Source organism: Pseudomonas frederiksbergensis (genome assembly GCF_017114915.1).
GTDB lineage: Bacteria > Pseudomonadota > Gammaproteobacteria > Pseudomonadales > Pseudomonadaceae > Aquipseudomonas > Aquipseudomonas frederiksbergensis_I.
In genome coordinates this window covers 1-57,671 of the sequence record NZ_JAAUOE010000012.1, presented here as the reverse complement: position 1 = coordinate 57,671, position 57,671 = coordinate 1, and the positions used below count along the sequence as shown (strand labels likewise).

The window sequence follows — 57,671 nt, the reverse complement described above, 5'->3', positions numbered from 1 at the left end:
TTTTGCAGATGCCGTCCGGCTCTCATCCCATGGAAGTGCCTGACCGCTACCCAAGTAGCATTCGTCGCCACCCGCAGGCTTCGTACACTCGAACCTCATACAGGCGGGGGGCGATGATGCAGCAGGTTCAGAGCGACGGTGTGGTCAGTGCCATGTCCCAGGCCACCGATGCCCAGCAAGCGGCCCAGGATCTGGCGCGACAACTCTTGCACCCCCATTTGGGCTTCGTGCTGTTCTTCTGTTCTGCCGAATACGACTTGCAGGCGCTGGGGCAGGCGTTGCAGCAGAGTTTCGGTGGCATTCGCCTGGTGGGCTGCACCAGCGCCGGGGAAATCACCCCCCAAGGCTATGGCCGTAGCTGCGTGACGGCGGTGGGCTTCGACCACCGGCACTTTTCCATCTCCACCGAATTGATCGATGAGATGGAGCATTTCAGCCTGATCGATGCCCAGCAGATGGTCGAGCGCCTGGTCAGCGGTTGTCGCAGCAACACCCTGGCGCCGATCAAAGGCAACAGCTTTGCCCTGACCCTGCTCGATGGCTTATCCAGCCGTGAAGAAATGGTGCTTGCTGCCTTGAGCGCGGCGTTGGGCGACATTCCGCATTTCGGCGGTTCGGCCGGCGACGACAATTACCTGACCCACACCCACGTGTATTTCGGCGGCGAGTTCCACAGTGGCGCGGCGGTGGTGGTGCTGGTCAACACCTGGCTGGATTTCGAAGTCTTCACCACCCACCACATACTGCCCCGAGCCGAAAAACTGGTGGTCACCGCTGCCGATAGCGCCTCGCGGCGGGTGTTCGAACTCAACGCCGAACCGGCCGCCGAAGAGTACGCCCGGCATATCGGCGTGGCGGTGGCGGACCTTGATTACCGAGTCTTTGCCGCGCACCCGTTGGCAGTGCGGATCAACGATCAGTATTACGTGCGGGCGATCCAGCAGGTGCATCCGGACCTGAGCCTGAGTTTCTACTGTGCGGTGGAGAACGGCATCGTCCTCACCGTCATGCAGCCCGGCCCCATGCTGCCGAATCTGCAAGACCTGTTCGACGGTTTGCGCGAGCGTCTCGGCGACCTGTTGCTGACCATCGGCTGCGACTGCTTTCTCAGGCGCCTGGAACTGGAAGACGCCGGCCGTCTCGAGCAGGTCGGCGCGTTTTTGCAAGACCAGCGGGTGATGGGTTTCAACACCTACGGAGAACAGTTCAATGGCATGCACATCAACCAGACCTTCACCGGGGTCGCCATTGCCCGAGGCCGTGCCCCTGGACAGCGCTGACCTTCAGGCGCAGATCGCCAGCCTGCAGCACGAAAACCAAAAATTGCAGCGCATCAATGGCGCGCTGATCGAGCGCATCGAGTCCGGCATCACCCGGGGCAACGACCCGTATGCGGCGTTCCAGCATTCGGTGGTGCTGGCCGAACAGGTGCGCGAGCGCACCGATGCCCTGAACCAGGCCATGGCCGAACTCAAGGCTGGCAACCATTTGCTCAGCGAAGCGCGGCTACGGGCCGAAACCGCCCATCAACACTTGATCGACGCCATCGAAAGCATCTCCGACGCCTTTGTGCTGTTCGACGCCGAGCAGCGGATCGTGCTGTTCAACAGCCGCTTCAAGGCGTTTTGGGGCAACAGCCGGGTGCGGATCAACGCCGGCATGCGCCTGAGTGAGGTCAAACGGTTGATGACTTCGACCGGGCTGTTCAGTGAAGAACCTCGGTCGCATGTCGACGAAAGCCTGCTCTATCGCCTGCACAATGGCCGCTGGCTGCAAGTCAGTGAACGGCCGACCCAGGAAGGCGGGCGGGTGATCCTGTTCACCGACATCACCGACGTCAAACTCAGCGAAACCCTGCGCCGCGAGCAGGCCGTGGCGCAAAAGTCGCACCTGTTGCAACGGGCAGTCGACAACCTGTCCCAAGGGGTGGCGATGGTCAATGCCGAGGGCATTCTGGAACTGTGGAACCGGCGCTTCCTGGAACTCAGCGGCTTGGCCCCGGTGGCGGCCCATCGACCGTTCGCCGAAGTGATCGCCGACAGCGAACTGAACCTGCTGACCCCGGCCAGTCGCGATGCCAACGGGCGGCAAGTGCAGGAATGCGAGCAGCGCCTCTGCGATGGCCGGGTGCTGGAAATCCGCACCCATCCGTTGCCCACCGGCGGCTTCGTCAACACCTTCACCGACATCACCGAACGCTACCGGCACGCCGAAGCCCTCAGCGAAAGCGAACGCTGGATTCGCTTGATCACTGACCATGTGCCGGCGCTGATCGCCTACCTCAATGCCGATCTGGTGTATGAGTTCACCAACAAAGTCTATGAAGAATGGTACTGCTGGCCCCGGGGCGTGATGCTCGGGCAGAGCCTGCGCGAAGTGCACAGCGAGCAGCATTATCAGCGCCTGGAAGCCTACGTGGCGCGGGCCCTGGCCGGTGAGAGCGTGACGTTCGAGTTTGCCGAAACCAACATCAACAATCAGGAGCGCTACATGCTGCGTTCCTACGTGCCCAATCGCCTGGCCAGCGGGGAAGTGGTGGGGATTTTCGTACTGATCCGCGACATCACCGAGCGCCGTCGCACCGCCGAGGCGCTGCATCAGGCCTATCAGAACCTGGAGTTGCGGGTGCGCGAACGCACCACCGAACTGACCACCCTCAATGACCAGCTATTGCGCGAAATCGACGAGCGTCGCCGAGTGGAGTCACGCTTGCGCGAAGCCAAGCTCGAGGCCGAGCAGGCCAACCTGTCGAAGACCAAATTTCTCGCCGCCGTCAGCCACGACCTGCTGCAACCGCTCAACGCCGCGCGGCTGTTTACCAGCGCGTTGCTGGAGCGCCGGGAACCGGTGGCCAACGAAAATCTGGTGCGCAACGTCAGCAATTCCCTGGAAGACGTGGAAAATCTGTTGGGCACATTGGTGGATATTTCCAAACTCGATGCCGGGGTGATCAAGGCCGACATCGCGCCGTTCGCCCTCAGCGAATTGCTGGAAAACCTCGCCGCCGAGTACACCCAGGTGGCCCGCAGTGAAGGCCTTGAGCTGCATTTCATTCCGTGTTCGGCGCTGGTGCGCAGCGACATTCAGTTGCTCGCGCGGATCTTGCGCAACCTGCTGAGCAACGCCATTCGCTATACCTACAGCGGGCGGGTGGTGCTCGGTTGTCGGCGTCATCACCAGCGGTTGACGATTGAAGTCTGGGACAGCGGCATGGGCATTGCCGAAAACCGTCTGGAGGAGATTTTTCAGGAGTTCAAGCGCGGTGACGTGCAGCGCCCGGATCAGGACCGCGGCTTGGGGCTGGGCCTGGCGATTGTCGAGAAAATCGCCCGTATTCTCGGCCACCGGATCCACGTGCGTTCATGGCCGGGCAAGGGTTCGATGTTTTCCGTCGAGGTGCCATTGAGCGCCACAGCGCCGAAGGCATTGCCGAGCCTGCTGATGAGCGAACCGATGCTCGAACGGCTGCGCGGTGCTCGGGTGTGGGTGCTGGACAACGACGCGGCGATTTGCGCCGGGATGCGCACCTTGCTCGAAGGTTGGGGCTGTCGGGTGGTCACGGCGCTGTCGGAGGAGGATCTGGCGCGGCAAGTGGATAATTATCACGCCGAAGCCGATCTGTTGATCGCCGACTATCACCTGGATGACGAGCAGAACGGTGTCGACGCCGTGGCCCGCATCAACGCCCGTCGCGCCTCGGCGATCCCGGCGATGATGATCACCGCCAACTACAGCAATGAACTCAAGCAGCAGATCCGCGAACTGGGCCACACCCTGATGCACAAACCGGTGCGGCCGATGAAGCTCAAGACCGCGATGAGTCATCTGCTCGGCCGGCCTTGAGGTGATCGTTCCCACGCTCCGCGTGGGAATGCAGCCAGGGACGCTCCGCGTCCCAAAGAGCGGACGCAGAGCGTCCGGTGAGGCATTCCCACGCGGAGCGTGGGAACGATCGTGGGCTCAACGCCGCAAATACGACCCAAAATCGATATCCCCGGCACTCAATATCGCCTGCACCCGGTTGTGCACGTTGAGTTTGCGCAAGATCGCCGAGACGTGGGCCTTGACTGTGGTTTCGGCGATTTCCAGGGTGTAGGCGATCTGCTTGTTCGATTCGCCCTTGGTCATGCGTTCGAGCACCAGCAACTGCTTGCGGGTCAGCGCCTGGAGCAGTTCGGGCGGGAAGCTCGGGGTCTCGTTCATGCGCCGGCTGGTACCGCTTTTTTGCGTGCGGATGATGTCCGGCGGCAGGTACACATTGCCATTGAGAATCTGCTGGATGGCCTCGGTCATCTGCGCCCGTGGCGAGGACTTGGTGATGAACCCCACCGCGCCATAGGTGATGGCTTGCAGCACGATCTGTTTGTCCTGTTCGGCCGAAACGATCACCACTGGAATGGTCGGCGCCTCATTGCGCAGGTTGATCAGGCCATTGAGGCCATGCATGCCGGGCATGTTCAGGTCGAGCAGGATCAGGTCCAGGTCATCGTGTTCCTGGGTCAGGGCCAGGGCGCTGTCGAGGTCGGCGGTTTCCATGACCTCGCTGCCGGGGAAACCATCGCTGATGACGTTATGAATGGCTTCGCGAAACAGCGGGTGATCGTCGGCAATCAGAATTTTGTACATGGCCTTTCACCTCATTATTTTTTTCAGGGTGTGGCAACAACACGCAAGCGCTCGGGTCAGGGAAAGGGTTCGGGCTTTGCCGGCGTCACGGGCAGATTCGCCGCTTGCCAGGCATCCAGGCCGTCGCGGTACCAATACAGTGTTTTATAGCCCATGGTGGCCGCGCGTTTTACCGCGTTCCAGCTCAACCAGCAATCGGAGCGACAGTAAAAGACCAACGGTCGGGCCAGGTCGCCCGCCGTCAATTGCTGCAGATGACGCGCGAAATAGTCTTGCCAGGGCGGCGTCAGGTCGCCATCGCCGGTATTGGCCAGCCAATGGCTGCCGGGCAGGTTTTCGTGGGGTTGATCTTCGATGAAGCGGCCTTGCAGCCACTGTCGGCGATAGACATCGATCAGCACCGGCCGGGGTGTTTGCCTGAGCAGGTTTTGCAGGGCCGGCGTGTCGATGATGTTCGCGCCCTGGAGCTGAGTCGGGGTCGGGCTGCGGTACAGGGCGATGCGATAACCCTGGGCGGAGAACAGCGGTGTTTCGGCCTGCGCGGCGCCCAATAGCAGGCTCAGCGACAACACAGCGAGAGAAGGGCGCAACAGAACACGTCGGGCACGCGGCATGGGGGGCAGTCCTTATAGTTATGAACCCATTACATGCCAGTAGCGGTGCGTTGTGAATGCGACGATAGACAGGTAAACCAGTACTAAAGTAGTAATTTTCCCCGTTGATCGTTCCCACGCTCTGCGTGGGAATGCCTCACCGTACGCTCTGCGTCCGCTCTTGGGACGCGGAGCGTCCCTGGCTGCATTCCCACGCAGAGCGTGGGAACGATCCACAGGGGGAATGTGTTGTCAGTTGGTTTTGCGCAAGGCCGCGTGTTGCGGGTTGAAGGTGAGCACGGCGAGCAGGGCGAACACCAGCGTCAGCCCCACGCACACCGCCAGCGCCAACGGGCTGAAGCGTTCGTACAGGGCAAACCGCACCAATTCCACCGCATGGGTGAACGGGTTCAAGGCGCACAGCCAATACAGCCACTCGCTGGAATCGCGCATTTTCCACAGCGGATACAGCGCCGACGACAGGAAAAACAACGGGAAGATCACGAAATTCATCACCCCGGCAAAGTTCTCCAGCTGGCGGATGGCGTTGGACAGCAACAGGCCCAGCGCACTGAGCATCAACGCCACCAGCAGCAACGCCGGCAACGCCAGCAGCAGGCCCATGGCCGGTGGTTGCACGCCGTACAGCCACGCAATCGCCAGAAAGGCATACACCTGTAACAGCGAAATCAGCGACGTCGCCAGCAATTTGCTGCACAGCAGAAAGGTCCGGGGCAGGGGGCTGGTCAGCAGCACGCGCATGCTGCCCATCTCCCGGTCATACACCATCGACAGTGAACCTTGCATGCCGTTGAACAACAGGATCATGCAGGCCAGGCCCGGGATGATGTAAACCTCATAGGGAATGTAAGTGTCGTAGGGCTCGATGATGGCGATGCCCAGTGCCGCGCGGAACCCGGCGGCGAACACCAGCAGCCACAACAACGGCCGCACCAGCGCACTGAGAAACCGCGTGCGCTGCAACACGAAGCGCAGCCATTCGCGCAGCACGATGCCGCTGAAACATTGCCAGTAGGCGTTCATCGGGTGACGGCTCCTGAAGAGGCTGAAGTGGTCAGGCGAGCGAAGGCCGAATCGAGGTCGCCGCCATGTTCCAGGCTCAGCGCATCAGCCTGTCCGCTGGCCACCAACCGCCCTTGATGCAGGATCAGCAAATCATCGCTGGGCTGCACTTCATCGAGTAAGTGAGTGGTCCAGAGCACGCTGATGTGTTGCTCGTGGCACAGGCTGCGGATGTGTTGGTTGAGCGCCAGGCGACTGGTCGGGTCGAGGCCGACACTGGCCTCGTCGAGCAACAACAGGCGTGGTTCATGCAACAACGCACGGGCGATTTCCACCCGCCGACGATGGCCACCATTGAGTTCGCGCACCCGCTCGCGGCGGCGCTCGGTCAAGGCCTGGCGCGCCAGCTCGGTGTCGACCCGCAGCCCGGTCTGGCGCTGGGACAAACCATGCAGCGCGGCGTGATAACGCAGGTTTTGCTCGACGCTGAGGTCCAGGTCCAAGGTGCTTTGCTGGAACACCACCCCCAATTGCTTGAGCGCCGGGCGTGCGGCGTTGCGCAAGGAACAGCCGCCGACCCGGATATCACCGCGTTGCAGATCATAGAGGCGGGTGAGCAGGGCGATCAGGGTCGACTTGCCCGCGCCATTCGGCCCAAGCAGCGCCGCAAAACGCCCCGGTGCCAGGCTGAAACTCACCTGGCGCAAGGCCTCGCGCGCGCCATAGGCGAAACTCAGGTCGCTGACCTCAAGGGCGTTCATGGCGTCACCACCACGCCCCACGGATAACGCCCGACCTTCACCGATTTGCTGACCTTGAGGCTGGCGACATCGATCACTGACACATCGCCGCTGACGCCATTGGTGGCCAGCAATTGCTTTTGGTCCGGGGTGAACGCCATCTGCCAGACCCGCCGGCCCACCAGCAGGTAATCGAGAATCTCGAAGGTTCTGGCGTCGATCACCGCCACATGGTTGGCCGGGCCGAGGGCGACGAAGCCGTACTTGCCGTCGGCGCTGAGTTTGATCCCCACCGGCTGAACCTTGTCCGGGTGCACGCCTTTGATCTGGAAGGTCAGGGTCTTGAGGATCTTGCGGCTGGCGACGTCGAGAATCGTCACCGTGCCGCCGATTTCCGCCGAGGCCCAGAGCTGCGAGCCATCGGGATTGAATTCGACGAAACGCGGCCGTTGATCCACCAGGGTGTTGTCGGCCAGGGTCTGGGTGCCGGTGTCGATCCAGTGCAGCATGTTGGTGGTTTCACTGGTGTTCACCGCCCACTTGCCGTCGGGACTGACGGCCATGCCCTCGGGCTCGACGCCGACGTTGATCTGCCCGAGTACCTTGGAGGTTTCGGTGTCGATCACCGTCACCAGCGCATCGTCTTCGTTGGAGACGTACAACCAGCGATTATTGGGATGCAGGGCGAATTGTTCGGGGTCTTTGCCCGAGGGCAGTTCCTTGATGATCTTGCGTGTGGCGACGTCCATCACCTGGACCCGGTCCGAATCACTGGCGCAGATGTACAGCAGCGTGTTGTCGTGGGACAGCAACAGGCCGCGCGGGCGCTGGCCGACGGGCAGGGTGTCGGTGACTTGCAGGGTCTGCATGTCGATCAGGCTCAGGCTGTTGTCCTTTTCGTTGGAGACCCAGGCGGTGCTGGCCGCCGCGTGCCCGGCGGCGAGCAGTAAAGCGCAGGAAAGCAGGGTGCGGCGCATGGCAGATTCCTTCTTATTGTGGTGGTAGGGCTTTCAGGGAAAGCGGCAGCGGACCTCGGCTTTGTCGTAACCCAGGCTGTCCATTTCGTTGAAGGGGTGCAGGAAACCGTCTTGCGGCGACGTGCTGACCAGTGCCCGGGGTTGCACGATGGGGATCGGCTGGCGCAACTGACCGTTCCACGACCGATAACTGAGCTTGCGCCCCTTGAAGCCGTCCAGCGGCAATTGCTCGCTGATTTCAAGCGTACGGATCGCCATGGCATCGGCCTGACGCAGTTTGCCCACTGCACTGGCAATGCTGCGCACGGCCATCCACGCGGCGAAATCCCGATCGTTCATCCAGCGCCCGGCCAGGGCTTCGAAGCGTTTCTGCAACTGCGCGGCACCGAAGGTTTCCACGGTCTTGTGCCAGCCCACCGGAGTCAGGCCCTGAGTGCCGGCCACCGGCCGTGGATACCAGGTCTGATAGGGCACGTATTCGCCGAAGTCGCCCCGTTCATCGGCCACCAGCACCACGTCGTACTCGGCGGTCTGGGTGAACAGCGGCATGTCGGCCTGGGCGCTGCGCCGCTGATCGTTATCGAAACTCCAGGCTTTTTCCGCGACCAGTTGCAGGCCGAAGCGTTTGGCCGCCCGGCGCAGGGCGGCGGCATAGGCTTGATCGTCCGCGGTCGGGCCGACGATCAGCAGCGCCCGTTGCCATTTACGCAGTACCAGAAATTGCGCGAGTGCATCGGCCAGCATCGCCCGGCTCGGCAGGCTGTGCAGCACGTTCGGCAAGCAGTCGGTGCTGCGCAGGCTGTCATCGGGGCTGCCAGCATTGAACAGCAGGCTATCGGGCAGCGCGGCGCTGAGTCGGCGCAGGGCCTGCGCTGGTGCATTCACCACAAACAGGCGCAGGCCTTGCTCGTGTTGGGCCTTGGCCGCTTCGATCAGCGCCTCCGGATTGTCGACGCTGGCGCTGACCAGGCTGTAGCTGTGATTGAGAAAGCGCCCGGTACTGTTGCTATCAGTGATCGCCAGTTCGGCGCCACGCAGGCCGGCATCGGTCGGTTCGGGAATAACATTCGACAGCAACGGGCCGGGGTCGGGGCGATAACCGAGGTAGCCGATTTGCACCTGCAACGGTGCGTCCGCCGCCTGAGCCTGGGTCGCCACCCCGGCGGCGCAGGCAATCGCCAACAGGTAGATCAAGGCATAAGGGGCGAGCTGGCGCATAAAGGCACTCCATCACAGGTAGCGTCAGCATAGGAACCCTGGACGGGCGGGGAAATATGCAGAAAGTACCGATGGGCCAGTACCAAGGTAGTAACTCACCCCGGGCGGCGCGGTTTTAGCATGGGCTACAACGGCCATCATTCAAGGGGGGGATTGACCATGCGAATTCTCAAAGCACTGCTCCTGCCGTTGTTGTTGATCCTGACCCTGATCGGCATCGACAAGCTTCACGGCGCCCGACCCGTATGGGTTGGGCCTGCGCCACAAGCCCTACTACCAAGGGAGTAGGTCGCGGCCACCAAAGCAGCATGGGGCTTGCGCGAAGCCGTTCCTAAGATGGGTGCCATAGCCTCTTCAAAGAGGTTTTGCGTGCAATCTTGAGGGCAGAACAATGACAACAAAACGCAACGCCTTGCTCGTTGCCGGACTGCTGGCCGGTTTCATCAATGCAGGTTCCGTCTGGGCCCACGGCAACGTGGTACCCCAGGCCATCGAAACCCAGGGACTGACCCCGATCAAGGACGCCGGTGTGCAGGTCGATGCCGACGGTTGGGCGGCGGTGAACCCTTACCGTTCCACCCCTGAGCGCGACAAAGCCGTGCAAATCGGCTCTTCGGCCTACAACCAGAACTGCGCGGCCTGCCATGGCCTGGAAGCCAAGTCCGGCGGCATCGCCCCTGACTTGCGCATGCTCGATGGCGGCGAGGCCGGTGATGAGTGGTTCGTCGAGCGGGTACGCAATGGCGCCGTGCGTGATGGCCGGGTCTACATGCCGAAGATGGCCGACTACCTGAGTCAGGAAGCCTTGTGGGCGGTGCGCACCTACCTGGACAGCGTGCACGTCGAGGAGTGACCCATGCGCCTGCTCGCGGTGTTGATCAGCGCTGTGTGGCTGTGTTGCCAGACAGCGCAGGCGCAGGTCAGTAGCTATGACGACATGATCGCCGCCGCCGAGCTGAAGGTCGCGGTGTACAAGGACTTCGCGCCCTACAGTTTCGAAGACGCCGGCCAGGCCCGCGGGGTCGATGTCGAACTCGCCCAGGCCCTGGCCAAGGCCATGGGGGTACGCCTGCAACTGATCTGGGCGCCCGCCGGGGAGAAGCTCGACGACGACCTGCGCGATTACATCTGGCGAGCCAGTGCGCTGCACAATCAGCAACTGGCCGACCTGATGATGCGCGTGCCCTACGATCGCGAATACGCGCAGAAACGCAATGAACTGGGTGAGCTGGAAAACGGCCATGTGGTGATGTTCGGACCGTACCAGACCGAACAATGGCAAGTGGCTTATGACCGCCGCCGGCTGGATTCGGTGGCCAGCGTCGCGGTGTTCCAGCAGCACCCGATCGGCGTCGAAGTTGACAGCGTGCCCTCGTTTTACCTGACCTCGGTGTTCAACGGCATGCTCTCCGCCAAGACCCACCATTACCCGGGCGTGCCCCAGGCGTTTGCCGCGATGAAGGCCGGTGAAGTCGACGCGGTGATGGCCATGCGCGGCGAGATCGACTGGCAAGTCCATCAGGCCGCCGACCCGCAAGTGGCGTTGGCGGAAAACGCTTACCCGAATATGGGCAAACAGCTCTGGGAGATCGGCATGGCGGTGCATGAAAGCAACCGGCAACTGGCCTACGCCGTGGAGGAGGCGCTGGAAGCATTGATTCTCGAGGGCACGGTCAAAAGCATTTATGCCCATTACGGCCTGCGCTATGACGTACCCGAGATGTATCAACCATGAACTGGCGCGCGAGTTGGCTGTTGGCCTGCTGGTTGCCCTTGGCCGGGCAGGCGGTTGAGGTCGATCCGGTGCCGTCGGTGATGTGGGCGTTCTATCACAAGCAGATGCTTGGCGACGCGCCGTTCGTGTTCGACGAGCGAGTCAAGCTGCTGGCACCGCCGTTCGCCGAAGACGCCCGGCAAGTGCCGCTGGAAATTGACGCCCGGGCGTTCAAGGGCGAGGTGGTGCGAATCCTCGCCTGGGCCGAACTCAACCCACTGCCGAAAATCGTCGACTTCGAGCCGGTGGCCGACGTACTGCCCTGGCTGTCGATCCGCATCCGCGTGGAACAGGCCACGCCGTTGCGTGCGGCGGTGTTGACCCGCGACGGGCTGTGGCATGTCGGCTCGACCCTGATCGATGCGGCGGGCGGTGGCTGCACGGCACCAAGCGTAGTGCGCACCCAACCGGGTTGGGAAGAACGCATCGGCGAAGTGCTCGGCGGTCGTTACCCCCGTGGCGAATTCAGCCGCGTGCGCTTGCAGGTGGCGCATCCGATGGACAACGGCATGGTCAGCGGCATCCCGGAATTCTTCCTCAACCAGGCCGAGCTGCGGGACCGGAACGACCGGGTGCTGGCCCGTCTGGAGCTGTTCCCGGCGGTCAGCGAAAACCCCAACCTGGCTTTCGATATTGAAGGGGCCGGGCAGACGCGCCTGCTGCTGCGCGACAACAGCGGCAATCAATTCGATGCGGCCATACCCTGACCCAAGGAGCGTGTGATGCGCTGGATGCTGCTGTTGTTCATCTGTGTGAGCCTGCCGACCCTGGCCGATTCCGATTACGCACTCAAGCCCCGGCAGATTGCCGAAGACACCTGGCTGCTGGAAGGCAGCACTGACAACTTCGCCAAGAGCAACGGCGGCAACATCGTCAACACCGCGTTCATCGTCACCGGGCAGGGGGTGGTGGTGATCGACAGCGGGCCGTCGAAACGCTACGGCGAAGCCCTGCGCAAAGCGATTGCCGCAACTACCGATAAACCGGTGATCCAGGTGTTGCTGACCCATCACCATCCCGACCATGTGCTGGGCAATCAGGCTTTCACCGACGTGCCGATCGGTGCACTGGCCGGCACCACTGAGCTGTTGCGTCAACAGGGCGATGCGATGGCCGAGAACATGTATCGATTGGTGGGTGACTGGATGCGCGGCACCGAGGTGGTGTTGCCGACGCAGACGCTGACGCCTGGCGTGAAAAGTTTTGGGAACCACGATTTGCGGCTGCTGAGTCTGGGTGGGCACACCAGCGCGGATCTGGCTATTCTCGACCAGAAAACCGGCGTGCTGTTTGCCGGGGATCTGGTGTTTTATCAACGGGCCTTGACCACGCCCAACAGTCCGGGGCTGTCGGTGTGGCTGGCGGACATCGCCACACTTGAGGGGTTGCCGTGGACGCTGATCGTCCCCGGCCATGGCCCCGTGGCCACGGACAGCAAACCGTTCGAGCAAATGCGCGATTACCTCTCCTGGCTCGATCAACTCATGCGCGACGGCGCCGCCAACGGCAGCGACATGGCCGAGATGATCCGCAGCCCCATCCCCGAACGTTTCGTGGGGATCAGCCTGAGCCGCTATGAGCTGATTCGCAGTGTCAGCCATTTGTACCCGCGCTATGAGCGCGCACAGATGACCCGAGTCGATTCCGGCCGGTAGGAGCCGGCTTGCTGGCGAACGGCGCGGCGCGGTGTGTCAGATGAACCGTTTTCGTGGTGTGTCAGATGCGCCGCTTTCGTGGTGTGTCAGATAAACCGCCTTCGCTGGCAAGCCAGCTCCTACGGGGGACCGATGTCGATCATGAAATCCGCGATCCATCGCCTCCGACCCTGTACCAAGGAACTAGAAATCTCCGCATTGCGGGCAATTGTTGCAACGGCGGCGGCGCCCAAGAATCTGCACCAGACCGGGAAAATTTCCCGGGCATAACAATAACCGCAGAGGTAGCCGTCATGACCCAACCCGCACGTCGCCAACCCTTCGCCTTGAGCGTGCTGCTCAGTGCCATGCTGTTGTCCGGCCAGGCATTGGCCGCAGTCTCCGATCAAGACATCCTCCAGGATCCGAAGAATCCGGAACAGGTCGTCACCAATGGCCTGGGCGTCCAGGGTCAGCGCTACAGCCCGCTGGACACCCTCAATGTCGACAACGTCAAGGATCTGCGCCCGGTCTGGGCCTTTTCGTTCGGCGGTGAAAAGCAACGCGGCCAGCAGGCGCAGCCGATGGTCAAGGACGGCGTGATGTACATGACCGGCTCCTACTCGCGGGTGTTCGCGGTGGATGCGCGTACCGGTCGCAAGCTCTGGCAATACGACGCGCGCCTGCCCGATGACATCCGCCCGTGCTGCGACGTGATCAACCGCGGTGTGGCGCTGTATGGCGACCTGGTGATCTTCGGCACCCTCGACGCCAAGCTCGTGGCCCTGAATAAAGACACCGGCAAAGTGGTATGGAGCAAGAAAGTCGCCGACCACAAGGAAGGCTACTCCATCAGCGCCGCGCCTCTGGTGATCAACGGCAAACTGATCACTGGCGTGGCCGGTGGCGAGTTTGGGGTGGTGGGCAAGATCGAAGCCTACGACCCGAAAAACGGTGATCTGCTGTGGACCCGGCCAACGGTCGAAGGCCACATGGGTTACGTCTACAAAGACGGCAAGGCCGTAGAGAACGGCATCTCCGGCGGCGAAGCGGGCAAGACCTGGCCGGGCGATCTGTGGAAAACCGGCGGCGCGGCGCCGTGGCTGGGCGGCTACTACGACCCGGAAACCAATCTGCTGCTGTTCGGCACCGGCAACCCGGCGCCGTGGAACTCGCACCTGCGCCCGGGCGACAACCTGTACTCGTCCTCGCGCCTGGCGCTGAACCCGGACGACGGCACGATCAAATGGCACTTCCAGAGCACCCCGCACGACGGCTGGGACTATGACGGCGTGAACGAACTGGTGTCGTTCAACTACAGCGAAGGCGGCAAGGAAATCAAAGCCGCGGCCACGGCGGACCGCAACGGTTTCTTCTACGTGCTCGATCGCACCAACGGCAAGTTCATCCGTGGCTTCCCGTTCGTGGACAAGATCACCTGGGCCAGCGGCCTGGATAAAAACGGCCGGCCGATCTACAACGAGGCCAGCCGTCCGGGGGCGCCGGGTGCCGAGGCCAAGGGCAGTTCAGTGTTCGTCGCGCCGGCGTTCCTCGGGGCGAAAAACTGGATGCCGATGGCCTACAACAAAGACACCGGCCTGTTCTATGTGCCGTCCAACGAGTGGGGCATGGACATCTGGAACGAAGGCATCGCCTACAAGAAAGGCGCGGCGTTCCTCGGCGCCGGTTTCACCATCAAACCGTTGAACGAAGACTACATCGGCGTGCTGCGCGCCATCGACCCGAAAACCGGCAAGGAAGTCTGGCGCCACAAGAACTTCGCGCCGCTGTGGGGCGGGGTGCTGACCACCAAGGGCAACCTGGTGTTCACCGGTACGCCGGAAGGCTTCCTGCAAGCGTTCAACGCCAAGACTGGCGAGAAAGTCTGGGAATTCCAGACCGGTTCCGGCGTACTCGGCTCGCCCGTGACCTGGGAAATGGACGGCGAACAGTACGTCTCGGTGCTCTCCGGCTGGGGCGGCGCAGTACCGCTGTGGGGCGGCGAAGTGGCCAAGCGCGTCAAGGACTTCAACCAGGGCGGCATGCTCTGGACGTTCAAGCTGCCCAAAGACCTGGTCGCCAAGCATTAACCCAGGCAACCACAAACCTGATCGTTCCCACGCTCTGCGTGGGAATGCAGCCCGGGACGCTCTGCGTCCCTCTCCAGAGCCGAACGCGGAGCGTCCGTTGAGGCATTCCCACGCAGAGCGTGGGAACGATCACCTACTACCCAATAGCATCGACCCAGACAGAGGCCCATCATGATCTACGCACAACCTGGAACACCCGGCGCCGTCGTTTCCTTCAAACCGCGCTACGGCAATTTCATCGGCGGCGAGTTCGTCGCTCCAATCAATGGCGAGTACTTCACCAACACCTCACCGGTCACCGGTGAAGTGATCGCCGAGTTCCCGCGCTCCAGCGCCGCCGACATCGAAAAGGCCCTGGACGCCGCCCATGCCGCCGCCGATGCCTGGGGTAAAACCTCGGCGCAGGATCGCTCGCTGGTGCTGCTGAAAATCGCCGACCGCATCGAACAGAACCTGGAAATCCTCGCCGTCACCGAAACCTGGGACAACGGCAAGGCCGTGCGCGAAACCTTGAATGCCGACGTGCCACTGGCCGCCGACCATTTCCGCTACTTCGCCGGCTGCATCCGCGCCCAGGAAGGCGGCGCCGCCGAGATCAACGAACTGACCACCGCCTATCACTTCCACGAACCGCTGGGCGTAGTCGGACAGATCATTCCGTGGAACTTCCCGCTGCTGATGGCCGCCTGGAAACTCGCTCCGGCCCTGGCCGCCGGCAACTGCATCGTGCTCAAACCCGCCGAACAAACGCCGCTGTCGATCATGGTGTTCGCCGAGCTGATCGCCGATTTGCTGCCGGCCGGCGTGCTGAACATCGTCCAGGGCTTCGGTCGCGAAGCCGGTGAGGCGCTGGCCACCAGCAAGCGCATCGCCAAGATCGCCTTCACCGGTTCCACCCCGGTAGGCGCGCACATCCTGCATTGCGCGGCCGAGAACATCATTCCCAGCACCGTTGAACTGGGCGGCAAGTCGCCGAATATCTTCTTCGAAGACATCATGAACGCTGAGCCACAGTTCATCGAAAAAGCCGCCGAAGGGCTGGTGCTGGCGTTCTTCAACCAGGGCGAAGTCTGCACCTGTCCGTCCCGGGCGCTGGTGCAGGAGTCGATCTACGAGCCGTTCATGGCCGAGGTGATGAAGAAGATCGCCAAGATCAAGCGCGGCAACCCGCTGGACACCGAAACCATGGTCGGCGCCCAAGCGTCCGAGCAACAATACGACAAGATCCTCTCGTACCTGAACATCGCCCGGGAGGAGGGCGCGGAGCTGCTCACCGGCGGCGCGGCGGAGCGTCTGGAAGGTGACTTGTCCAGCGGCTATTACATCCAGCCGACCCTGCTCAAGGGCCACAACAAAATGCGCGTGTTCCAGGAAGAAATCTTCGGCCCGGTGGTGGGTATCACCACCTTCAAGGACGAAGCCGAAGCCCTGGCGATCGCCAATGACAGCGAATTCGGTCTCGGCGCCGGCCTGTGGACCCGCGATATCAACCGCGCCTACCGCATGGGCCGGGCGATCAAGGCCGGGCGCGTCTGGACCAACTGCTACCACCTGTACCCGGCCCACGCCGCGTTCGGTGGCTACAAGAAGTCCGGTGTCGGCCGTGAGAACCACAAGATGATGCTCGACCATTACCAACAGACCAAAAACCTGCTGGTGAGCTACGACATCAATCCGCTGGGGTTCTTCTAACCCAAAAAAACACCACACCCCCTGTAGGAGCGGGCTTGCCCGCGAAAGCGGTCTGTCAGTCAACCAATGTGTTGGATGTGACACCGCCTTCGCGGGCAAGCCCGCTCCTACAGGGTTTTGTGTGGTGCTGAAGATCTGCGCGCCCCCTACCAATGCACGCCGCCGCCTCCTTCGAAAGTAGCATTCGGTCGTCTCGCCCCCCGTGCATTAATGGCTTTACCGGAATCGTCCGGCACAAGAAGAGGATTGACCCATGTGGCATAAACCCGCGTTTACCGATCTGCGCATTGGCTTCGAAGTGACGATGTACTTCGCCAACCGTTGATGGATCGCCCGGTCAGCCGTCGCGTTGGCCGGGCCTGCTTTCTGGAGCCTGCCATGCACATCCGCGTTCTCGGTGCCGCCGCCGGCGGCGGTTTTCCGCAATGGAACTGCAACTGCCGTCAATGCGCGGCCATGCGCAGCGGCAACCTGCGCGCGCAACGCCGCACGCAGTCTTCCATTGCCCTGAGCGACGACGGTGTGGAGTGGGTGCTGTGCAATGCTTCACCGGACATTCGCGCGCAACTCGAGAGCTTCCCGGCGCTGCAACCGGCCCGACGCCTGCGTGACACGGCGATTGCCGGCGTCGTGCTGCTGGACAGTCAGATCGACCATTGCACCGGCCTGTTGAGCCTGCGCGAAGGCTGTCCGCATTCGGTCTGGTGCACCGAGCGGGTGCATGACGACCTGAGCAGCGGTTTTCCGTTATTCACCATGCTCAAGCACTGGAACGGTGGCTTGCAGTGGCAACCCATCGAATTGGACCGCGAACCGTTCAGCATCGCGGCCTGCCCACACCTGCAAATTCGTGCGATTCCCTTGGTCAGCAACGCGCCGCCGTATTCCCCCAATCGGGGCAACCCGCAGCCGGGGGACACCATCGGCCTGTTCATCGAAGACCTGCGCAATGGTGCATCGGTGTTCTATGCGCCGGGGCTGGGGCAGGTCGATGCCGAGGTAATGAGCTGGATGCAGCGCGCCGACTGCCTGCTGCTGGACGGCACGCTGTGGCGCGACGATGAAATGCGCGTATGTGAAGTCGGCCAGAGCCTGGGCCGCGAAATGGGCCACCTGCCACAAAGCGGCCCCGGCGGGATGCTCGAAGTGCTGGAGGGCTTCAATCGCCAGCGCAAGGTGCTGATCCACATCAACAACACCAACCCGATCCTCGATGAAGACTCGGCCGAGCGGGCGTTGCTGGAGCGGCGGGGGATTGAAGTGGCTTATGACGGCATGGATATCGTGCTGTAGCGGATGGCCTCTTCGCGGGCAAGCCTCGCTCCTACAAGGGGTACGTCGCACGCGAATTTCATGGCCAGCACAGAACCCGTAGGAGCGAGGCTTGCCCGCGAAGGGGCCAGGCCAAACACCGCGAAATCCGGAGAACCGCAATGACTGACACCCCCATGACCCCCACCGAATTCGAAGCGGCCCTGCGCGCCAAAGGCGCCTATTACCACATCCACCACCCATTCCACCAAGCGATGTACGCCGGGCGCGCCACCCGTGAGCAGATTCAGGGCTGGGTCGCCAATCGCTTCTACTACCAGGTGAACATCCCGCTCAAGGATGCCGCCATCCTCGCCAACTGCCCGGATCGCGACGTGCGCCGGGAATGGCTGCAACGGATTCTCGACCATGACGGCGTCCCCGGCAGTGAAGGCGGCATCGAAGCGTGGCTACGATTGGGCGAAGCAGTGGGGCTGGATCGCGAACAAATCCTCTCGCAAGAGCTAGTGCTGCCGGGCGTGCGTTTCGCCGTGGACGCCTACGTCAATTTCGCCCGCCGCGCCTGTTGGCAGGAAGCGGCCAGCAGTTCGCTGACCGAACTGTTCGCGCCGCAGATCCATCAGTCTCGGCTCGACGCCTGGCCCAGCCATTACCCATGGATCGACCCGGCCGGTTACGACTATTTCCGTACGCGTCTGAGCCAGGCCCGGCGCGATGTCGAGCATGGTTTGCGCATCACCCTGGCGCATTACGTCACGGTCGAGGGTCAGCAGCGCATGCTGGAGATTCTGCAGTTCAAGCTTGATGTGCTGTGGAGCATGCTCGACGCGATGAGCATGGCCTATGAGCTGGACCGCCCGCCGTATCACACCGTCACCGCCGAGCGGGTCTGGCATCGGGGGATCGCCCTGTGAACGCGATCGAGCAGCAACCCGGCCCACCGTTGTGGCTGTTGGCGGAGCTGACCTATCGCTGCCCGCTGCAATGCCCGTATTGCTCCAACCCATTGGATTTCGCCCAACAGGGCGAGGAGTTGAGCACAGAAGAGTGGATTCGGGTGTTTCGCGAGGCCAGGGAGATGGGCGCCGCGCAACTGGGTTTCTCCGGGGGCGAGCCGTTGGTGCGCCAGGACCTGGCCGAGTTGATCAAGGCCGCGCGGGACATGGGTTACTACACCAACCTGATCACCTCGGGTATCGGCCTGACCGAACAGAAGGTGCGCGATTTCAAGGTCGCCGGGCTGGACCACATCCAGATCAGCTTTCAGGCCGCCGACGAAGCGGTCAACAACCTGCTCGCCGGTTCGCGCAAGGCCTTCGCCCAGAAACGGGCCATGGCCCGGGCCGTGAAAGCCCAGGGCTACCCGATGGTGCTGAACTTCGTCACCCATCGGCACAACATCGACCAGATCGCGCAGATCATCGAACTGTGCCTGGAACTGGAGGCGGATTTCGTCGAGTTGGCGACTTGCCAGTTCTACGGTTGGGCCGAACTCAATCGCGTCGGCCTGTTGCCGACCCGCGAACAGTTGCAGCGCGCCGAGCGGATCACCAATGAATACCGCCAGCGGCTTGAAGCCGACGGCCACCCCTGCAAACTGATTTTCGTCACCCCGGATTACTACGAAGAACGCCCCAAAACCTGCATGAATGGCTGGGCCAACCTGTTTCTCGACATCACTCCGGACGGCACGGCGTTGCCTTGCCATAGCGCACGGCAGTTGCCGGTGCAGTTTCCCAACGTGCGCGAGCACAGCGTCGAACACATCTGGAACGACTCCTTCGGCTTCAACCGTTTCCGTGGCGATGACTGGATGAAAGAGCCGTGCCGTTCCTGCGATGAAAAACACAAGGACCTGGGCGGCTGCCGCTGCCAGGCGTTCATGCTCACCGGCGACGCCAGCAACGCCGACCCGGTGTGCAGCAAGTCACCGCACCACAGCGTTATTCTCAAGGCTCGGGACGAAGCCGACGCGCCGGGGCAGGGCATGGAACACCTGACCTTGCGCAATGAAAAGGCTTCGCGGCTGATCTTTCGCGGATAAATCGAACAGCACAAATCACTTTGTAGGAGCGGGCTTGCCCGCGAAAGCGGTGTTTAAGGCGACATCAATGTTGACTGTACCGATGTCTTCGCGGGCAAGCCCGCTCCTACAGGGGATTCGCTTAACTGACTGGCATTAGGGCTTGCCCGCGAAAGCGGTGTGTCAGGCAATAGAGATATCGAATGTGCCGGATCTTCGGTGAATGCAAAATCCAAGTGCATCCCGGGCAGTGGTTACCCATTGGTCTGATTGCATTCGCAGCCGGATGCGTTAGTGTGGCTTTACCTTCAAAACAATAAGAAACAGGCTTTCCAATGAGCCAGAATCTCAGTCAACTGCGTAAATTCGTTTCGCCTGAAATCATCTTCGGCGCCGGCTGTCGGCACAACGTCGGCAACTACGCCAAGACCTTCGGTGCCCGCAAGGTGCTGGTGGTCAGCGATCCCGGTGTGATCGCCGCCGGCTGGGTCGCCGATGTCGAGGCCAGCCTGCAAGCCCAGGGTATCGATTTTTGTGTTTACAGCGACGTTTCGCCCAACCCGCGGATCGAAGAAGTCATGCTCGGCGCCGAGCGGTACCGGGAGAATCACTGCGATGTGATTGTGGCGGTCGGCGGCGGCAGCCCGATGGATTGCGGCAAGGGCATCGGCATCGTTGTCGCCCACGGGCGCAACATCCTTGAATTCGAGGGCGTGGACACCCTGCGTATGCCCAGCCCGCCGCTGATCCTGATCCCGACCACCGCCGGCACGTCGGCCGACGTGTCGCAGTTCGTGATCATCTCCAATCAGCAGGAACGCATGAAATTCTCCATCGTCAGCAAGGCCGCGGTGCCGGACGTGTCGCTGATCGACCCGGAAACCACCCTGAGCATGGACCCGTTCCTGTCGGCCTGTACCGGCATCGACGCGTTGGTCCACGCCATCGAAGCCTTCGTCTCCACCGGTCACGGGCCGTTGACCGACCCGCATGCGCTGGAAGCGATGCGGCTGATCAACGGCAATCTGGTGCAAATGATCGCCAACCCGAACGACATCGCCCTGCGGGAAAAAATCATGCTCGGCAGCATGCAGGCCGGGCTGGCGTTTTCCAACGCGATTCTGGGTGCGGTGCATGCCATGTCCCACAGCCTCGGTGGATTCCTCGATCTGCCCCACGGTTTGTGCAACGCGGTGCTGGTGGAACACGTGGTGGCGTTCAATTACAGCTCGGCGCCGGAGCGCTTCAAGGTGATTGCCGAAACCTTCGGCATCGATTGTCGCGGCCTGAACCACCGGCAGATCTGCGGGCGTCTGGTCAACCACCTGATCGCCCTCAAACACGCCATCGGCTTCCACGAAACCCTGGGCCTGCACGGGGTGAGTACGGCGGACATTCCGTTCCTGTCGCAACATGCCATGGATGACCCCTGCATCCTTACCAACCCGCGCGAGTCCAGTCTGCGCGACGTCGAGGTCGTCTATGGCGAAGCCCTCTGACGAACAACAACGGGCGCTGACCGGGCTGCTCGGCCTGGGCAATCACTCGGCGCGCAAGAGTCATTACCCGGAACTCGCCGCGCGCCTGGACGAGCTGGAAACCGAACGCAACCGCTACAAATGGCTGTTCGAAAACGCGGTGCACGGGATCTTCCAGGCCAGCCTGCAAGAAGGCATGCGCGCCGCGAACCCGGCGCTGGCGCGGATGCTCGGTTATCACGACCCGCAGGAGGTGTTGTTTTCCCTGACGGACCTGGCGGGCAAGCTGTTCGTCGGTGGGGCGCAGGAGCTGGAACGCATCGGCGAAATCCTCCAGCACGAGCGCAGCCTGCTGGGCTATGAGACTCAGCTGCGGCGCAAGGACGGCAGCGTCCTCGACGTGTTGATGAATCTGCTGCTCAAACCGGATCAGCAAGGCCTGGTGGAGGGTTTTGTCGCCGACATCACCGAGCGAAAACAGGCCCAGGAGCGTTTGCAACAGCTCAATGACCAACTGGAGCAGCGGGTCACCGCGCGCACCAACGAGTTGCTGGAAGCCAACCGCAACCTGCAACAGCAGATCACCCAGCGTAAACAGATCGCCGAAGCCTTGCGCGATGCCCGTGATGCCGCCGAGGCCGCCAATCGCAGCAAGGACAAATACCTCGCCGCCGCCAGTCACGACCTGCTGCAACCGCTCAACGCCGCGCGTTTGCTGATCTCGACCTTGCGCGAGCGCCACTTGCCCGACGTCGAACAGGTGCTGGTGGAGCGCACTCACCAAGCGCTGGAAGGGGCCGAAGATTTACTCACCGATCTGCTGGATATTTCCCGACTCGATCAGGCCGCGGTGAAGCCGGACATCGCCCTGTACCGCCTCGACGAATTGTTCGGGCCGCTGGTCTCGGAGTTTCAGTCGGTGGCGGCGGCCGCCGGGTTGAACCTGCGGGTGCACATGGGCGATTACGCCATTCATACCGACTTGCGCTTGATGACCCGAATCCTGCGCAATTTCCTCAGCAACGCCTGCCGCTACACCGACGAAGGCAGCATCCTGCTGGGGGCCCGGCGCCGGGGCGACGCGCTGCGTATTGAGGTCTGGGACACCGGGCGCGGGATCCCGGCGGATCGTCTCGACTCGATCTTCCTCGAATTCAACCAACTGGATGTCGGGCGCGCCGCCGATCGCAAGGGCGTGGGGCTGGGGCTGGCGATTGTCGAACGCATCGCCAATATCCTCGACTACAGAATTCAGGTTTATTCATTGCCGGGGCGCGGTTCGATGTTCAGCATTGAGGTGCCGATTTCCCATGAGATTCCACTGCCGATCAGCCAGGCCGCGCCGCAACCGAGTACCGGCAACCCGTTGCCGGGGCGGCGTCTGTTGGTGCTGGACAACGAAGTCAGCATTCTTGAAAGCATGAGCGCGCTGCTCGGGCAGTGGGGCTGCGAGGTGGTCACCGCCACCGATGAGGCGACCGCGCTGGTGGCCTTGCAAGGGCAGGCGCCGGAGCTGATTCTGGCGGACTATCACCTCGATCACGGGGTGGTGGGCTGCGAGGTGGTCCGGCATTTGCGCGAGCATTTCGGCCAGGCGATTGCGGCGGTGATCATCACCGCAGACCGCACCGATCAGTGTCGGCGCTCCTTGCAGCGACTCGAGGCGCCCTTGCTGAACAAACCGGTGAAGCCCGGCAAGTTGCGCGCGGTGTTGAGTCAGTTGTTGGCGTAAGGCGGCCCGTTTACCTGCCGCCAGACCGCTGTACGAAGTTTCGTTTTCCCCTGTCGCCGCGACGTAGAGCGGATGCTAGTCTTGATCAACGCTGTTGTCAGGGAGCCCTCATGGGCAATCACAAGATCGAGATTCGTCGCAGTAATGTCGAAAAAATCCTGCTGGCGGCCGAAAAGGTCTTCGCCGAAAAAGGCTTCGGCGGCACCGCCATGGCCGACATCGCCGCCGAAGTGCAACTGCCGCGCTCCAACCTGCATTACTACTTCAGCACCAAAAGCGAGCTGTACAGCGCGGTGCTCCTGGGTTTGCTGGAGGTCTGGAAGCAGGACGCCCTGTGCTTCGAGATGTTCGATGACCCGCGCGTGGTACTCAGCAGCTACATCCGCGCCAAGATGAACCATTCCCGCAGCCGGCCGTACGGTTCGAAAGTCTGGGCCAACGAAATCATCCACGGCGCGCCGACCCTGGGTGAGAAACTGGACGCGAGCCTGTACGACTGGGCCAAGATGAAAGAAGCGAAAATCCGCCAGTGGGTGGAAGACAAACGCATCCTGCCGGTAGAGCCTTCCAGCCTGCTGTACATGATCTGGGCCTCGACCCAGCACTACGCCGACTTCGATCACCAGGTGAACATTCTTAATGATCATCAGCCGTTGTCGGACATGCAGTTCGAACGGGCGGTGCAGACGGTGACCAGTGTGATCTTGCGCGGGATCGGGTTGGAGCCTTGAGGTTGGTGGTGCGGCTGCCGACCTCTTCGCGGGCAAGCCTCGCTCCTACAGATTTAGCGTCGATCATTTGATGTGGCTCGACATTAAATTGTAGGAGCGAGGCTTGCCCGCGAAGGCGTCAGTTCAGGCAACGCTGCGTTCAGACCGTGACATGGTAGGGATTCCTCGGATCATGGTTCCAATCCAGAAACGGCTTGCCCGTATCCACCGGCACCATCTCGATGCAATCCTGCACCGGGCAGGTGATCTGGCACAGGTTGCAGCCCACGCACTCCTCATCGATCACTTCATATTTGTGCGTGCCGTCGGCCTGTTTGAGGCTGGCAATCGCCTGGTGCGAGGTGTCTTCGCAAGCGATGTGGCAGCGACCGCAGCCGATGCACGCCTCCTGATCAATCTTGGCAATCACCTGATAGTTGATGTCCAGGTACTTCCAGTCCGTGGTGTTGCCCACCGCACGCCCGCAAAATTGCGACACGCTGGCGTAACCCTGACTGTCCATCCAGCGTGACAAACCGTCCTTCATCTCCTCGACAATCCGGAAGCCATGCAGCATCGCCGCCGTGCACACCTGCACCGAGCCGCTGCCCAGGGCAATGAACTCCGCCGCGTCGCGCCAGCTGCCGATGCCGCCAATGCCGCTGATCGGCAAGCCCTGGGTCTGCGGGTCGCGGGCGATTTCGGCGACCATGTTCAGCGCAATCGGCTTCACCGCCGAACCGCAATAACCGCCATGGGTGCTTTGGCTGCCGACGGCGGGATTGGCGACCATGCGTTCCAGGTTGACGCTGGTGATCGAGTTGATGGTGTTGATCAGCGACACCGCATCGGCGCCGCCACGGTGCGCGGCACGGGCAGCCATGCGGATGTCGGTGATGTTCGGTGTGAGTTTGACGATCACCGGCAACGAGCAGTAAGTCTTGCACCAGCGAGTGACCTGCTCGACGTATTCCGGCACCTGGCCGACCGCCGCGCCCATGCCCCGTTCCGGCATGCCGTGGGGGCAACCGAAATTCAGTTCGATGCCATCGGCCCCGGTGGCTTCCACCAGCGGCAGGATGTTTTTCCACGACTCTTCAACGCAGGGCACCATCAACGACACGATCAGTGCACGGTCCGGCCAGTCCTTTTTGACCTGGGTGATTTCCCGCAGGTTGATCTCCAGCGAGCGGTCGGTGATCAGCTCGATGTTGTTGAAGCCCATCACTTCACGGTTGGCCCCGAAGTGCGCCGAGTAGCGTGACGACACGTTGACCGCCGCCGGGTCTTCACCCAGGGTTTTCCAGACCACACCACCCCAGCCGGCCTCGAACGCGCGGACCACGTTGTAGGCTTTGTCGGTGGGCGGCGCGGAAGCCAGCCAGAACGGATTGGGGGCTTTGATACCGGCGAAGACAATCGAAAGATCGGCCATTTACGCAGCCTCCACGTTGAGCATGAGTTGAGCGTTGATGGCCTCGGCGGCCAGCTTGCCGTGCTGCACGGCTTGCACGGTGAGGTCCTGATCGAGGCTGGTGCAATCGCCGCCGGCATACACGCCGGGAATGCTGGTGCGCAGCTGTTCATCGACCTGAATCCGATCGCCCTGACGCTTGAGTTCACGGGCCAGCGGATCGGCGAGGGCAGCGGCGTCGAAAGCCTGGCCGATGGCTTTGAAGATCCCGTCGGCGGCCAGTTCGAAGGTTTCGCCGGTGGTTTGCAGGCGACCTTCCACCAAGCGGGTGCGGGCGAAGCGCATGCCGCGCACGTGGCCCTGATCGTCGAGCAGCACCTCTTCAGGTTGCGCCCAGGTCAGCAGCCGCACCTGATTGGCCTTGGCGATGTCCTGTTCGTGAACGGTGGCGCCCATGTCGTCGACGCCACGGCGGTACACCAGATTCACGTCCCGGGCACCGAGGCGGGCCATTTGCACGGCCATGTCGATGGCGGTGTTGCCGGCACCAAGAACGATGCAGCGCTCGGCCAGTGGCAGTTGCGTCAGGTCATCGGCCTGGCGCAGTTCGCGGATGTAGTCGGTGGCGGCGAGCAGGCCGGGGGCATCTTCATGGGCCAGGCCCAATTGTTTGCTGGCGGCCAGGCCGATGCCGAGGAACACCGCGTCGAATTGCTGATGCAGTTCGCTGAGGGTCAGATTCTCGCCAAGCTTGTGCCCATGGCGAATCTCGATCCCGCCAATCCCCAGCAGGAATTCCAGCTCCTTCTGCGCGTAATCATCCACCAGTTTGTACTTGGCGATCCCGTACTCGTTGAGACCGCCAGCCTTTTCCCGTGCCTCGAAAATCACCACGTCATGGCCGTGCATGGCGCTGCGGTGCGCGCAGGACAAACCGGCCGGGCCGGCACCGACCACAGCAATGCGCTTGCCAGTTGCGGCGGCGCGCTGGAACGGGTGTTCGCTGAAGTGCGCGTTGTCCACGGCATAGCGTTGCAACAGGCCGATCAGCACCGGCGCGCATTCCTGGGCGTTGTTGCGCACGCAGGCTTGCTCGCAGAGGATCTCTGTCGGGCAGACCCGGGCGCAACTGCCGCCAAGGATGTTGGCCGAGAGGATTTTCTGCGCGGCGCCCTGCACGTTTTCCTGATGGATATTGCGGATGAACGACGGAATATCGATGTCGCTTGGGCACGCATTCACGCAGGGTGCGTCATAGCAATACAGGCAGCGCGAGGCTTCCAGGTGCGCCTGACGCTCGTTGAGTGGCGGTGCCAGGTCGGTGAAATGGCCGGCGAGGGCGGCCGCGTCCTCATGGGGATGCGGGAGGTGGTTCAGGGTCTTGATCACGGTGTTGGCCTCACGGTTATTTGAGGTACTGCCTCTGGTGGGCTGATCGTTCCCACGCTCTGCGTGGGAATGCCTCAAGGGACGCTCCGCGTTCCAATGGGACGCAGAGCGTCCCGGGCTGCATTCCCACGCAGAGCGTGGGAACGATCGGGTCGGGAGTACAGGTTCAGCGTTTCACTGCTGTCGGCTTATTCACCTCAGCCCGCTTGCTCAGCAAATCAAACACCGCCGGATACGCCGGCCGTTCGATATACCGACCCGCGCCACGCTCGGCGCGCAAATCGCCATCGGCCCACACCACTCGGCCCTGGCTGATGGTATGACTCGGCACGCCGCGCACGGTCTTGCCTTCGAAGATGTTGAAGTCGACTTGCTGGTGATGGGTCTTGGCTGAAATCGTCCGCGTGCCTTCCGGGTCCCACAGCACCAGATCGGCATCGGCACCGACACGGATCGCGCCTTTACGCGGGTAGAGGTTGAAGATCTTCGCGGTGTTGGTGGAGGTGAGGGCAACGAAGTGCTGCATCGACAAACGCCCGGTGTTCACCCCTTCATCCCACAGCACCGCCATGCGGTCTTCGATACCGGCGGTGCCATTGGGAATCTTGCTGAAATCGTCACGGCCAGCGGCTTTTTGCTCGGCGCAGAAACAGCAGTGGTCGGTGGCGGTGGTGTGCAGGTTGCCCGCTTGCAGGCCATGCCAAAGGGCTTGCTGATGGCCGCGAGGACGGAACGGCGGGCTCATTACGTAACCGGCGGCGGTTTGCCAGTCCGGGTGTTGGTAAACGCTGTCGTCCAGCAGCAGATGCCCGGCCAGCACTTCGCCGTAAACCGGTTGGCCTTTGGCGCGGGCGTAGGTGATTTCGTCGAGGGCTTCCTTGGTCGAGACGTGGACCAGGTACAGCGGCGTGCCAAGGGTTTCGGCAATGCGGATCGCCCGGCTCGCGGCTTCACCTTCGACCTGCGAAGGGCGCGACAGCGGGTGCGCTTCCGGCCCGGTGATGCCCTGGGCCATCAACTTGCGTTGCAGGTGATAGACCAGCTCGCCGTTTTCCGCGTGCACGGTCGGCACCGCGCCCAATTCCAGGCAACGCTCGAAACTCGCCACCAGGGTGTCGTCGGCGGCCATGATCGCGTTCTTGTAGGCCATGAAATGCTTGAAGCTGTTGACCCCGTGATGGCTGACCAGCTCGGCCATTTCCTCGCGGACCTGTTCGCTCCACCAGGTGATGGCGACGTGGAAGCCATAGTCCGACGCTGACTTTTCGGCCCAGCCGCGCCATTGATGAAAGGCCTCCATCAACGATTGCTGCGGGTTGGGTATCACGAAGTCGATGATCGAGGTGGTGCCACCGGCCAATCCCGCCGCGGTGCCGCTGAAAAAATCTTCGCTGGCCACCGTGCCCATGAAGGGCAGTTGCATGTGCGTGTGCGGGTCGATGCCACCGGGCATCAAGTATTGGCCGCTGCCGTCGAGCACTTGCGCATCGGCGGGAACATCAAGGTTTTCACCAATCGCTTTGATTACGCCGTCGGCGCAATAGACGTCGGCGCGGTAACTTTCATCGTGGGTAATAACGGTGGCGCCACGGATCAACAGAGACATTCCGAGTTCCTCGCAGGCATGACCGACTATTGCCGGTTCTAGATGTTTTATATGAAGCAGACACCAATCGGTGTATTCCTGTCAGTGCTGTCAAGAATAGACGCTAGCTGCAGTTTATGGATTGAGCAAGAATATTTTTTATAAGCTTATTACTGTTTTAACTTGATGATAAATAAGGATAAAAAATGATAATCACCAAAATGGTGAGGCTGTTCACCATTTTGACGCACTTGACAGGTTCGAAATATGGTCAAGATTTTCTATGTGAAATCAGCCGCTTGAGAATGGTCTATGGTTGATGCGCAACCTTGCAAAAAAACATCGACGCACCAGATTGAGTCCTGACTGTTCGGACAACTTGCCTGGCATTCGGCCTGAGTGGCCTGGCAACTCACCGGGGACTCGCGGGTTGGATAAATAAAGTTGATTAACATCAGTTGGTTAGCAAGGTTTTATGGCACTGCCCGAGGCGCAAGCGGGGCACCCGGCACGTTTATTGATGCCGCCGCTGACACCTTGGCCGGTCCGTAAAAGTTGTCAGTTTCTCCGGCCATCGTCCGGCTCGCGCGCATTGCGCCAGCCTCCGATGAGCAAAAATAATCAAAAGAACAGTGGAGCGGCCATGCAACAGATCAGATCGCAAGTGACCGAGCGCGACGGCTTGTTTGAGCTCGAAGCCGGCAGCGATGTCCTCGACAGTCCCCGATACAACCACGACATGGCACCGACCAAGGTGCGCGAACGAACCTGGAACAAATGGCACATCACCGCCTTATGGGTCGGCATGGCGATCTGCGTGCCGACCTACACCCTCGGCGGCGTACTTACCGCGTACTTTGGGCTGACCGTCGGCGAAGCACTGCTGGCGATTCTGTTCGCCAATATCATCGTGCTGATCCCGCTGACCCTGAACGCCTTCCCTGGTACCAAGTACGGCATTCCGTTTCCAGTGTTGCTGCGCTCGTCCTTCGGCATTCTCGGTTCCAACATTCCATGCCTGATTCGCGCCCTGGTGGCGTGCGGCTGGTTCGGCATCCAGACCATGTTCGGCGGGCTGGCGATTCACCTGTTTCTCGGCTCGGTGTTCGATGGCTGGAAGGCCCTCGGCGGTACTGGCGAGGTGATCGGCTTCATGCTGTTCTGGGCCTTGAACCTGTGGGTGGTGATTCGTGGCGCGGACTCGATCAAATGGCTGGAAACCCTCTCGGCGCCGTTGTTGGTGCTGGTGGGCGTGGGGCTGTTGGTGTGGGCCATGCCGAACGTGTCGATGACCGAGCTGCTGGCGATCCCGGCCAAGCGTCCGGAAGGGGCCGGCGTGGCCAGTTACTTTGCCGCCGGGCTGACGGCCATGGTCGGCTTCTGGGCCACGTTGTCGCTGAACATTCCGGACTTCAGCCGCTACGCGAAAAGCCAGAAGGATCAGATCATCGGGCAGATCATCGGCTTGCCCCTGACCATGTTCCTGTTCGCCTCCCTCGGCGTGGTGATGACGGCCGCGTCGGTAAAACTGGTGGGCGTCACCGTCTCTGATCCGGTCACCCTGATCGGCCATATCCAGAGCCCGGTCTGGGTCGCACTGGCCATGGCGCTGATCATCATCGCCACCTTGTCCACCAACACTGCGGCCAACATCGTGTCGCCAACCAACGATTTCCAGAACGTCGCGCCCAAGTACATCAACCGCACCACGGCGGTGATGCTCACGGGTTTGGTCGGGTTAGCGCTGATGGCTCATGAGCTGCTGAAAAAGCTCGGGCTGATCGTCTCGGATCTGAGCCTGGAGACGGTGTATTCCAACTGGTTGCTGGGCTATTCCAGCCTGTTGGGGCCGATCGCCGGGATCATGGTGGTGGACTACTTCCTGATCAAGAAACAGGAGCTGGATCTGGCCGGCCTCTACCGCGACGACGTGTACCCGGCGTGGAACTGGTTCGGTTTTATCGCCTTCGGCGTGCCGGTGGTGTTGACGTTGCTGTCGCTGGGCAGCGACGCGTTCAGCTGGTTCTACAGTTACGGCTGGTTCACCGGCTCGGCCCTTGGTGGGCTGATTTATTACGGGTTGAGCGTGATGCGGCCGAGTCCTACTGCTGTGAAGTCGGCTGTTTGATCGTTCCCACGCTCGGCATGGGGAATGTAGCCCGGGACGCTTCGCGTCCCAGAAGCGGACGCAGAGCGTCCATGGATGAGTTCCCACGCAGAGCGTGGGAACTATCAGAAGAAAAACTGAGGAGATCACCATGAACGCTGCCGTAGACGTTCTGCAGTCCACCCATCAGCACATCAACCGCGACCGACTGTGGCAGTCGCTCATGGACCTGGCCAGACTCGGCGCCACGGTCAAGGGCGGGGTCTGCCGACTGGCCCTGACCGACCTCGACCGCCAGGCCCGGGACATTTTCGTGAAGTGGTGCGAGGAGGCCGGTTGCACCGTCAGCATCGACGCCGTCGGCAACATCTTCGCCCGCCGTCCGGGGCGCAACCCGAACCTGCCACCGGTGATGACCGGCAGCCACATCGACACCCAGCCCACCGGCGGCAAGTTCGATGGCTGCTTCGGCGTGCTGGCCGGGGTCGAAGTGTTGCGCACCCTCAATGACCTGGGGGTGGAAACCGAGGCGCCGCTGGAGGTGGTGGTCTGGACCAACGAAGAAGGATCGCGCTTCGCCCCGTGCATGATGGGCTCCGGCGTGTTCGCGGAAAAATTCACCCTTGAGGAAACCCTGGCCAAGGTCGATGCCGAGGGCGTGACCGTCGGCGAAGCCCTGAACGCCATCGGCTATGCCGGCCCGCGCAAGGTCAGTGGCCATGCCGTGGGGGCGTATTTCGAGGCGCACATCGAGCAAGGCCCGATTCTTGAAGACGAGCGCAAAACCATCGGCGTGGTGATGGGCGCCCTCGGGCAGAAATGGTTCGACCTGAAACTGCGCGGCGTCGAAGCCCACGCCGGTCCGACACCGATGCACCTGCGCAAGGATGCGCTGGTCGGCGCCGCGGTGATCGTCGGCGCGGTCAATCGCGCCGCCCTCGGCCATCAACCCCACGCCTGCGGCACTGTCGGCTGCCTGCAAGCCTACCCTGGCTCGCGCAACGTGATTCCTGGCGAAGTGCGCATGACCCTGGACTTCCGTCATCTGGAGCCGGCGCGACTCGATTCAATGATCGCCGAAGTCCGCCAGGTCATCGAAACCACCTGCGAGGAACACGGCCTGACCTTCGAACTGACCCCCACCGCCGATTTTCCGCCGCTGTATTTCGACAAGGGCTGCGTCGAAGCGGTACGCGGCGCGGCGCAAGGGCTGGGGCTGTCGCACATGGACATCGTCAGCGGGGCGGGGCACGACGCAATCTTCCTCGCCGAACTCGGCCCGGCCGGGATGATCTTCGTGCCTTGCGAAGGCGGCATCAGCCATAACGAAATCGAAAACGCTGCGCCGGATGACCTGGCGGCCGGGTGTGCGGTGTTGTTGCGGGCGATGCTGGCGGCTTCGGATGCGATTGCCAGTGGTGAGCTCGCGGCTTGACATGCCGACGCGCGCTGAAATAAATCAGCGCACGTTACAAACCCTAAGCGACCTTTTGAGCTTCCGGTCCCGGCAGTCGATTCATTCGCACTATCAGAGCCCTCGGCGGTCGTAATCTTCACAAGGCAGCGCGCAAAGTGCCGCCGCAATTGTGGAGATCTTCGAGATGCGTGTTTTCTCGCCACTGTCACTCGCACTCTGCGCGGCGATTCTGGGCGGTTGCGCCAGTCCGCCGCCTCCGCCACCGGCTGCTCCGCCACCACCACCGGTTCGTACCTGTTCGACCACCGAAAGCACCGATGTGCAGGGTAATATGAGGGCTGAAGGGCAGGTGACCCGGACCACGACCCTGACCCGTTGCGTCACTCAGTAGGCCGGATCGGGTGTGCCGCCAGTGACGCTCTGTTCAACTGGCGGGTAGGGTCTGAGGTGGCCTTCAGACTTCCTCGATCCTGACCCACCGCGACTCCCGTGCCGCCAGACGAATCGCCGTCGCCAGGCGTTCGACTTCCCATGCCTGCTCGAAATCAGTCCCGTCCTGACCGAGGCCGGCCAGCGCCATCACCAGCTCATGCACCTCAAGGGTCTTGAGTTCGTTGTAACCCAACTGGTGCCCCGGTGCCGGGCTGAAAGCGGCATAGCCCGGCAAGTCCGGCCCCGCCAGCAATCGCTGGAAGCCGCCTTGCCCGGTGCGATACAGCCGCAGTTCATTCAAGCGTTCCTGATCGAACGCCAGGGTGCCTTGGGTGCCACTGATTTCAAAACGCAGGTGATTCTTGTAACCGTGTTTGAGCCAGCTGCTGCTGAACGTCCCTCGCGCGCCGTTGGCGAAGCGCAGCAACGCGTGGACCTGATCGTCGACTGCGACCTCACGTCGTTCCTGGCCACCCACCGTCACGGGACGTTGCGCATGCACGGTCTGGGTGTCGGCGCTCACCGCCTGGACATCGCCCAGCAGATAACGGGCCATGGCCAGCAAGTGACTGCCCAGATCCGCCAAGGCACCACCGGCGTAATTGGCGTCGCAGCGCCAGGACCAGGGTGAAACCGGATCGGCCATGAAGTCTTCGCTGAATTCGCCCTGGAAACTGATGACCTGTCCCAGCGCGCCGTTTTGAATCAAATCCCGAGCCAGGCCGATGATCGGGTTGTGTTGATAGTTGTAACCGACCCGCGTCACCACGCCCGCGGCTTTGGCGGCAAGACGCATGGCGCTGGCCTGTTCGAGGTTCACCGCCAGCGGCTTTTCGCAGTACACCGGTTTGCCGGCGGCGATGGCAGCCATGGCCATGGGGTAGTGCAGATGGTTGGGGGTGGTAATGGCGATCAGGTTGACCTTGGGGTCATCGATCAGCTGTTGCCAATCACTGTGCGCTGTCTCGAAGCCCCAGGCATCGGCGCAATGGCGGGCGCGCTGCGGATCAGCATCGGCCAGGGCGGCGAGTTTGAGCTTCAGCGGCAATTCAAAAACGGCGCTGACATTGCGAAACGCCAAGGCGTGGGCGCGGCCCATGAAACCTGTGCCGATGAGTCCGATACCGAGTTCGCGCATAGCCGGGGTCCTTTTGGTTTTTGTTTTCAGGAGGGCTATTTATGGAATATAAATTCTCATAATGCAATTGTATGGAATAAATATTCCCTTTTCTGATCGTTCCCACGCTCCGCGTGGAAATGCAGCCAGGGACGCTCCGCGTCCCAAAAAAGCGGACGCAGAGCGTCCGGTGAGGCATTCCCACGCAGAGCGTGGGAACGATCAGTGGTGAGTACTGAAATCTAAAAAGGCAGCCCTGAGGCTGCCTTTGATTCATTCGCAGAACCGAATCAGGACAGGAACCCGCCATCCACGTTCAGCGAAACCCCGGTCGTGTAGCTCGACGCATCACTGGCCAGATACAACACCGCCCCGGCCATTTCACTCGGGTCCGCCACGCGCTTGAGCGGAATCTGCTGCAACGCGGTGTTCAGAATCGCTTCGTTCTTCACCAGCGCCGAAGCAAACTTGGTATCCGTCAGACCCGGCAGCAGAGCGTTGCAACGAATGCCGAATTGCGCGCATTCCTTGGCGAACACCTTGGTCATGTTGATCACCGCCGCCTTGGTCACCGAGTAGATGCCCTGAAAGATCCCCGGCGAGATGCCGTTGATCGAGGCGACGTTGATGATGCTGCCGCCGCCGTGTTCGCGCATCAGCTTGCCGGCTTCCACCGACATGAAGAAGTAGCCGCGAATGTTCACGTCGACGGTTTTCTGGAAGGCGCTGAGGTCGGTGTCCAGGACGTTGCAGAACTGTGGGTTGGTCGCGGCGTTGTTGACCAGGATGTCCAGTCGTCCGAATTGTTCGCGGATGGCGGCGAAGACCTGGGTGATCTGTTCCATCTCACCGATGTGGCAGGCAATGGCGGTGGCCTTGCCGCCGGCGGCGATGATCGCGTCGGCGACGTGCTGGCAACCGTCGAGCTTGCGGCTCGAAACGATGACGTGGGCACCTTGTTGCGCCAGCAGTTTGGCGATGGCTTCACCGATGCCGCGGCTGGCGCCGGAGACGAAAGCGATCTTGCCGTCGAGGTCGAACAACTGAGTCTTGGACATGATTTTTCCTTGTTATGAGGCCCGATCAGAGAGCCGCGATCAGAGGCTGGATTTCTGGATGACCTGCAAGCTCATCTGCTCCAGCAGTTTGTTCATGTGAATGAACTGCGCGAAGCGCTTGTCCTGGGTCTGGCCATGGAAGAAGCGGTAGTAGATCTGCTGCACGATACCGGCCAGACGGAACAGGCCGTAGGTGTAGTAGAAGTCGAAATTGTCGATCTGGATGCCGGCGCGCTCGGCGTAGTAATCGACGAACTCGCGGCGGGTGAGCATGCCGGGGGCGTGGCTTGGCTGGCGACGCATCAGTTGCACCGGCGCCGGGTCGTCGGCTTCGATCCAGTAGGCGAGGGTATTGCCCAGGTCCATCAGCGGGTCGCCGAGGGTGGTCAACTCCCAATCCAGCACGCCGATGATCTGCATCGGGTTGTTCGGGTCGAGGATCACGTTGTCGAAGCGGTAGTCGTTGTGGACGATGCTCGACGTCGGGTGATCGGCCGGCATCTTGTCGTTGAGCCAGGCCTTCACCGCTTCCCACTTCGGCGCGTCCGGGGTCAGGGCTTTTTCGTAGCGCTCGCTCCAGCCTTTGATTTGCCGCGCGACATACCCTTCGGGTTTGCCGAGGTCGCCCAGGCCATAGGCCTTGTAGTCGACCCGGTGCAGTTCGACGAACTTGTCGATGAAGCTCTTGCACAGGGTTTCGGTCTTCGCTGAATCAAGGCCCAGTTCCGGTGGCAGTTCGGCGCGCAGGATGATGCCCTTGACCCGCTCCATCACGTAGAACTCGGCACCGATCACCGACTCGTCGGTGCAGTGCACGTAGGCTTTGGGGCAATAGGGAAAACCGTCCCGAAGTTGATTGAGGATGCGGAATTCGCGGCCCATGTCGTGGGCCGACTTGGCCTTGTGACCGAATGGCGGCCGACGCAGGACGAATTCCTGTTCGGGGTATTCCAGCAGGTAAGTCAGGTTCGACGCACCGCCCGGAAACTGGCTGATTGTCGGCAAGCCGCTCAGGCCCGGAATGTGCGCCTTGAGGTACGGATCGATCAGACTGGCATCGAGTTCTTCGCCGGAGCGGATACGGGTGGACTGGTCAGTAAGCGCCATGCTTATCCCTTCTGCTTATTTTGGAGGCCAGACATCATTGGCTAATCTAATGGCGCGCCGGGGTGGCCACAAGCGCGGCACGGTCTTATAGGTTAGCGTGTTGCCGGATAATCAGCGTTCCTGATGTGCGCGAACAGGCTCGGCGGACTATGGTTCAGGGGGTAGGGATTCCAGGAAGGAGAATCGACATGGGCTGTCCGCAAGTTTGCGCCACCGCGACCCTGCAATGCAGTTTCGGCGCGGCGCCGGCGGTTCTCAACGTGCTGCCGGTGAATCGCACGATGACCGCAGGTATGCCGGCGGCGAACATCATGGACCACATCCCGCTGGTGAACGTCATGCCGTTCGGCACGTGCATGAGCATGGCCAACCCGATGGTCGCGGCCGCCACCGCCGCAGCGCTGGGTGTGCTTACCCCAATGCCATGCATCCCGGCCACCGCCACCCCCTGGATCCCCGGCGGCGCGCCGACCCTGCTGCTGGGCGGCATGCCGGCCATCGACGCCAACAGCACCTTGATGTGCAACTGGGCCGGGGTGATCAAGATCGTCATGCCGGGGCAGATGCAGATGCTGATTCCCTGACGCCCACAACCTTGTAGCCGCTGGCGAAGCCTGCGTTCGGCGGCGAAGCCGTCGTGAAATCAGCCACCTCGGTGTGCCAGGAATACCCCGCATTCAGGGTTTGCGACGGCTGCGCCGCCGAACGCAGGCTTCGCCAGCTGCTACATAGTTTAGGCCTGCTCGGGATCACTCCAGCGCCTGAACCACCAGCGCACCCTTGAGATCGGTTTGCCATCGGCATCCAGTGGTCGCCCGTCGGCGGCGAAACCCTGTTCCGGCTCCAGCAACTGACCATTCAGATAACGGGCTTCGACCGCCGGTTTGCCATTGGGATGAAAGCGCTGATAGCGCCCCTCGCGCACCCCATCGCGGTAGAACTCGACTTCCGCCAGTTGCCCGTCGGGAAAGTAATTGAACGCCTCCCCATGCAGCAGCCCTCGGCGGTAAGTCGCCTTGCGCTGCAGCCAACCTTCGGGGGCATGGAAACTGGCGATCCCCTGCAATTTGTCACGGACAAACGGCAGCTGCGCCGAGACCTTGCCATTGGGGTGGTAGAGCAGCGTGGTGCCTTGCAGCTCGCCCTGGCTGTAGTGCAAATCGGCTTGTGCGCGGCCGTCATCCTTGATGTTCAGCGCACCGTCGAGCTGGCCATCGAGCAAGCGGCCTTTGAGCTGTTTATCGTTCTGCTGCACGTTCAGCGGCGTGATGGCCATGGGATCTCCTCATCAGTTGACCTGCACCAGACCACCCTTGATGGTCAACATGCCGCCGCCATCCACGGTCTGCGAAGCGGCGCCCTTGTTGGTCAGGCTGATTCCGGCATCGTTGGTCATGGTCGTGCCGGCCTTGTTCTCCAGCGAGGTGCCGGCCTGATTGCTCAGGGACGTACCGGCCTTCTGACTGATCGAAGTACTGGCCTCGGCCGCCAGATCCGCACCACTCTTGATCGTGAAACTGCCACCGCTTTGCAGGGTCAGGGTGCCGGTCACCTTGATGGTCAGGTTGCCGTCCACCGTCAGGCTGTAATCGCCGGTGACCTTGTGCGTGTAATTGCCACCGGTGCTGTGGGTCTGGTCAGCGCCCACGGTCACCGTGCGGCTGTCCTTCACATCGAGATTGTCGCTGCCGGTCTGGATGGTCACGCTGCGTTTACCTTTTTCCAGGGTTACGGTCTCGTCGCCTTCTTTCACCGTGCGCGTGCGGGCGTTCTGCACCGTCAGGGTTTCGTCGTGGCCGACAGTGGCGGTGGTGTCGTTGAGCACGTTGATCTTCAGATCTTTCTGCGCCTGCAAAAACACCTCTTCGGCGTCCTTCTTGTCCTCGAAGCGCAACTCGTTAAAGCCACCGCCGCCCTTGGACGATTGGGTCTTGATCCCGGACTGGGTCTGATTCGCCGGCAGTGCGTAGGGCAGGGCGTTGTCACCGTTGTAGACGCAACCGGTCACCAGCGGCCGGTCCGGATCGCCGTCAATGAAGGTCACGATCACTTCCTGGCCGATCCGTGGCACAAACTGCATGCCGAAACCCTTGCCGCTCCAGGGCAACACCACCCGCACCCAGCAGGAACTGGCTTCGTCATTCTGGCCGTCGCGATCCCACGGGAACTGCAACTTGATCCGGCCGTATTCGTCGGTCCAGATATCTTCGCCCGATTTGCCGACGACGATGGCGGTCTGAGTGTGCATTCGTGGTTTGGGCGTTGTCCGTGCCGGGCGGAACGGCGTGGCTTTGGGAATCGCTTCAAAGCGATTGCGATAATGTTCGTGACTGGCTTCGTGGGTGACCGCCGTCACCACCCAATCGATATTCAGATTCGCATCATCATGGCCCGCAAGGGTGAACCAATGCCCCGGCACCAACCAGCGACAGTCACTTTCACCGACGAAACGCTTCTCCTGACTGCGCAACCCGTCGACCCGTTGCTTGGTCAACGCATCACCCCGAGCCTTGGCGTTATAGCCGCCCGGATGCTCGTACATTGAACGCGGCCCGGCCACTGCTTCGGCCTGGCCGTAGAGTGAAGTGGTCGGGGTGGTGAACTCGTAATCCGTCGCCCGATACACCCCGGCCACCGCCTGCACGCAGACCTGTCCGGAGCGAATGCCATGCAGTTCACGTTCGCCCAACTGCTGACCGAGATAGCTCACCTTGGGGCCATTGGGGATCGGCACGAACGCATCGTTACTGTCACCCAGCACCAGCGTGTGCTTGCCGTCCTCGTGGGTGAAAAACCAGAAAATCCCTTCCTCCTCCAGCAATCGCGAAACAAACGCGAAATCGGTTTCGCCGTACTGCACGCAGTACTCGCGCGGGGTGTAACTGCCGGTGAGTGAGAGTTTGAAGTCGGTGAAGGCGTGGGCCTTGAAAATGGTGGTGACGATGTCTGAAGTGCTGAGGTTCTGGAACACGCGGTTGTTGCTGGCCAGGGTCAGCCACCAGAGCCATGGCCTTAGAACAAGTTGATAACGCTCGGCGGTCGCGTCGGCGGGCAGCTGGCGGATTTCGGCGACCAGCGCGTCCATCGGACGGGTCAGGGCGTCGTTGTGCAGGGTGGTGGTGACGTGGGTGGCGACGGCGGTGGTCAGGGTCAGTGAAGTGCCATCGTTGAGACCGTTGAGGGTTTGCGTGCCCAGCGCATTGAGTGCTTCGTCGCCGGACAGCGACTCAGGGTAAAGCGCCGACAGCGAGGCGGCGGTGAGGGAAAGGCTGGTATTGCTGTCGGTGGTGCGGGGCATTGAATGGCCTCAGTGGGTGGATAAGGGGAAGGCTTACCACCTGAACGTGCCACCTCTTTCATGGATTGCAGCCTGGTTATCACTGACCCACCCATCCATCTCTCTCTCATTTCCATAGACGTAGCTGTACATCAATACCGAATTACCGACATAGGGGCCGAGTTGCGGTGCACAAAGAGGGCAGGGGCTTAGTTCGATATAGATACGGGTGACGAAGTTGCTGTAATCACCATCCGGAAGGACGACGCTATTGATCGCCTGGACCAACGCACTGATCTCCGCGTGCCCGCGCAGGGTCGTGACGACCTTCTTGGTCGTGGTGGTGTAGTTTCCGAGGAGGTCCAGCTTTAATGCGCTGTCGCCGAATTTGTACATCAGTACGCCACGTGAGGCATCGAAATGTTCGACCACGGCGAAACAGGTTCCATGGGACGCTCCCGAACCGGCCTGGGCGCGGCGAGCTGAAGAGGACTCATGACAAATACTGGCCAGGTCGGGAATGGTCCCGCCGTTTGTGGCATGGTTGGCCGCCAGCCAGGTGGCGTATAGAGGATTTGCCCCTGTCATTGCCACATCGCCGCCAGAGTAACGACCAACCTTGTGTATTTCAGTCATGCCAAATCTCCTGTTGAAGATCCCCGTCAGTTCACTCTGCCGATTCTTCTGTCCCTTTTCTTTCTCATTTTTTCATTCGTTCGCTTATTACCCTAACTGTACGACAACCGGATTGAGTGTCTCCATGTGCGCAGAGTAACCGCAAGGACCGACCTGTTGACTGGAAGCCTTATGACTCACGTAGTCGAAGAGGTGCATCAATGTATCGCTCATGTACCTGACTGCACCCGATATGCCGTCTCCTGCTGTGCCCGAGTGAGCCTCCACCTGAAACCAGGAATCTCCATTGTTAGTCCCGAAAAGAACAGTTCCCCAGTTTTGTTGGGGGGTCAAAGGGAGCCGAAGCTCATATTGAGGATTGGCGTTCCCAGGGTAATGAGAAGATGGCAAATTCAAGCCTGCACCTCGTTGTCCCGAGGGCACTGTTAACTGTTGATATTCCTGTTGCCAGGTTTGATACAGGGCTGCTCCGTCTCTGACGATAACGTGCCCGCCATGGAAAGCCAGCGTTCCGCCCTCTGTGTTGCCTGCCTGAGTGGTGCCCAACTCGTACAAGTAGCGGACTTGGTTGACCAAGTCCATTTGCAGCCCGCTGAAGTAAGCCTGATCGTAAATGAGCCGTTGATAAATTTCATTGGAGGTAAAAACGCGCATGCCTGGAACGGTGGCCAGACTTAACCATGGACGAATGCCTCCACCAAGCTCTGCAGGGGTCATGATGTTAAATGGCATGATTGCTCCGTGAAGTTGTGAGTTGTTGATGTTGACGAGTGATACTCAATCTGGAGGGAGTGGATTTGCCAGCTCTATAAATGGCAAATCGATTGTTCTCCCTGAAAATCAAGTCGCTTTTGTAATCTCGACATTTTTTTGTACTGCTTCATTTTTTGGCATATTAGTCTCCCAGATCATTCAGATGAGTACTGTTACTCCAACACCCACTCCGCCAACTTCCCCGTCACCTGGGTCATCAACACATTTTCAACATCCCTTGCCCCGGCCGCACTGCACTTGGCCAACACCGCCTGCACAATCCCGGCATCGAACTCAAACTGCTTGCCGGTCGCGGCCTTGTAGCGCCCGCGCAATTTCTCCAGCTTCGCCAGCACAATCCCTTCCAGCGTCGTCTCATCCAGCGGCCGATACGCCACCACCGTCATGCGCGCCAGAAACGCGGGGCGAAAGGCTTTGAGCAGCACGTTATGCAGCGCTTCGTTGAAGGCATCGGTGCCTAGTAGTGCGGTCGGCGTATCGAGCAACAACTCGGCGCCGACATTACTGGTGGCGAGCATCACGGTGTTTTTGAAATCCACCACCAGGCCGGTGCCGTCCTCCATGACGCCTTTGTCGAAGACGTTGTAGAAGGCTTCGAGCACGTCCGGGTGGGCTTTTTCGATTTCGTCCAGCAGCACCACCGAATAGGGTTTGCGCCGCACCGCTTCGGTGAGTACGCCGCCACTGCCGTAGCCGACATAACCGGGCGGGGCGCCTTTGAGTTGGCTGACGGTGTGGGCTTCCTGGTATTCGGAGAGGTTGATGCTGATCAGGTTGCGTTCGCCGCCATACAGCGCATCGGCCAGGGCGTAGGCGGTTTCGGTTTTTCCCACGCCAGTAGGGCCGACCAGCAGGAATACGCCGACCGGTTTTTGCGGGTCGGTGAGGCCGGCGCGGTAGGCTTGCAGGCGCTGGGCGATGGTATTGAGCGCGGTGCTTTGGCCCATGACCCGCAAGCCCATGCGCTGGCCGAGGGTGCGCACGGCGTGGGCTTCGTCGGCGAGCATTTTACCCACCGGGATGCCGGTCCAGCCGGCGATCACGGCGGCCACGGTTTTGCCGTCGACCTGTTCCGGCACCAACGGGTCGTCCTGGCGAATGGCGTCCAGACCGGCCTCCAGGCGTACCAGTTCGGCGGCCAGATGATCGATGCGGCTGTCGGTGGCTTCGTCTGGTTTTTCGTAGTCGGCGCGCTCGCTCAAAGTGAGTAATTCGCGACGGGTGTCCAGCAGTTCGCGCACGGCGATCCGCTCTTCGTTCCAGCGGGTTTCCAGTTCGCGAATGGCCTGCACGTTGCCCACGGATTCGGTTTCCAGCAGGGTGATGCGTTCTCGGTGATCGAGCCCGGTGGCCTGTTCGCGGCGCAGGCGTTCGACTTCGTCTTTGAGGCTCTGCTGGCGATGGCGCAGGCTCTCCAGCGGTGGCGGCACGTCGTGCTGGCCGAGGGCGACCCGGGCGCAGGCGGTGTCGAGCACGCTGATGGCTTTGTCCGGCAACTGGCGCCCGGAGATGTAGCGGTGGGACAGTTTCACCGCCTCGTGAATCGCCGCATCCAACACCTGCACGCCGTGGTGCTGTTCCAGTTTCGCGGCCACGCCACGGAGCATTTCCACGGCGGTGATTTCGTCCGGCTCCTCGACTTGCACCAGTTGAAAACGTCGGGCGAGGGCCGGGTCTTTCTCGAAGTATTTTTTGTACTCAAGCCAAGTGGTCGCGGCCAGGGTGCGCAACTCGCCACGGGCCAGCGCCGGTTTGAGCAGGTTGGCCGCGTCGCTGCCACCTTCCGCGCCGCCAGCGCCAATCAGGGTGTGGGCTTCGTCGATGAACAGAATGATCGGTTTGTCGGCGCCGCGCACCGCGTCGATCACGCCTTTGAGCCGTTGCTCGAACTCGCCTTTGACCCCGGCACCGGCCTGCAACAGACCGAGGTCGAGTACCCGCAGGCTGACTTCCTGCAACGACGGCGGCACGTCGCCGGCGGCAATGCGCAAGGCCAGGCCTTCGACCACCGCCGTCTTGCCCACCCCCGGCGCGCCGACCAGGATCGGGTTGTTCTGCCGACGCCTGAGCAGGATGTCGATGCACTGACGAATCTCGCCGTCGCGGCCGACGATGGGGTCGATGCGCCCGGCGTGGGCATCGGCGGTCAGGTCCTGGGTGAACTGATCGAGGACCGAATCCTGTTTCGGCTGCGCATTGCCGGCATTGACCGGCCGCGTGCCGCCGACGTGTTCGCGGGAGTTTTCGGTCCATTCCAGCAGGTTGCTGCGCAAGGCTTCCCGGGGGATTTTCAACAGCGATGAGGCGCTGTTGAGCAGCAGACTGCGGCGTTCATCGCGATCAAGCAAGGCCAGCAGCAGCAAGCCGGAGCGGATGCTCTCCAGGCCAAGCACACTGGCCTGCACCACCGCGTCTTCGAGCAGGCCGATGGTTTGTGCCGAGAGTGCCGGGGTGCGGGTGCTGCCGGATTTGAACAGTTCCAGGGCCTTGTTGATTTCCGCCGTCAGGGCATCGCGCTCCAGGCCGAAACGCGGCAGCAGCCAGGCGAAGTCGCCGCCCTCGATGTCCAGCAATTCCAGCAGCAGGTGTTCGATTTCGACGTAATGGTGACCCCGTTGCAGGCAGCGTTGCGCGGCCCGTTCGAGGGCGCGGCGGTTGTCCGGGTTGAGGCGTCCGATCAGGCTGGCCAGTTCCATGTTCAGGTGATCTCCAGCTGACGAAGGCGGGTCTCGATCCGTTGCACGGCGAGGCTGGTCTGACGCTGCAGGCCGCCGTTCCAACTGAGCAAGGGCGGTGCTTGGCGAGCGAGTTTCATCGGGCTGGCACCGCGTATCAGCAGCACCAGCGTGCACTCCAGGTCGGGGCCGAAATACAGCGCGCTGAGACTGGCCAGCGCCGGATGGGCTTCGCCGTCCGGCAGAAACCACGCCGCCTGCGCCGAGGTCAGCGGACCGAGGGTCAGGCGGATGCCGGCGTGTTCGTCCCAGACCCGGGTGCCGGCCACGGCGCTGCGGCCCAGTTGCAGATTGCGCCCACCCGGTTGCAGACGGCTGCGACTGGCGGGGGGGATCTCCCGCCAGGCGCCTTCATAGGCGCTGAGTTCTACTGGCAGTTCGAAGTGCTCGCGCACGATCGCGGCGAAGCCGGCCAACGAACGACGGCCGTCGGCAAACAACGCGCTGCACGCCAGTACCGCGGAATCGGGGATGGCCTGCCGTTCCTGCAAGGCTTTGGGCAACAACCCGGTCAGCGCCCGCAGTTGCGCCTGCACCGGCGACGCGCCGGGGACCGTGAAGCCGAGCGCAATCCGGTGTTTGCGCATCACCTTGTACAACAGGCTGAGCAAGCGATGCTGGAACAGGTCGAGGAATTCGGCCGGTGCATGATCCTTGGCCCGGGCCCGTTGCTGCAGCCATTCCTGATAGGCGTAGGGCAGGGGGCCGTCGGGTCCGCCGAGGCCAAACACTGGGGTCGTGAGTGTCGGTTGCTGACCCGTTTCCTGAGTCAGGCTTTCGATTTCGCTGGCGGAAAAAAGCGGCGTCAACGGCCCGCGCAGGCGCAAGGCTTCCGCTTGAGGCGCGGTGCCGCTGCCCAGGGATTCGGCTTGCGGGTGTTCGCGTTCCAGCAGCAGCAAGGCCTGCAATAATTCGAACGCCTGCGGATCGCGCCGCAGCTTCTGGCTCAGGCTCAGAGGGACAGCGGCATGCCGGCTTGGGGTTGCCATGTCTTGACCTCCTTGCCTGACTGGACCAGGACCGTGCGCACGAAGCGGTTGGCCGTGGCATAGAGTGAAAAGAATTGTGCCAGCACCGCTGAGAACAACACCGCGCTGCTGCCGACGAAATGCTGCGGATCGAGTTGCAGCCGGACTTCCAGCCCATTGCGCCAGCCGCGCCACGCATCTTCGCCGACATGGGCGATCACCCGTTCGCAGCCAAGGCCGAGCAAGCCGTCGATCTGCCGCAAGGCGCTGGCCTCGTCGCGCAGGTTGTGCAACTGAAGGATTTCCTTGAGGGCATCCAGCGCTTGCGGCCCCTCGACCAGCGACAAATGATTGAGGGTCAGTTGCGACACCAGCCGCCAGCGGGATTCGCCGTCCAGTCGCGGCACACTTTGCGGGCTGGGCGGGTTGCGCAAACGGGCCCAGGCCACCGGCCCCGGCCGTTCGAAACCCAGGAGCGTGCCGGCCGGCAGGCTCTGGGCGAGGTGCCGGTTGGTGCACAGCAGTTCGGCGGTGAGGCTGTATTCGCTGGCCTCGTTCAGCGGATCGAGCCGGGTGTCCACCAGGCTCACCATCAGGTCGGTGCCCAGCCGATTCGGGGTCATGCCGCTGACCCGGCGCGCATGCCAATAGCACTGTTTGTCGCCGCCGATATGCTGGCTGCCGTAATACGCCGGCACCCGTTGCACGCCCTGGCTGGAACTGGCGCGCATCGCCCGGATGCTGTGGATCTCGACGCTGTTTTCCCGGTGACTGTCGGCGACCAGACGATATTCGCTGCGGGTGCCGTCCGGGCGCAGGGGTTCCGAGGTTCGCGGAAACAGGTTGATCACCGGCGCGCAGCCAAGGGCGAAATCGCTGGCCTGAAGGTGCAGACGGTTGGCTGGCGCACGGTCGAACACGATGTACAGGTACAGCGTCTGGCTGTCGCTGGCGGCGCCGGCCAATGGAATGTCGAAGAAGTTGAATTTGTCCGGGAAGGCAAAGTACTCGGCGAGCAGGCGCATGCCCGGATGCACGCCGTCCTCGTCCGGCAACAGCACTTCGTTGCTGGCAAAACCGACGATGTCCGGCAGCCCCGCGAGCACTGTCGGCACACAGCCGACCGCGCCGGCCAGCACCTTCACGGCATGGGCGCCGAGCAGGTCATAGAGGCAGGCGTTGATCACCGGCGAGGCGGCAAGGTGAATGCGCAGTTGTTTGATGGCCAGCGTCGACCACTGGCTTTCACCCAGGCAGCGCAGGCTCAGGCGCAGGGCCGAGCGCGCTTGCGCCACACCGGTCAGGGCCTGGGCTTCGTCGCTGCCCAGCAGCAGCGCTTCGTTGATTTGTACCGGCCACAATCGAACCGCGGCGCTGGTGCGAAAGTGGATGCTCTCGCCTTTGGCAGTGGTGACGAACAGCGGCGTGTCCCGTGGCAGCGGGTAGCCATCGTCCAGGTTGCCCTTGCTCGGGTCCGGCTCGAACTGCACGATCGCGCAGGACGGCAACGGCCGCATGGCCAACGGGTAAAGCTGTTCGAGCAAGGCGTCGCTGAATTCGGCGTAGTCGTCGTCGAGCCGCCGTTGCAAGCGTGCGGCGAGCAAGGCGAAACCCTCAAGCAGCCGTTCGACATGGGGGTCGGGGCATTCACCGGGGGACAGTTCCAGGCGTCTGGCGACCTTGGGATAACGCTCGGCAAAAATACTGCCGGCGTGGCGCAGCCAGGTCAGTTCGCGTTGGTAGTAATCGAGCAGTTGCGGGTCAATCGAGTCGCTCATGACGCACCTCAAGGCCATGGCTGGCCGGCTCGATGACAAAGGCCACGGGCCAGTGTTGCTGGCCGCTGCTCAACTCGCCCACTAGCCGAATGCTCAGTTGCTGCGGATGGCCGGGGACCGGATTGACCTGGACCTCGCCCAGTCGCAGGCGCGGTTCGAAATGGCTGATGGCCTCGCGGACTTCCCGCGCCAACTGACGACGGTCATCGCTGCGCTGCTGTTGCAAGGCGGTCCAGTCAGCGATGCCGTAGTCGAGAATGCTCGGTGGAGAGGTCAGCGGACGTGAGCCGCGTCGGGTGTTGAACAGGCGCAGCAACTCCGTGTGCACCGAGTCGAGCAGCCCCTGGCGATCGAACACCTGCACGGTGTCGACCTCGCTGGCGGCGAGGCGCTCGAACAACGGTGGGAGCATGCCGGTGCCTGCCATGGCCGACGCGTCCGCTTACTTGACGAGCTTGTTGGCGGCCATGTCCCAGGTCGAGGCAGCCGTGCCTTCCTTGGTGCCGTCGTCTTTCTGGGCGGTGAGCTCCCATTTGATTTTGGTGAAGTTCAGGGAAAGGGTTTCCACCGGTTTGCCACCCGTACCGCCACTGACGCTGACGTTGGACAGCACCACGTTGGTCAGGGTGTAGATGATGAACGGCATCAGCTGACCGCTGCCTTCGGCGGCGTTGCGGCCGATGGTGATCTTGGCTTCGGGGATCGGTTTGCCGGCGCAGCAATATTCGTTGAGGGAGGGCGTCGAGCTGTCGACGAATTTGGTCAGGGTGAACTCGCCGATGTGCGGCTTGCCGGAGGTGCGTTCCGAGTTGCTGACGTCGTTGGTCACCTGCATCGCCACGTTGTGGCTGTAGGACATGACTTCGATCTTGTCCTTGTAACCCTCAAGCAAGCTATCGCCTTTGATGTCGCCGCCGAGGTCGAGAATGATTGCATCCATCGCATGAGACTCCTGAAGAAATTCAATTTAGACACGTAAACGGTTGCCGAGCCCTTAACCTGTGGCGAGGGGGCTTGCCCCCGTTGGGCTGCGCAGCAGACCTAAAAGCAAGGGCCGCTGCGCGCCCCAACGGGGGCAAGCCCCCTCGCCACAGAGGTTTCACCGACTTTAGGCGGCTACCGGTGGCGGCAGGGTCGCGACCAGGCGGATCGATGCGGTCAGCTCCTCGAGCTGGAAGTGCGGCCGCAGGAACACCGTGGCTTTGTAGGCTCCCGGCTTGCCGGCGACCTCGGTCACATCCACCCGGGCTTCACGCAACGGGTACTGCGCCTTGATCTCTTGCGGCGCGTTGTCGTTGATCAGCACGTAGTCGGCGATCCAGTTGTTGAGGTAGGTCTGCACGTTGTCGCGGGTCATGAAGCTGCCGACCTTGTCGCGCATGATCACCTTCAGGTAATGCGCGAAACGCGAGGCCGCGAGCACATACGGCAGCATCGCCGAGATCCGTGCATTGGCATTCGCTTCGTTGGTGTTGTAGAGCTTGGACTTGTTGGTGGTCTGGCCGCCGAAGAACACCGCCACGTCGCTGTTCTTCTTGTGGCACAGAGCGATGAAGCCGAGGTCGTTGAGCTCTTTCTCGCGGCGGTCGGTGATCGCCACTTCGGTCGGGCATTTGAGCGACAGGTCGCCGGAGGTGGTACGGAAGGTATGGGCCGGCAGGCCTTCCACCGCACCTCCGCCTTCGGCACCGCGAATTGCCGCGCACCAGCCGTATTTGGCGAACGCTTCGGTGATCCGTTGCGACAAGGCCCACGCGGCATTGCCCCAAAGGTATTTGCCGTGGTCACTGCCGTTGACGTCTTCGACGTAGTTGATGCCTTCCACCGGCGACGTGTCAGGGCCGTAGGGCAGACGCAGCAGGAAGTGCGGCAGCACCAGCGACACATAGCGCGAATCTTCGCTTTCGCGGAACGAACGCCACTTGATCAGCTCCTGGCTCTCGAACACTTTCGACAGATCTCGCGGCACCGCCAGTTCGGTGAAGCTGTTCATGTCGAACAGCCGTGGGCTGGCGGCGGCAATGAACGGCGCGTGAGCGGCCGCGGCGACGTTCGAGAGTTTCTCCAGCAGGCCGATGTCCTGCGGGTGCCGGCCGAAGGTGTAGTCACCCACCAGCAGGCTGAACGGGTGGCCGCCGAAGGTGCCGTATTCCTCTTCATAGATCTTTTTGAACAGCGCGCTCTGGTCGAACTCGACGGCTTTTTCCAGATCGTTCTGCAGCTCTTTCTGGGTCACGTTGAGCAACCGCAGTTTCAGCCGGGAGCTGGTCTCGGTGTTCTTTACCAACAAGTGCAGGCCGCGCCAGGAAGCTTCGAGTTTCTGCAAGTCCGGGTGGTGCAACACTTCGTTCAGTTGAGCGCTGATCAACTCGTCGATCTGGCTGATGCGATCGTTGATCATCGCCACGGTGTCCTTGTCGATGGCCATGCCTTCGTCGAGAACCTGGGTGGCGAATTCCGCGAGCATGTCGCGGGCGTAATCCTGTTGGCTGTCGTCATGGGCCATGCGGCCTTTGGCGATGATTTCGTCGAGCAGGGACAAGGTCTCGGTCGTACTGTCACTGGCTTGGCTTTGGGCGGCGGATGAGGCAGGCATGGCAAAATTCTCCCTGGATGGATGAACGATCAGGCTTGCGGTTCTGCCGGTGCTTCGCTGTCGCCAGCAGGAGCGGGAGCAGCGGTGTCCGGACGGGCCGACTTGATCTCTTGCAGTCCTTCGGTATTGGCGATGACGTCACGCAACAGCTTGTCCAGATCATCGTTGCCATCGAGCTTGGTCAGCAGATCGCGCAGACGTTGACGCGCTTCGAACAGGCGCCGCAGCGGCGTGACTTGCTCGACCACCTTGACCGGGTCGAAGTCATCGATGTGCTTGAAGTTGAGCTCGATGTTGAGTTTGCTGTCGTCGCCGCTGAGGGTGTTGTTGACCTGCAAGGTGGCGCGCGGGCCGATCGAGGCGAGGACTTCATTGAAGTTGTCGCGGTCGATTTCGGTGAAACGCCGTTCATTCAATTTCGGGAGTGGTTCGAGAGGCTTGCCGGAGAGGTCGGCAAGAATACCGACAACCAACGGCAATTCTTTCTTCTCGATCGCGTTGCCGATTTCGACGTCGTAGGTGATTTGCACCCGGGGTGGGCGAACCCTGTCTAGCTTGTGCTGAGTACTTTCTGCCATGGTGGCTGACTCCGATGCATGAGGCGGGTGCAATGCATCGGGAGGCCCGTTTCATCGCATTCCCTTACTGGACCGTAGGTTAGAAAGGGAGGGCAGAGGACCTGTCATTCCTTTGACGAACCTTCCGAATTCGTCGTGCCGACCGAACTATCCAAGACGCTAGAACAGGTCTATAAAAATGCAAACAAAAAGCATTTTTGGACCGTGTCGAGAAAAGGAAAATTCATTTTGTACGCACGTCTTTTTTCTTGGGTTCTGCTCTTGTCACTCGCCGGGTGTTCGTTGTTCGGGCCTCGTGTCGACCTCGATAGCCTGACGCTGGACGTCGCGCCCCGCGCCAACGACGACACCCCGATTGCGGTGGACTTCATTGCGGTGAACGACGCGGACCTGCTCAAGCAATTGTCGGGCATCACCGCCCGCCAGTGGTTCGCCGAACGCGAGCAGTTCCAACGCGACTACCGACAGCTGATGACGGTCTGGGGACTGGAGCTGGTGCCCGGTCAATTCATCGACAAACAACCCTTCCCGCTGGGGGGCACGCGGGCGGCTGGACTTTTAGTCTTCGCCAGCTATAACACTCCCGGAGCACACCGGTTGCGGCTGGACGATCAGAGCGACGCCTGGCTCAAGTTCGACAGTCGCGAGATGACGCTGGTCAGCGATCACCCGAACTGAACACAGGATTGTGGCGAGGGGGCTCCGTGGCGAGGGGGCTTGCCCCCGTTGGGTTGCGAAGCAGCCCCAAAATCGCTGATGCACCAACAATCTTGTGAGTGCTACGCACTCAAACGGGGGCAAGCCCCCTCGCCACGGAGCCCCCTCGCCACAGGATTGCTCCCACAAGGGCTGATGTTCAAGTCACAGGTCGAAAGGAGTCGTATGAGTCTGCTACCTGACGCGGTTTGCTGGCATGAGGGCATGCAGTTGCTGCCCCAGCATTTTCAGTTGCAGGGGCTGCGGGCCGAGGCGCTGGTGGCGCATTTTGCCCAGGCGTGTAATCCGTGGTTCTGGGGTGTGACCCGCGTCGAATTCGACCCCTCGGCGCTGAGCGCCGGGCGGGTGCGCCTGCTCAATTTGCAGGCGACATTGCCGGACGGTTTGCCGGTCAATCTGCAGGCCGGTGTCGGGGCGATGCTGGAGCTCGATGTCAGTGAAGCGATCGACGCCACGGACAATGCCACCGTCACCGTGTACCTGGCGGTCAGCCCGCTGTGGCGCGCCGGTCAGTTGCTGCCGCTCAAGGGGCGATTGCAATCGGTGGTTGGCGATGCGTTGCCGGACCTCACCAGTGGCGAGTACCCCGAATCGATCACGGTCTGGCGTCCGAATCCGCGTTTGTGCACGCAGCTGAACAAGGCGGATTCGGTCTGCCTGCCGCTGTTGAAGATTCGCAAGGAGGGCGGCGGTTTTCTTGCGTTGCCTTACACACCGCCGACACCGTGCCTGTTGCCCGAGTCGGTGGTGGGCCGGCGCGTGGCGGGGCTGTGTGCCAGGGCACGGGAGAAATGCATGTTCCTGGCCGGTCGTTTGCGCCAGGCGCAGCAGGCCGGCAATCAGGACGACGCGATGGAAATCCGTCGCCAGTTGACCGCGCTCTGGGCGCGGCTGCCGGAAGTCGAAGGCCTGCTGAACAGTCGAGTGGCCACGCCGCAGGCGCTGTATGGTTTGCTGCTTGGGCTGGCCGGCGCCTGGTCGGCGCTCGATCCATTGGCCGGGGTTCCGGCGTTCGCCCCGCTGGACTTTCTTGAGTTGCAGCGCGGCTATGAGGCGGTGCTCGACTGGCTGGAAAAGACTCTCGAACTGATCCGCGCCGGTTATCGCAGCCTGGCATTCGAGCGCAGCGAACAGTCCTTCTCGATTCAATTGCCCGACGATCAGCCCAGCCAGCGGCTGGTCATCGGTTTGCGCATGCCCAACGGTGCCAGCGAACAGGCCGCCAGCGAATGGCTGCGTGGGGCGATCATCGCCTCGCAGCCGCACGTCCCGTTGCTCAGCCGTCAGCGCATGAGTGGTTTGTCCCATGAGGCCATGAGTCGCAATGAGCAAGTGGCCTACGGCGTCGGCGATGACACGCGGTTGTTCGTGGTGACGGCCGAAGGCCAATGGTTCGACGGGCAGTTGCCGTTGCTGATTGCCGCACCGGCTTCCAGGTTGGCCAGCAGTCCATGGCAAGTGGTGTTGTTTGTGGCTCAGGCGAGTGAAAGTGCCTGATCAAGGAAGGAACGTCATATGTCTGAGGGGAATGCCGGGACGGGTACACGAGGCCTCCACGAAGCGCCGCTGAGCAGTGCTTTTCGCCAGGCCTGGCAGCAATGGTTCCAGGACTGGAGCCAGTTGCCCAAGGACAGCGAAGACGAAGCGCTGGTGGAAGCGGTGGTCGAGCTCTCCACGCAAATCTCCCAACGCCTTTGGCGAACCGCCTTCGCCAAGGTCGGTGACGCCGCCACCGAGCAGGTCAAAGCGCTGGTCTATGCCTTTGTCGCGCTGGTCGATGAAACCTTGCTGTTCACGCCATGGCCGGGCCAATCGGCCTGGCAGGAAAAGCCCCTGGAATCGCGGATGTACGCCAGCCGTCAGGCCGGTGAACGGATACCGCTGGCCATCAAGGAATTGCTGGACGAACAGCTACCCACCACGCGCGATCTGGCCAATGTCTATTTGCAGTGCCTGGTGCTGGGCTTTCAGGGGCGTCTGCGGGGCGAACAGAATCAGGCCCAGCATGAAAAATGGCGTCTGGCGCTGTTCACCTTTGCCTGGCAACACGAGGCAGATTATGCCGACGTCAGCGCCCGGCTCGAACAGCCTTCGGTCGTGCAACCGCTGCAATTGCCGGTGCGTCTGTCATTGCCCGATGGCTTTCGCCTGGGCCTGGGGATTCTCGCCATGGTCCTGCTGCTGACCGGGTTGGGGCAGTTGTTCTGGCGCGACATTCGTCAGGAGCTCGAACCGGTCTTGCAGCTGACCGATTCGGTGGCCGCCTCGGAGCAAGACATATGAGCACGCTGGGGATTATCGGCCTCATCATCGCGGTGCTGTTGGTGCTGGCGATTGTCGCCGTGGCGGTCTGGTGGTTGCGCACGCAAAGCGGGGCGGCGATCCGCAGTTTTTACCTGGCGGTGCGGCAGATGGAGCAGGAGCAGGGCACCCAGGACCGCTATCAGATTCCCTGGCTGCTGATGCTCGGCAACGAAACCCAGGGCACCCAGTTATGCACCCAGTGGCGCTTGCAGCCCACCGACAAACCGGCCTGGTTCGGTCGCTGGTGGTCGGACCCCGAAGGCGCGGTCTTGGTGGTGCCCCAGGCGCTGTTTTTGCCGGATGAAGGCATGCACCTGCAACGGGGCGGCTGGTGGCGCTTGCTGGGGTTGATCCTGCGCCTGCGCAGTCAACGCCCTTTGGACGGGGTGATCTGGACGGTGCCGGTCAATCGACTCAGCAACCTCGAGCAGGCGGCGACCCTCGGTGTGGCGGCCCGTCGCCGCTTCATCGATCTGTTGCAACGCTTTGGTTTGAGCCTGCCGGTGTACGTGGTCATTACCGGCATGGAAGAGTTGCCGGGCTTTCAGGAGTTGATCAGCGCGCTGCCGGTGGAGGCCCGCGAACGCACACTCGGCTGGTCCTCGCCCCATGGACCCGATGCAGTCTGGCAGGCGCAATGGAGTGACCAGGCGCTGGATCAGGTCAACCGGGCCCTGGTGGAATCGATCATCGAAGTCGGGGCCTTGTCCGGGCAGTTGAGCAGCGAGCTGTATGGCTTGCCGGAGCGTTTCGAAGCCTTGCGGCGTCATCTGCAGTCCTTGCTGGAACCGGTTTTCCAGGGCAATGCCCAAGGCGAGGCGCCGCGTTTTCGTGGGGTTTATTTCACCGCCAACCAACCCTCGGACGACAGCGCCGACGGGTTTTCGGCCTACGACACCGGGTTGCAACAGAGCGCCTTCGCCCGGCAGTTGTGGCAGCGGCGGGTGGTCGCCGAGCGCGGTCTGGCCCAAGTGGTGCCGCGCCTGTTGCGCCTGCGTCAGCGCTGGCAGCGCGTGACCGGTGGCGTGGCGCTGGTGGTCGCGGTGCTCTGGGGCGTCGGCATGCTCTGGGTGTGGCAGGACTCGGAAAAGGATGCCCATGAGTTATCGCGCCTGATGCAAGGGGCACAGAAAAATTACGCGGCGGTCACGGATGAATCCCATCGGCTGGAGGCGACCCGGCGCAACGTCCAGAGTTTCTGGCGGGTGCTGGAGAAGGCGCCGCGCTGGCGCTTCACCTCGGTGGTGTTTCCGACCTCCTGGGTCTCTTCGCTGGATGCGCAATTGGAAAGCGAGTTGCAACTGACCGCACGCAGCCATTTGTTGCTGCCGTTGCGCGACCTGTTGAGCGCGGACCTCGCGCAACTCAAGACCATTCGCAACACCGAGCGCCGGGGCAACGTCGAAAGCGAAGATCCGGCCCAATGGCAAAACTACGTCAAGGCCACGGATCTGGTGGAACGTGCGGTGAATCTGGAGCAGCAGAACCGGTGGTTCCATCAGGCGCTGAACAACACCAAGGCCCCGCTTGAGGACCTGGTGTTATTGAGCAACAACGCCTTGTCCCTGAACCTCAATGCCGGCACCTTGCACCGCGCCGGTTTTTACAACCGGGTACTGCTCGATGCCGACAACAGTGAGTTGAAACCCCTGGACCTGACCGTCGAGCGCGCGCAGATCGAGGAAAATTTCCTCGGGCTCATGGAGCGCTGGCTGGACCAGTATTTCCTCGCAGACAACTTCGTGCGTCAGGCCGGTTATCTGCGCTTGCACCTGGAGCGGCTGGAGGCCGGCAGCGGCAATTCCCTCTTCGAGCTGGAAGATTTGCGGGCGCTGATCGACGACCTGCAAGCACTGGTCGGCCTGACCAACTCAGCGTGGAGCCGGGGCAAGGGCCAGGATCTGGTGCCCGGTTACCGGGCGATGATGGACAAGGTGCGCCAAAGCACATTGCTCGGCCCACAGGTCGAACAGCAACTGGATCAGCAGGCGTCGACATTGCAGCAGAGCTTTCGTGATCAATGGATCGCCCAGGCCGGGGCCAGGGATAATTTGCTGATTCAGCAAGGCAGTGGGCAACTGGTCTTGCAGGAGCATGTGGTGCAGTTGAACAACGCGGTGCAGGCGTTGTTCAAACGTGATTTTGTCGCCATCGCCTTACAAGCGAATCAGGCCGACGTTCCGGATGGACAGGGGCGCGGCGTTGATGGCGACGACCTCGACAGTGCGCTGAACTATTTCGCCAGTTACAAAAGTTATGCCGCCGAAGAGCTGCCACGCATTCCCCCGGCGTATCGTGGCGCGTTGCTGCAAGCGGCCGAAGGCGCGGTGGTCAAGGCCATGTTGTCGAGCCTGCGCGAGCACAATGCTCAGGTCCACAGCGGCGTCTTCAATGTGCAGGCGCCCCAGGCGATTGCCTTGCAAAAAGCCTTTATCGAGGTGCGCCGCAGCGATCTGGCCACGCGTTTGCAAACGGCGTTGAACCGCCGTGCCCTGGCCGACATCATCAGTGGTCTCGATGAAGTCGTCGCCCAGCCGCTGTTCAGCGGGCGCACGGAAATCGGCCAGTGGGACGGCTCGAAAAACCTCGGCCTGCAACTGTATGGCGCCAACGATGTGCAGGATTTGAAGCTGAGCCTCAAGCAGCAGTTCAACACCATGCTGGGCATCACCGAGCGCCGCACCTCGGCGCTGGAATGGCTGAAAGTCCAGCAACAGAACCTCTCGGCGCTGGATTATGAACGCGTGACGCAGTTCAGCGCGCTCAACGACGAACTGCTCAAATACAAGGAGCAGAACCCCGCCAGTTCGCCGGCGCAGATCGAGCAGTTGGTGAGTCGCGACTTCATCGAAATGGACGTCACGTCCTGTGGCCAGATCCTGCAAACCGCCAACCTGTCCGGCGGGCGCGGGACATTGGCGTTGCGGGCGGTGGATCTGCAACAAACCGCCATGCAACGCTGCCTGTTCCTGCAGCAGCAACAGGCTGCAGCCGCCTGGAACGAGCTGGCCAACTATTTCAATCAATACCTGGCCGAGCGCTTTCCGTTTGCCAATGGCCTGCAGGCCAGTGACGCCGACCCGGCCCGGGTTCAGCATTTGCTGGAGCTGATCGACAAGCGCTTGCCGGTGGCGCAGGCCGGATTGCTGTTGAGCCAGACCCCGGAGCGCCTGGCCGCCGAGGACTTTCTCAATCGTCTGAAACAAGCCAGCACCTGGCTGGGCCCGATGTTCGTGCGCGACAAGAGCGGTGTGCTGGGGGTGGAAATGGACGTGCGCTGGCGCACCGATCGAGACGAGGAGCGCGGTGCCGATCAGGTGATTGCCTGGGGGTTGAATGCCGGTAATCAACAGATCAGCTACCCCGGCGAGGCTCAGCAGAATCTGCGCTGGATGGTCGGTCAACCGATCCGGCTGACCTTGCGTTGGGCCAGGAATGGCTATCAGCGTCCGGCCAACGATCCGCTACAGCCAAGCCTGGTGGTGCGGGATCTGGAGGCAGGCTGGGAATACAGCGGACCGTGGTCGCTGTTGCGCTTGATGCGTTCGCACATGTCGGTGCAGCGCCAGCCGAACATGGACTACACGGATTTTCCGTTGACCTTGCGCCTGCCCGTGACGACGCAGGCCAGCACCACCACCGCCGAGCAAACCCTGATGTTTGTACGCTTGTCGTTGATGACCCAGGGCTCGAAATTGCCGCTGTCCATTGCGCCCTTGCCGACCCGGGCCCCGCGTTCGCCGTTCATGGTGACGCGGTCGACCGCGGCCATCGACGCTCATGAGGAGGAGGGCCTGTGAATCAACCTTCAACGCCGTTGCCGGAACTGATTGCCCAACTGCTCGAACCGATCAGTGAGCAGGCACCTTGTGGTCAGGATTTGCGTTATGAACCTGAGTTCGACCGGTTGCGCGAACTGCGCCGAGAGGACGACACCAGTTTGCCCACCGGGGTGTGGCAGTCGTCGATCAAGCGCGCCCAGTGGCCGGAGCTGGAAAAACTGGCCACGAGCCTGTTGCTCGAACGCAGCAAGGATTTGATGCTCAGCGCCTGGCTGGGGGAGGCCTGGCTGCATCAGGACGGGCTCGAAGGATTGCCAGGCAGCCTGGCGCTGGTGGCCGGCTTATGTGAGCGCTATCCCGAGCACCTGCACCCGCAGGCTGAGGACGGCGACCCGTCATGGCGGGTGATACCGCTGGAATGGCTGGTACGACGCTACGCGCAAGTGCTGCTCACCCGAGTGCCGCTGTTCGGAGCGCATAACCACGAATTCGAGGGTTTCTGTCTGGACGCCTGGCGCCGCTTGCAGTTGCAACAGGTACAGGGCAGCGACAGTAAAGCGGCCAAGACCTCAGCCGAAAACGCGCGCAACGAACAGAAGAAGCTCACCGAACAGATCCGCGTCACACCGTTGTCATTCTGGTTGCACAGCCAGGGCAGCCTGTTGCTCAGCCAGCAGCACTTGCAACGCCTGGAAACCTGGAGTGATACCTGGCTCGGCAATCAGGCGCCAGGCTTCAAGGCGTTGCAGGATGTGATCGAAGCGTTGTTGACGTTGGTTCAGGAGTTCATCGCCATGCATCCACGTAAACCGACCCCGGCGCCGCCCGTCGAAATGCCTGTGGTGGCGGCATCGAGCCCGAGCCCGGTCGCCGCACCTGAAGTCCTTGCAGTACCCCAGGTGTTCAGCGAACCCGCGAATCGTGAAGAGGCGTACCGGCAATTGCTGCTGATCGCCGACTATCTGGCGCGCACCGAACCCCACAGCCCGGTGCCCTATCTGATCAAACGGGGCGTGGAGTGGGGCAACAAGCCCCTGAGCGAGCTGCTGGGAGAGCTGATCAGCGCCGATGCCGAATCCCGGCGGCTCTGGACGCTGCTGGGCGTTCTTTAGTGATTGTGCAGGGCCACGGACGACGGCGGCGGTAAAGCGATGGGGGTCAGTACCGGTCGTCCGGCAAAAAAGGCCGTCAGGTTTTTGCCGGCCAGCTCCACGGTGCCTTGGGTGGCCTCCGGGGACAATCCGGCGACATGGGGAGTCAGGATTACGTTACTCAGCGCCTTGAGGGCGTCGGGCACCTGTGGCTCGTGGTCGAAGACATCCAGCGCGGCGCCGGCGATCCGTCGTTGTTCCAGTGCGCTGATCAGGTCCGCCGTGACGATCACACTGGCCCGGGCAATATTGACGAGAAATCCGTTGGGGCCCAGTGCGTCGAGCACCTGCCGGTTGATCAGGTGTTGAGTGCCGAGCCCGCCGGGTGCGGCGACGATCAGAAAATCCGAATGGCGCGCCAGCTCGGTAGGCGTCGAGCAGAAGCTGTAGGGCACGTCGCTGCGATGCTGGCGGTTGTGATAGCTCACGCTCATGTCGAAGCCGTTGGCGGCACGTTTGGCGATAGCGATGCCGACGGCACCGAGGCCGAGGATGCCCAAGTGTTTCCCGGCCAGGGAAGGGCGCATGATTTTCGGCCACTCGCCCCGACGCACCGCGGCATCGGCCCGAGGGATATCGCGCACCAGTGCCAACAGCAGCGCCATGGCGTGATCGGCAACGGAAGAGGCATTGACGCCGGCCCCGTTGGTCACAGTGATCCCCCGGTTGGCGGCGGCTTGCAGGTCGACGTGTTCGTAGCCGGCACCGATCACGCAGATGATCTTGAGGTTGGGCAGGGCGGCGATTTCATCGGCGTACAGGCCCAATGGACCGCGCGTCAGCACCGCATCGATCTGACCGCCCTGTCGGGCGATGGCGGCGGCGCGCTCGGCCGGGGTTGGGGCCAGGATCAAATGAAACCCCTGATGTTCGAGAATCGGCAGGTATTCATTGATGGTTTCAACCAGTACCAGAACAGTTGCGGTCATGCTGGGCTCCTGTGGGCAGCGGAGTGTCGGGGCTCGAACGCCGCGTCAGATTGTTGACTCCAGAGCGGATTGGCAATGGCTAGCAATCATAGGCTATTGGTTGGCAAGCACCCGTGCAGGGGTTGGCGATACCGGCGAGCTTCTTAGATACAACACTAGATCAGCGCGCGGCGGATGGAGAGGATTTGTCCGCGATGAGATTGCTGTAGCAGCTGTCGAGCCTGCGAGGCTGCGTTCG

Annotated in this window: 47 protein-coding genes; 23 read left to right on the top strand and 24 right to left on the bottom strand. The window is 61.9% G+C overall.

Features of this window, described 5'->3' with window-relative positions:
• The first annotated feature begins 116 nt into the window (after positions 1 to 116).
• Together nosP and nahK are read left to right on the top strand one after the other, a co-directional pair.
• Positions 117 to 1,280 carry a nitric oxide-sensing protein NosP gene (nosP, locus tag HCU66_RS11540; protein ID WP_205888677.1) on the top strand — a complete coding sequence of 388 codons (1,164 nt, stop codon included), beginning with the start codon at positions 117 to 119 and terminating at the stop codon, positions 1,278 to 1,280.
• Positions 1,210 to 3,843 carry a hybrid sensor histidine kinase/response regulator NahK/ErcS' gene (nahK, locus tag HCU66_RS11535; RefSeq protein WP_420908054.1) on the top strand — a complete coding sequence of 878 codons (2,634 nt, stop codon included), beginning with the start codon at positions 1,210 to 1,212 and terminating at the stop codon, positions 3,841 to 3,843. The genes nosP and nahK overlap by 71 nt, the downstream gene beginning before the upstream one ends.
• A gap of 117 nt (positions 3,844 to 3,960) precedes the next feature.
• On the opposite strand, the gene HCU66_RS11530 is transcribed toward nahK, so the two are convergent.
• The 6 genes from HCU66_RS11530 to HCU66_RS11505 all read right to left on the bottom strand — a co-directional run bounded on the left by HCU66_RS11530 (position 3,961) and on the right by HCU66_RS11505 (position 9,177).
• Positions 3,961 to 4,626, bottom strand: coding sequence for a response regulator transcription factor (locus tag HCU66_RS11530; protein ID WP_205888608.1), 666 nt, complete (start codon positions 4,624 to 4,626; stop codon positions 3,961 to 3,963).
• 56 nt (positions 4,627 to 4,682) lie between these two features.
• Positions 4,683 to 5,240, bottom strand: a complete 558-nt coding sequence (locus tag HCU66_RS11525) for a PQQ-dependent catabolism-associated CXXCW motif protein (protein ID WP_205888607.1) — start codon at positions 5,238 to 5,240, stop codon at positions 4,683 to 4,685.
• Between the two features lie 231 nt (positions 5,241 to 5,471).
• The gene (locus HCU66_RS11520; protein ID WP_205888606.1) at positions 5,472 to 6,263 is read right to left on the bottom strand and encodes an ABC transporter permease; all 792 of its coding nucleotides are present in this window, start codon (positions 6,261 to 6,263) and stop codon (positions 5,472 to 5,474) included.
• The gene (locus tag HCU66_RS11515) at positions 6,260 to 7,003 is read right to left on the bottom strand and encodes an ATP-binding cassette domain-containing protein (RefSeq protein ID WP_205888605.1); all 744 of its coding nucleotides are present in this window, start codon (positions 7,001 to 7,003) and stop codon (positions 6,260 to 6,262) included. The genes HCU66_RS11520 and HCU66_RS11515 overlap by 4 nt, the downstream gene beginning before the upstream one ends.
• The gene (locus tag HCU66_RS11510; RefSeq protein WP_205888604.1) at positions 7,000 to 7,959 is read right to left on the bottom strand and encodes a YVTN family beta-propeller repeat protein; all 960 of its coding nucleotides are present in this window, start codon (positions 7,957 to 7,959) and stop codon (positions 7,000 to 7,002) included. Before HCU66_RS11510 ends, HCU66_RS11515 begins: the two co-directional genes overlap by 4 nt.
• Before the next feature lie 33 nt (positions 7,960 to 7,992).
• Positions 7,993 to 9,177 (bottom strand): ABC transporter substrate-binding protein, encoded by a 1,185-nt coding sequence (locus HCU66_RS11505; RefSeq protein ID WP_205888603.1) that lies wholly within the window; start codon positions 9,175 to 9,177, stop codon positions 7,993 to 7,995.
• Between the two features lie 391 nt (positions 9,178 to 9,568).
• Between HCU66_RS11505 and pedF the strand changes: the two genes are divergently transcribed.
• The 13 genes from pedF to HCU66_RS11440 all read left to right on the top strand — a co-directional run bounded on the left by pedF (position 9,569) and on the right by HCU66_RS11440 (position 23,603).
• Positions 9,569 to 10,030 (top strand): cytochrome c-550 PedF, encoded by a 462-nt coding sequence (pedF, locus tag HCU66_RS11500; RefSeq protein ID WP_205888602.1) that lies wholly within the window; start codon positions 9,569 to 9,571, stop codon positions 10,028 to 10,030.
• 3 nt (positions 10,031 to 10,033) lie between these two features.
• Positions 10,034 to 10,912, top strand: coding sequence for a substrate-binding periplasmic protein (locus HCU66_RS11495; protein WP_205888601.1), 879 nt, complete (start codon positions 10,034 to 10,036; stop codon positions 10,910 to 10,912).
• Positions 10,909 to 11,658: a quinoprotein dehydrogenase-associated SoxYZ-like carrier gene (locus tag HCU66_RS11490; protein ID WP_205888600.1), complete on the top strand. Its 750-nt coding sequence runs from the start codon at positions 10,909 to 10,911 to the stop codon at positions 11,656 to 11,658. The genes HCU66_RS11495 and HCU66_RS11490 overlap by 4 nt, the downstream gene beginning before the upstream one ends.
• 15 nt (positions 11,659 to 11,673) lie before the next feature.
• On the top strand, positions 11,674 to 12,606 hold the full coding sequence (locus HCU66_RS11485; RefSeq protein ID WP_205888599.1) for a quinoprotein relay system zinc metallohydrolase 1: 933 nt from the start codon (positions 11,674 to 11,676) through the stop codon (positions 12,604 to 12,606).
• A 293-nt stretch (positions 12,607 to 12,899) separates the two neighbouring features.
• Positions 12,900 to 14,675: a PQQ-dependent methanol/ethanol family dehydrogenase gene (locus tag HCU66_RS11480; protein ID WP_205888598.1), complete on the top strand. Its 1,776-nt coding sequence runs from the start codon at positions 12,900 to 12,902 to the stop codon at positions 14,673 to 14,675.
• Positions 14,676 to 14,846: 171 nt separating this feature from the next.
• Entirely contained in the window at positions 14,847 to 16,367 is a 1,521-nt protein-coding gene (gene exaC, locus HCU66_RS11475) for an acetaldehyde dehydrogenase ExaC (protein ID WP_205888597.1), read from the top strand.
• 253 nt (positions 16,368 to 16,620) lie between these two features.
• Positions 16,621 to 16,692: a pyrroloquinoline quinone precursor peptide PqqA gene (gene pqqA / locus HCU66_RS11470; RefSeq protein WP_081499480.1), complete on the top strand. Its 72-nt coding sequence runs from the start codon at positions 16,621 to 16,623 to the stop codon at positions 16,690 to 16,692.
• Between the two features lie 53 nt (positions 16,693 to 16,745).
• Positions 16,746 to 17,660 (top strand): pyrroloquinoline quinone biosynthesis protein PqqB, encoded by a 915-nt coding sequence (gene pqqB, locus HCU66_RS11465; protein ID WP_205888596.1) that lies wholly within the window; start codon positions 16,746 to 16,748, stop codon positions 17,658 to 17,660.
• A 140-nt stretch (positions 17,661 to 17,800) separates the two neighbouring features.
• Positions 17,801 to 18,553 (top strand): pyrroloquinoline-quinone synthase PqqC, encoded by a 753-nt coding sequence (gene pqqC / locus HCU66_RS11460; protein ID WP_018929700.1) that lies wholly within the window; start codon positions 17,801 to 17,803, stop codon positions 18,551 to 18,553.
• Complete coding sequence (gene pqqE, locus HCU66_RS11455; RefSeq protein ID WP_205888595.1) at positions 18,550 to 19,683, top strand: pyrroloquinoline quinone biosynthesis protein PqqE; 1,134 nt, start codon at positions 18,550 to 18,552, stop codon at positions 19,681 to 19,683. Before pqqC ends, pqqE begins: the two co-directional genes overlap by 4 nt.
• A gap of 314 nt (positions 19,684 to 19,997) precedes the next feature.
• Entirely contained in the window at positions 19,998 to 21,161 is a 1,164-nt protein-coding gene (gene ercA / locus HCU66_RS11450) for an alcohol dehydrogenase-like regulatory protein ErcA (RefSeq protein WP_205888594.1), read from the top strand.
• Complete coding sequence (locus tag HCU66_RS11445) at positions 21,145 to 22,872, top strand: PAS domain-containing hybrid sensor histidine kinase/response regulator (RefSeq protein WP_205888593.1); 1,728 nt, start codon at positions 21,145 to 21,147, stop codon at positions 22,870 to 22,872. The genes ercA and HCU66_RS11445 overlap by 17 nt, the downstream gene beginning before the upstream one ends.
• A 110-nt stretch (positions 22,873 to 22,982) precedes the next feature.
• Positions 22,983 to 23,603 carry a TetR/AcrR family transcriptional regulator gene (locus HCU66_RS11440; RefSeq protein ID WP_205888592.1) on the top strand — a complete coding sequence of 207 codons (621 nt, stop codon included), beginning with the start codon at positions 22,983 to 22,985 and terminating at the stop codon, positions 23,601 to 23,603.
• Between the two features lie 139 nt (positions 23,604 to 23,742).
• Here the strand turns inward: HCU66_RS11440 and preA are convergent, their stop codons facing one another.
• The 3 genes from preA to hydA all read right to left on the bottom strand — a co-directional run bounded on the left by preA (position 23,743) and on the right by hydA (position 27,991).
• Positions 23,743 to 25,017 (bottom strand): NAD-dependent dihydropyrimidine dehydrogenase subunit PreA, encoded by a 1,275-nt coding sequence (gene preA, locus HCU66_RS11435; RefSeq protein ID WP_205888591.1) that lies wholly within the window; start codon positions 25,015 to 25,017, stop codon positions 23,743 to 23,745.
• Complete coding sequence (locus HCU66_RS11430; protein WP_205888590.1) at positions 25,018 to 26,385, bottom strand: FAD-dependent oxidoreductase; 1,368 nt, start codon at positions 26,383 to 26,385, stop codon at positions 25,018 to 25,020.
• A gap of 166 nt (positions 26,386 to 26,551) precedes the next feature.
• A complete protein-coding gene (gene hydA / locus HCU66_RS11425; RefSeq protein ID WP_205888589.1) occupies positions 26,552 to 27,991 on the bottom strand; it encodes a dihydropyrimidinase in 1,440 nt (479 codons plus the stop codon).
• Positions 27,992 to 28,613: 622 nt separating this feature from the next.
• On the opposite strand from hydA, the gene HCU66_RS11420 reads away from it, so the two are divergent.
• Positions 28,614 to 30,098, top strand: coding sequence for an NCS1 family nucleobase:cation symporter-1 (locus HCU66_RS11420; protein ID WP_205888588.1), 1,485 nt, complete (start codon positions 28,614 to 28,616; stop codon positions 30,096 to 30,098).
• Between the two features lie 130 nt (positions 30,099 to 30,228).
• Entirely contained in the window at positions 30,229 to 31,512 is a 1,284-nt protein-coding gene (locus HCU66_RS11415) for a Zn-dependent hydrolase (protein ID WP_205888587.1), read from the top strand.
• A gap of 436 nt (positions 31,513 to 31,948) precedes the next feature.
• On the opposite strand, the gene HCU66_RS11410 is transcribed toward HCU66_RS11415, so the two are convergent.
• From HCU66_RS11410 to HCU66_RS11400, 3 genes are all read right to left on the bottom strand, one after another.
• Positions 31,949 to 33,064, bottom strand: a complete 1,116-nt coding sequence (locus HCU66_RS11410) for a Gfo/Idh/MocA family protein (protein WP_205888586.1) — start codon at positions 33,062 to 33,064, stop codon at positions 31,949 to 31,951.
• Positions 33,065 to 33,333: 269 nt separating this feature from the next.
• Entirely contained in the window at positions 33,334 to 34,101 is a 768-nt protein-coding gene (locus HCU66_RS11405) for an SDR family oxidoreductase (RefSeq protein ID WP_018929676.1), read from the bottom strand.
• Between the two features lie 39 nt (positions 34,102 to 34,140).
• Entirely contained in the window at positions 34,141 to 35,208 is a 1,068-nt protein-coding gene (locus HCU66_RS11400; RefSeq protein ID WP_205888585.1) for a phosphotransferase family protein, read from the bottom strand.
• A gap of 188 nt (positions 35,209 to 35,396) precedes the next feature.
• Between HCU66_RS11400 and HCU66_RS11395 the strand changes: the two genes are divergently transcribed.
• Complete coding sequence (locus tag HCU66_RS11395) at positions 35,397 to 35,792, top strand: DUF4280 domain-containing protein (protein WP_205888584.1); 396 nt, start codon at positions 35,397 to 35,399, stop codon at positions 35,790 to 35,792.
• A gap of 149 nt (positions 35,793 to 35,941) precedes the next feature.
• Here HCU66_RS11395 and HCU66_RS11390 read toward each other — a convergent pair whose 3' ends face one another.
• The 11 genes from HCU66_RS11390 to tssB all read right to left on the bottom strand — a co-directional run bounded on the left by HCU66_RS11390 (position 35,942) and on the right by tssB (position 48,550).
• On the bottom strand, positions 35,942 to 36,484 hold the full coding sequence (locus tag HCU66_RS11390) for a toxin-antitoxin system YwqK family antitoxin (RefSeq protein WP_205888583.1): 543 nt from the start codon (positions 36,482 to 36,484) through the stop codon (positions 35,942 to 35,944).
• 12 nt (positions 36,485 to 36,496) lie between these two features.
• On the bottom strand, positions 36,497 to 38,506 hold the full coding sequence (locus tag HCU66_RS11385) for a type VI secretion system Vgr family protein (protein ID WP_205888582.1): 2,010 nt from the start codon (positions 38,504 to 38,506) through the stop codon (positions 36,497 to 36,499).
• Positions 38,507 to 38,539: 33 nt separating this feature from the next.
• Entirely contained in the window at positions 38,540 to 39,121 is a 582-nt protein-coding gene (locus tag HCU66_RS11380; protein ID WP_205888581.1) for a hypothetical protein, read from the bottom strand.
• A gap of 87 nt (positions 39,122 to 39,208) precedes the next feature.
• Positions 39,209 to 39,853 carry a hypothetical protein gene (locus tag HCU66_RS11375; protein WP_205888580.1) on the bottom strand — a complete coding sequence of 215 codons (645 nt, stop codon included), beginning with the start codon at positions 39,851 to 39,853 and terminating at the stop codon, positions 39,209 to 39,211.
• Between the two features lie 194 nt (positions 39,854 to 40,047).
• Positions 40,048 to 42,591 carry a type VI secretion system ATPase TssH gene (gene tssH / locus HCU66_RS11370; protein WP_205888579.1) on the bottom strand — a complete coding sequence of 848 codons (2,544 nt, stop codon included), beginning with the start codon at positions 42,589 to 42,591 and terminating at the stop codon, positions 40,048 to 40,050.
• A 2-nt stretch (positions 42,592 to 42,593) separates the two neighbouring features.
• A complete protein-coding gene (tssG, locus tag HCU66_RS11365; protein ID WP_205888578.1) occupies positions 42,594 to 43,619 on the bottom strand; it encodes a type VI secretion system baseplate subunit TssG in 1,026 nt (341 codons plus the stop codon).
• Entirely contained in the window at positions 43,583 to 45,376 is a 1,794-nt protein-coding gene (gene tssF / locus HCU66_RS11360; protein WP_205888577.1) for a type VI secretion system baseplate subunit TssF, read from the bottom strand. Before tssF ends, tssG begins: the two co-directional genes overlap by 37 nt.
• On the bottom strand, positions 45,360 to 45,803 hold the full coding sequence (gene tssE, locus HCU66_RS11355) for a type VI secretion system baseplate subunit TssE (protein WP_205888576.1): 444 nt from the start codon (positions 45,801 to 45,803) through the stop codon (positions 45,360 to 45,362). Before tssE ends, tssF begins: the two co-directional genes overlap by 17 nt.
• A gap of 15 nt (positions 45,804 to 45,818) precedes the next feature.
• Complete coding sequence (locus HCU66_RS11350; RefSeq protein WP_007906301.1) at positions 45,819 to 46,316, bottom strand: Hcp family type VI secretion system effector; 498 nt, start codon at positions 46,314 to 46,316, stop codon at positions 45,819 to 45,821.
• Between the two features lie 168 nt (positions 46,317 to 46,484).
• Positions 46,485 to 47,972 carry a type VI secretion system contractile sheath large subunit gene (tssC, locus tag HCU66_RS11345; protein ID WP_007937706.1) on the bottom strand — a complete coding sequence of 496 codons (1,488 nt, stop codon included), beginning with the start codon at positions 47,970 to 47,972 and terminating at the stop codon, positions 46,485 to 46,487.
• A 29-nt stretch (positions 47,973 to 48,001) separates the two neighbouring features.
• Entirely contained in the window at positions 48,002 to 48,550 is a 549-nt protein-coding gene (tssB, locus tag HCU66_RS11340; RefSeq protein WP_026331704.1) for a type VI secretion system contractile sheath small subunit, read from the bottom strand.
• A gap of 228 nt (positions 48,551 to 48,778) precedes the next feature.
• Between tssB and HCU66_RS11335 the strand changes: the two genes are divergently transcribed.
• The 5 genes from HCU66_RS11335 to tssA all read left to right on the top strand — a co-directional run bounded on the left by HCU66_RS11335 (position 48,779) and on the right by tssA (position 56,465).
• Complete coding sequence (locus HCU66_RS11335) at positions 48,779 to 49,228, top strand: type VI secretion protein (RefSeq protein WP_205888575.1); 450 nt, start codon at positions 48,779 to 48,781, stop codon at positions 49,226 to 49,228.
• Between the two features lie 204 nt (positions 49,229 to 49,432).
• The gene (gene tssK, locus HCU66_RS11330) at positions 49,433 to 50,764 is read left to right on the top strand and encodes a type VI secretion system baseplate subunit TssK (protein WP_205888574.1); all 1,332 of its coding nucleotides are present in this window, start codon (positions 49,433 to 49,435) and stop codon (positions 50,762 to 50,764) included.
• Positions 50,765 to 50,782: 18 nt separating this feature from the next.
• Positions 50,783 to 51,550 carry a DotU family type IV/VI secretion system protein gene (locus HCU66_RS11325; protein WP_205888573.1) on the top strand — a complete coding sequence of 256 codons (768 nt, stop codon included), beginning with the start codon at positions 50,783 to 50,785 and terminating at the stop codon, positions 51,548 to 51,550.
• Complete coding sequence (locus tag HCU66_RS11320; protein ID WP_205888572.1) at positions 51,547 to 55,371, top strand: type VI secretion system protein; 3,825 nt, start codon at positions 51,547 to 51,549, stop codon at positions 55,369 to 55,371. The genes HCU66_RS11325 and HCU66_RS11320 overlap by 4 nt, the downstream gene beginning before the upstream one ends.
• Positions 55,368 to 56,465 (top strand): type VI secretion system protein TssA, encoded by a 1,098-nt coding sequence (gene tssA / locus HCU66_RS11315; protein WP_205888571.1) that lies wholly within the window; start codon positions 55,368 to 55,370, stop codon positions 56,463 to 56,465. The genes HCU66_RS11320 and tssA overlap by 4 nt, the downstream gene beginning before the upstream one ends.
• On the opposite strand, the gene HCU66_RS11310 is transcribed toward tssA, so the two are convergent.
• Positions 56,462 to 57,433, bottom strand: coding sequence for a 2-hydroxyacid dehydrogenase (locus HCU66_RS11310; protein ID WP_205888570.1), 972 nt, complete (start codon positions 57,431 to 57,433; stop codon positions 56,462 to 56,464). The two genes, tssA and HCU66_RS11310, sit on opposite strands and share 4 nt — an antisense overlap.
• Positions 57,434 to 57,671: the final 238 nt, after the last annotated feature.

Excerpts from the sequence above, each read along its gene's own strand:
- nosP (WP_205888677.1), top strand. The coding sequence starts at position 117 with ATGCAGCAGGTTCAGAGCGACGGTGTGGTCAGTGCCATGTCCCAGGCC.
- nahK (WP_420908054.1), top strand. The coding sequence starts at position 1,210 with ATGGCATGCACATCAACCAGACCTTCACCGGGGTCGCCATTGCCCGAG.
- HCU66_RS11530 (WP_205888608.1), bottom strand. The coding sequence starts at position 4,626 with ATGTACAAAATTCTGATTGCCGACGATCACCCGCTGTTTCGCGAAGCC.
- HCU66_RS11525 (WP_205888607.1), bottom strand. The coding sequence starts at position 5,240 with ATGCCGCGTGCCCGACGTGTTCTGTTGCGCCCTTCTCTCGCTGTGTTG.
- HCU66_RS11520 (WP_205888606.1), bottom strand. The coding sequence starts at position 6,263 with ATGAACGCCTACTGGCAATGTTTCAGCGGCATCGTGCTGCGCGAATGG.
- HCU66_RS11515 (WP_205888605.1), bottom strand. The coding sequence starts at position 7,003 with ATGAACGCCCTTGAGGTCAGCGACCTGAGTTTCGCCTATGGCGCGCGC.
- HCU66_RS11510 (WP_205888604.1), bottom strand. The coding sequence starts at position 7,959 with ATGCGCCGCACCCTGCTTTCCTGCGCTTTACTGCTCGCCGCCGGGCAC.
- HCU66_RS11505 (WP_205888603.1), bottom strand. The coding sequence starts at position 9,177 with ATGCGCCAGCTCGCCCCTTATGCCTTGATCTACCTGTTGGCGATTGCC.
- pedF (WP_205888602.1), top strand. The coding sequence starts at position 9,569 with ATGACAACAAAACGCAACGCCTTGCTCGTTGCCGGACTGCTGGCCGGT.
- HCU66_RS11495 (WP_205888601.1), top strand. The coding sequence starts at position 10,034 with ATGCGCCTGCTCGCGGTGTTGATCAGCGCTGTGTGGCTGTGTTGCCAG.
- HCU66_RS11490 (WP_205888600.1), top strand. The coding sequence starts at position 10,909 with ATGAACTGGCGCGCGAGTTGGCTGTTGGCCTGCTGGTTGCCCTTGGCC.
- HCU66_RS11485 (WP_205888599.1), top strand. The coding sequence starts at position 11,674 with ATGCGCTGGATGCTGCTGTTGTTCATCTGTGTGAGCCTGCCGACCCTG.
- HCU66_RS11480 (WP_205888598.1), top strand. The coding sequence starts at position 12,900 with ATGACCCAACCCGCACGTCGCCAACCCTTCGCCTTGAGCGTGCTGCTC.
- exaC (WP_205888597.1), top strand. The coding sequence starts at position 14,847 with ATGATCTACGCACAACCTGGAACACCCGGCGCCGTCGTTTCCTTCAAA.
- pqqB (WP_205888596.1), top strand. The coding sequence starts at position 16,746 with ATGCACATCCGCGTTCTCGGTGCCGCCGCCGGCGGCGGTTTTCCGCAA.
- pqqC (WP_018929700.1), top strand. The coding sequence starts at position 17,801 with ATGACTGACACCCCCATGACCCCCACCGAATTCGAAGCGGCCCTGCGC.
- ercA (WP_205888594.1), top strand. The coding sequence starts at position 19,998 with ATGAGCCAGAATCTCAGTCAACTGCGTAAATTCGTTTCGCCTGAAATC.
- HCU66_RS11445 (WP_205888593.1), top strand. The coding sequence starts at position 21,145 with ATGGCGAAGCCCTCTGACGAACAACAACGGGCGCTGACCGGGCTGCTC.
- HCU66_RS11440 (WP_205888592.1), top strand. The coding sequence starts at position 22,983 with ATGGGCAATCACAAGATCGAGATTCGTCGCAGTAATGTCGAAAAAATC.
- preA (WP_205888591.1), bottom strand. The coding sequence starts at position 25,017 with ATGGCCGATCTTTCGATTGTCTTCGCCGGTATCAAAGCCCCCAATCCG.
- hydA (WP_205888589.1), bottom strand. The coding sequence starts at position 27,991 with ATGTCTCTGTTGATCCGTGGCGCCACCGTTATTACCCACGATGAAAGT.
- HCU66_RS11420 (WP_205888588.1), top strand. The coding sequence starts at position 28,614 with ATGCAACAGATCAGATCGCAAGTGACCGAGCGCGACGGCTTGTTTGAG.
- HCU66_RS11415 (WP_205888587.1), top strand. The coding sequence starts at position 30,229 with ATGAACGCTGCCGTAGACGTTCTGCAGTCCACCCATCAGCACATCAAC.
- HCU66_RS11410 (WP_205888586.1), bottom strand. The coding sequence starts at position 33,064 with ATGCGCGAACTCGGTATCGGACTCATCGGCACAGGTTTCATGGGCCGC.
- HCU66_RS11405 (WP_018929676.1), bottom strand. The coding sequence starts at position 34,101 with ATGTCCAAGACTCAGTTGTTCGACCTCGACGGCAAGATCGCTTTCGTC.
- HCU66_RS11400 (WP_205888585.1), bottom strand. The coding sequence starts at position 35,208 with ATGGCGCTTACTGACCAGTCCACCCGTATCCGCTCCGGCGAAGAACTC.
- HCU66_RS11395 (WP_205888584.1), top strand. The coding sequence starts at position 35,397 with ATGGGCTGTCCGCAAGTTTGCGCCACCGCGACCCTGCAATGCAGTTTC.
- HCU66_RS11390 (WP_205888583.1), bottom strand. The coding sequence starts at position 36,484 with ATGGCCATCACGCCGCTGAACGTGCAGCAGAACGATAAACAGCTCAAA.
- HCU66_RS11385 (WP_205888582.1), bottom strand. The coding sequence starts at position 38,506 with ATGCCCCGCACCACCGACAGCAATACCAGCCTTTCCCTCACCGCCGCC.
- HCU66_RS11380 (WP_205888581.1), bottom strand. The coding sequence starts at position 39,121 with ATGACTGAAATACACAAGGTTGGTCGTTACTCTGGCGGCGATGTGGCA.
- HCU66_RS11375 (WP_205888580.1), bottom strand. The coding sequence starts at position 39,853 with ATGCCATTTAACATCATGACCCCTGCAGAGCTTGGTGGAGGCATTCGT.
- tssH (WP_205888579.1), bottom strand. The coding sequence starts at position 42,591 with ATGGAACTGGCCAGCCTGATCGGACGCCTCAACCCGGACAACCGCCGC.
- tssG (WP_205888578.1), bottom strand. The coding sequence starts at position 43,619 with ATGGCAACCCCAAGCCGGCATGCCGCTGTCCCTCTGAGCCTGAGCCAG.
- tssF (WP_205888577.1), bottom strand. The coding sequence starts at position 45,376 with ATGAGCGACTCGATTGACCCGCAACTGCTCGATTACTACCAACGCGAA.
- tssE (WP_205888576.1), bottom strand. The coding sequence starts at position 45,803 with ATGGCAGGCACCGGCATGCTCCCACCGTTGTTCGAGCGCCTCGCCGCC.
- HCU66_RS11350 (WP_007906301.1), bottom strand. The coding sequence starts at position 46,316 with ATGGATGCAATCATTCTCGACCTCGGCGGCGACATCAAAGGCGATAGC.
- tssC (WP_007937706.1), bottom strand. The coding sequence starts at position 47,972 with ATGCCTGCCTCATCCGCCGCCCAAAGCCAAGCCAGTGACAGTACGACC.
- tssB (WP_026331704.1), bottom strand. The coding sequence starts at position 48,550 with ATGGCAGAAAGTACTCAGCACAAGCTAGACAGGGTTCGCCCACCCCGG.
- tssK (WP_205888574.1), top strand. The coding sequence starts at position 49,433 with ATGAGTCTGCTACCTGACGCGGTTTGCTGGCATGAGGGCATGCAGTTG.
- HCU66_RS11325 (WP_205888573.1), top strand. The coding sequence starts at position 50,783 with ATGTCTGAGGGGAATGCCGGGACGGGTACACGAGGCCTCCACGAAGCG.
- HCU66_RS11320 (WP_205888572.1), top strand. The coding sequence starts at position 51,547 with ATGAGCACGCTGGGGATTATCGGCCTCATCATCGCGGTGCTGTTGGTG.
- HCU66_RS11310 (WP_205888570.1), bottom strand. The coding sequence starts at position 57,433 with ATGACCGCAACTGTTCTGGTACTGGTTGAAACCATCAATGAATACCTG.